This window comes from Streptomyces polyasparticus (genome assembly GCF_014493765.1).
Lineage (GTDB): Bacteria > Actinomycetota > Actinomycetes > Streptomycetales > Streptomycetaceae > Streptomyces > Streptomyces polyasparticus.
Genome location: NZ_JACTVJ010000021.1, coordinates 1 through 55,488 on the forward strand (window position 1 = coordinate 1; position 55,488 = coordinate 55,488).

Annotated in this window: 61 protein-coding genes and 1 pseudogene (1 of these 62 only partly in view); 18 read left to right on the forward strand and 44 right to left on the reverse strand. The window is 67.9% G+C overall.

The genetic code is table 11. The features are described 5' to 3' along the window. The 5 genes and pseudogenes from H9Y04_RS47075 to H9Y04_RS35100 form a co-directional block, all read right to left on the reverse strand. Positions 1-101 (reverse strand): annotated as a pseudogene (locus H9Y04_RS47075) (pyridoxamine 5'-phosphate oxidase family protein); the annotation flags it as partial. A 192-nt stretch (positions 102-293) separates the two neighbouring features. Continuing rightward, positions 294-1,031, reverse strand: coding sequence for an NIPSNAP family protein (locus tag H9Y04_RS35085; protein ID WP_187818217.1), 738 nt, complete (start codon positions 1,029-1,031; stop codon positions 294-296). Between the two features lie 81 nt (positions 1,032-1,112). After that, complete coding sequence (locus H9Y04_RS35090) at positions 1,113-1,541, reverse strand: Rrf2 family transcriptional regulator (RefSeq protein WP_187818218.1); 429 nt, start codon at positions 1,539-1,541, stop codon at positions 1,113-1,115. A 70-nt stretch (positions 1,542-1,611) separates the two neighbouring features. Continuing rightward, positions 1,612-2,250 (reverse strand): flavin reductase family protein, encoded by a 639-nt coding sequence (locus H9Y04_RS35095; RefSeq protein ID WP_187818219.1) that lies wholly within the window; start codon positions 2,248-2,250, stop codon positions 1,612-1,614. 157 nt (positions 2,251-2,407) lie between these two features. Beyond that, positions 2,408-2,836, reverse strand: a complete 429-nt coding sequence (locus H9Y04_RS35100) for a MarR family winged helix-turn-helix transcriptional regulator (RefSeq protein ID WP_187818220.1) — start codon at positions 2,834-2,836, stop codon at positions 2,408-2,410. 135 nt (positions 2,837-2,971) lie between these two features. Between H9Y04_RS35100 and H9Y04_RS35105 the strand changes: the two genes are divergently transcribed. Further along, the gene (locus H9Y04_RS35105; RefSeq protein ID WP_187818221.1) at positions 2,972-3,847 is read left to right on the forward strand and encodes an MBL fold metallo-hydrolase; all 876 of its coding nucleotides are present in this window, start codon (positions 2,972-2,974) and stop codon (positions 3,845-3,847) included. 165 nt (positions 3,848-4,012) lie between these two features. After that, positions 4,013-4,684 carry a GNAT family N-acetyltransferase gene (locus tag H9Y04_RS35110; protein WP_187818222.1) on the forward strand — a complete coding sequence of 224 codons (672 nt, stop codon included), beginning with the start codon at positions 4,013-4,015 and terminating at the stop codon, positions 4,682-4,684. A 467-nt stretch (positions 4,685-5,151) separates the two neighbouring features. Here H9Y04_RS35110 and H9Y04_RS35115 read toward each other — a convergent pair whose 3' ends face one another. Then, entirely contained in the window at positions 5,152-5,742 is a 591-nt protein-coding gene (locus H9Y04_RS35115) for a TetR/AcrR family transcriptional regulator (protein ID WP_187818223.1), read from the reverse strand. Positions 5,743-5,860: 118 nt separating this feature from the next. On the opposite strand from H9Y04_RS35115, the gene H9Y04_RS35120 reads away from it, so the two are divergent. Further along, positions 5,861-7,420 (forward strand): MFS transporter, encoded by a 1,560-nt coding sequence (locus tag H9Y04_RS35120; RefSeq protein ID WP_236071863.1) that lies wholly within the window; start codon positions 5,861-5,863, stop codon positions 7,418-7,420. A gap of 133 nt (positions 7,421-7,553) precedes the next feature. Then, positions 7,554-8,642: a Gfo/Idh/MocA family protein gene (locus H9Y04_RS47995; RefSeq protein ID WP_187818224.1), complete on the forward strand. Its 1,089-nt coding sequence runs from the start codon at positions 7,554-7,556 to the stop codon at positions 8,640-8,642. Positions 8,643-9,210: 568 nt separating this feature from the next. Here the strand turns inward: H9Y04_RS47995 and H9Y04_RS35130 are convergent. Then, positions 9,211-10,050, reverse strand: a complete 840-nt coding sequence (locus tag H9Y04_RS35130) for an alpha/beta fold hydrolase (protein ID WP_187818225.1) — start codon at positions 10,048-10,050, stop codon at positions 9,211-9,213. A 70-nt stretch (positions 10,051-10,120) separates the two neighbouring features. On the opposite strand from H9Y04_RS35130, the gene H9Y04_RS35135 reads away from it, so the two are divergent. Next, positions 10,121-11,074 carry a helix-turn-helix domain-containing protein gene (locus tag H9Y04_RS35135; RefSeq protein WP_187818226.1) on the forward strand — a complete coding sequence of 318 codons (954 nt, stop codon included), beginning with the start codon at positions 10,121-10,123 and terminating at the stop codon, positions 11,072-11,074. Positions 11,075-11,214: 140 nt separating this feature from the next. On the opposite strand, the gene H9Y04_RS48485 is transcribed toward H9Y04_RS35135, so the two are convergent. The 34 genes from H9Y04_RS48485 to H9Y04_RS35305 all read right to left on the reverse strand — a co-directional run bounded on the left by H9Y04_RS48485 (position 11,215) and on the right by H9Y04_RS35305 (position 37,975). Continuing rightward, entirely contained in the window at positions 11,215-11,337 is a 123-nt protein-coding gene (locus H9Y04_RS48485; protein ID WP_187818227.1) for a transposase, read from the reverse strand. Positions 11,338-11,742: 405 nt separating this feature from the next. After that, positions 11,743-12,543, reverse strand: a complete 801-nt coding sequence (locus tag H9Y04_RS35145) for a YgjP-like metallopeptidase domain-containing protein (RefSeq protein WP_187818228.1) — start codon at positions 12,541-12,543, stop codon at positions 11,743-11,745. Positions 12,544-12,632: 89 nt separating this feature from the next. Beyond that, a complete protein-coding gene (locus tag H9Y04_RS35150) occupies positions 12,633-13,277 on the reverse strand; it encodes a hypothetical protein (RefSeq protein ID WP_187818229.1) in 645 nt (214 codons plus the stop codon). Positions 13,278-13,327: 50 nt separating this feature from the next. Beyond that, positions 13,328-14,323 carry an N-6 DNA methylase gene (locus H9Y04_RS47590; protein ID WP_187818230.1) on the reverse strand — a complete coding sequence of 332 codons (996 nt, stop codon included), beginning with the start codon at positions 14,321-14,323 and terminating at the stop codon, positions 13,328-13,330. Between the two features lie 198 nt (positions 14,324-14,521). After that, on the reverse strand, positions 14,522-14,917 hold the full coding sequence (locus H9Y04_RS35160) for a hypothetical protein (RefSeq protein WP_187818231.1): 396 nt from the start codon (positions 14,915-14,917) through the stop codon (positions 14,522-14,524). Beyond that, positions 14,914-15,063, reverse strand: a complete 150-nt coding sequence (locus H9Y04_RS35165) for a hypothetical protein (protein WP_187818232.1) — start codon at positions 15,061-15,063, stop codon at positions 14,914-14,916. The genes H9Y04_RS35160 and H9Y04_RS35165 overlap by 4 nt, the downstream gene beginning before the upstream one ends. Before the next feature lie 259 nt (positions 15,064-15,322). Further along, positions 15,323-15,868: a hypothetical protein gene (locus H9Y04_RS35170; RefSeq protein ID WP_187818233.1), complete on the reverse strand. Its 546-nt coding sequence runs from the start codon at positions 15,866-15,868 to the stop codon at positions 15,323-15,325. Positions 15,869-15,882: 14 nt separating this feature from the next. Beyond that, positions 15,883-16,584, reverse strand: a complete 702-nt coding sequence (locus tag H9Y04_RS35175) for a PP2C family protein-serine/threonine phosphatase (protein WP_187818234.1) — start codon at positions 16,582-16,584, stop codon at positions 15,883-15,885. Positions 16,585-16,703: 119 nt separating this feature from the next. Further along, the gene (locus tag H9Y04_RS35180) at positions 16,704-17,411 is read right to left on the reverse strand and encodes a hypothetical protein (RefSeq protein WP_187818235.1); all 708 of its coding nucleotides are present in this window, start codon (positions 17,409-17,411) and stop codon (positions 16,704-16,706) included. Between the two features lie 54 nt (positions 17,412-17,465). After that, a complete protein-coding gene (locus tag H9Y04_RS35185; RefSeq protein WP_187818236.1) occupies positions 17,466-17,750 on the reverse strand; it encodes a hypothetical protein in 285 nt (94 codons plus the stop codon). 94 nt (positions 17,751-17,844) lie between these two features. After that, entirely contained in the window at positions 17,845-18,093 is a 249-nt protein-coding gene (locus H9Y04_RS35190; protein ID WP_187818237.1) for a hypothetical protein, read from the reverse strand. An 81-nt stretch (positions 18,094-18,174) separates the two neighbouring features. Further along, complete coding sequence (locus H9Y04_RS35195; protein WP_187818238.1) at positions 18,175-18,975, reverse strand: helix-turn-helix domain-containing protein; 801 nt, start codon at positions 18,973-18,975, stop codon at positions 18,175-18,177. Next, positions 18,972-19,205, reverse strand: a complete 234-nt coding sequence (locus tag H9Y04_RS35200; protein ID WP_187818239.1) for a helix-turn-helix domain-containing protein — start codon at positions 19,203-19,205, stop codon at positions 18,972-18,974. The genes H9Y04_RS35195 and H9Y04_RS35200 overlap by 4 nt, the downstream gene beginning before the upstream one ends. A gap of 83 nt (positions 19,206-19,288) precedes the next feature. Then, positions 19,289-19,663: a hypothetical protein gene (locus H9Y04_RS35205; RefSeq protein WP_187818240.1), complete on the reverse strand. Its 375-nt coding sequence runs from the start codon at positions 19,661-19,663 to the stop codon at positions 19,289-19,291. Positions 19,664-19,748: 85 nt separating this feature from the next. Next, complete coding sequence (locus H9Y04_RS35210) at positions 19,749-20,822, reverse strand: PD-(D/E)XK nuclease family protein (RefSeq protein ID WP_187818241.1); 1,074 nt, start codon at positions 20,820-20,822, stop codon at positions 19,749-19,751. 76 nt (positions 20,823-20,898) lie between these two features. Next, the gene (locus tag H9Y04_RS35215) at positions 20,899-22,140 is read right to left on the reverse strand and encodes a recombinase RecT (protein ID WP_187818242.1); all 1,242 of its coding nucleotides are present in this window, start codon (positions 22,138-22,140) and stop codon (positions 20,899-20,901) included. 10 nt (positions 22,141-22,150) lie between these two features. Next, positions 22,151-22,516: a hypothetical protein gene (locus H9Y04_RS35220; RefSeq protein WP_187818243.1), complete on the reverse strand. Its 366-nt coding sequence runs from the start codon at positions 22,514-22,516 to the stop codon at positions 22,151-22,153. A 251-nt stretch (positions 22,517-22,767) separates the two neighbouring features. Continuing rightward, positions 22,768-23,445: a hypothetical protein gene (locus H9Y04_RS35225; RefSeq protein WP_236071864.1), complete on the reverse strand. Its 678-nt coding sequence runs from the start codon at positions 23,443-23,445 to the stop codon at positions 22,768-22,770. A gap of 57 nt (positions 23,446-23,502) precedes the next feature. Further along, complete coding sequence (locus H9Y04_RS35230; protein ID WP_187818244.1) at positions 23,503-24,300, reverse strand: hypothetical protein; 798 nt, start codon at positions 24,298-24,300, stop codon at positions 23,503-23,505. 208 nt (positions 24,301-24,508) lie between these two features. Next, positions 24,509-24,754 (reverse strand): hypothetical protein, encoded by a 246-nt coding sequence (locus H9Y04_RS35235; RefSeq protein WP_187818245.1) that lies wholly within the window; start codon positions 24,752-24,754, stop codon positions 24,509-24,511. Positions 24,755-24,784: 30 nt separating this feature from the next. After that, entirely contained in the window at positions 24,785-26,026 is a 1,242-nt protein-coding gene (locus H9Y04_RS35240; protein ID WP_187818246.1) for a peptidoglycan-binding protein, read from the reverse strand. 134 nt (positions 26,027-26,160) lie between these two features. Further along, entirely contained in the window at positions 26,161-26,601 is a 441-nt protein-coding gene (locus H9Y04_RS35245; RefSeq protein WP_187818247.1) for a hypothetical protein, read from the reverse strand. A 6-nt stretch (positions 26,602-26,607) separates the two neighbouring features. After that, entirely contained in the window at positions 26,608-27,708 is a 1,101-nt protein-coding gene (locus H9Y04_RS35250) for a hypothetical protein (protein ID WP_187818248.1), read from the reverse strand. A gap of 7 nt (positions 27,709-27,715) precedes the next feature. Then, positions 27,716-28,645: a hypothetical protein gene (locus tag H9Y04_RS35255; protein WP_187818249.1), complete on the reverse strand. Its 930-nt coding sequence runs from the start codon at positions 28,643-28,645 to the stop codon at positions 27,716-27,718. A 31-nt stretch (positions 28,646-28,676) separates the two neighbouring features. After that, a complete protein-coding gene (locus tag H9Y04_RS35260) occupies positions 28,677-29,543 on the reverse strand; it encodes a phage tail family protein (RefSeq protein WP_187818250.1) in 867 nt (288 codons plus the stop codon). Continuing rightward, positions 29,540-33,787: a phage tail tape measure protein gene (locus H9Y04_RS35265; protein WP_187818251.1), complete on the reverse strand. Its 4,248-nt coding sequence runs from the start codon at positions 33,785-33,787 to the stop codon at positions 29,540-29,542. Before H9Y04_RS35265 ends, H9Y04_RS35260 begins: the two co-directional genes overlap by 4 nt. 394 nt (positions 33,788-34,181) lie before the next feature. Further along, positions 34,182-34,730 carry a hypothetical protein gene (locus tag H9Y04_RS35270; RefSeq protein ID WP_187818252.1) on the reverse strand — a complete coding sequence of 183 codons (549 nt, stop codon included), beginning with the start codon at positions 34,728-34,730 and terminating at the stop codon, positions 34,182-34,184. Position 34,731: 1 nt separating this feature from the next. Continuing rightward, positions 34,732-35,328 (reverse strand): phage tail tube protein, encoded by a 597-nt coding sequence (locus tag H9Y04_RS35275; RefSeq protein ID WP_187818253.1) that lies wholly within the window; start codon positions 35,326-35,328, stop codon positions 34,732-34,734. A 151-nt stretch (positions 35,329-35,479) separates the two neighbouring features. After that, complete coding sequence (locus tag H9Y04_RS35280) at positions 35,480-35,917, reverse strand: hypothetical protein (protein WP_187818254.1); 438 nt, start codon at positions 35,915-35,917, stop codon at positions 35,480-35,482. After that, positions 35,914-36,345, reverse strand: coding sequence for an HK97 gp10 family phage protein (locus tag H9Y04_RS35285; protein WP_308801533.1), 432 nt, complete (start codon positions 36,343-36,345; stop codon positions 35,914-35,916). The genes H9Y04_RS35280 and H9Y04_RS35285 overlap by 4 nt, the downstream gene beginning before the upstream one ends. Before the next feature lie 33 nt (positions 36,346-36,378). Beyond that, entirely contained in the window at positions 36,379-36,603 is a 225-nt protein-coding gene (locus tag H9Y04_RS35290) for a hypothetical protein (protein ID WP_187818256.1), read from the reverse strand. A gap of 7 nt (positions 36,604-36,610) precedes the next feature. Continuing rightward, positions 36,611-37,075 (reverse strand): hypothetical protein, encoded by a 465-nt coding sequence (locus H9Y04_RS35295; RefSeq protein WP_187818257.1) that lies wholly within the window; start codon positions 37,073-37,075, stop codon positions 36,611-36,613. Between the two features lie 131 nt (positions 37,076-37,206). Further along, on the reverse strand, positions 37,207-37,626 hold the full coding sequence (locus H9Y04_RS35300; protein ID WP_187818258.1) for a DUF6093 family protein: 420 nt from the start codon (positions 37,624-37,626) through the stop codon (positions 37,207-37,209). Further along, positions 37,616-37,975 (reverse strand): hypothetical protein, encoded by a 360-nt coding sequence (locus H9Y04_RS35305; protein WP_187818259.1) that lies wholly within the window; start codon positions 37,973-37,975, stop codon positions 37,616-37,618. Before H9Y04_RS35305 ends, H9Y04_RS35300 begins: the two co-directional genes overlap by 11 nt. 98 nt (positions 37,976-38,073) lie before the next feature. On the opposite strand from H9Y04_RS35305, the gene H9Y04_RS35310 reads away from it, so the two are divergent. Then, positions 38,074-38,682: a hypothetical protein gene (locus H9Y04_RS35310; protein WP_187818260.1), complete on the forward strand. Its 609-nt coding sequence runs from the start codon at positions 38,074-38,076 to the stop codon at positions 38,680-38,682. A 24-nt stretch (positions 38,683-38,706) separates the two neighbouring features. On the opposite strand, the gene H9Y04_RS35315 is transcribed toward H9Y04_RS35310, so the two are convergent. Next, the gene (locus tag H9Y04_RS35315) at positions 38,707-39,669 is read right to left on the reverse strand and encodes an FAD-dependent oxidoreductase (protein ID WP_187818261.1); all 963 of its coding nucleotides are present in this window, start codon (positions 39,667-39,669) and stop codon (positions 38,707-38,709) included. Positions 39,670-39,686: 17 nt separating this feature from the next. Next, on the reverse strand, positions 39,687-41,123 hold the full coding sequence (locus H9Y04_RS35320) for an NsdA family TPR-like regulatory protein (RefSeq protein ID WP_187818262.1): 1,437 nt from the start codon (positions 41,121-41,123) through the stop codon (positions 39,687-39,689). A gap of 201 nt (positions 41,124-41,324) precedes the next feature. On the opposite strand from H9Y04_RS35320, the gene H9Y04_RS35325 reads away from it, so the two are divergent. Genes H9Y04_RS35325 through H9Y04_RS35365 form a run of 9 tightly spaced genes read left to right on the forward strand, consistent with a single transcriptional unit; the run spans position 41,325 to position 50,434 of the window. Further along, entirely contained in the window at positions 41,325-41,783 is a 459-nt protein-coding gene (locus H9Y04_RS35325) for an ATP-binding protein (protein ID WP_187818263.1), read from the forward strand. Then, a complete protein-coding gene (locus tag H9Y04_RS35330) occupies positions 41,773-43,086 on the forward strand; it encodes a glycosyltransferase family 4 protein (protein WP_187818264.1) in 1,314 nt (437 codons plus the stop codon). Before H9Y04_RS35325 ends, H9Y04_RS35330 begins: the two co-directional genes overlap by 11 nt. Next, positions 43,086-44,075, forward strand: coding sequence for a D-2-hydroxyacid dehydrogenase (locus H9Y04_RS35335; protein ID WP_187818265.1), 990 nt, complete (start codon positions 43,086-43,088; stop codon positions 44,073-44,075). Before H9Y04_RS35330 ends, H9Y04_RS35335 begins: the two co-directional genes overlap by 1 nt. Beyond that, positions 44,065-45,189, forward strand: a complete 1,125-nt coding sequence (locus H9Y04_RS35340; protein WP_187818266.1) for a radical SAM protein — start codon at positions 44,065-44,067, stop codon at positions 45,187-45,189. Before H9Y04_RS35335 ends, H9Y04_RS35340 begins: the two co-directional genes overlap by 11 nt. Then, positions 45,186-46,286, forward strand: a complete 1,101-nt coding sequence (locus tag H9Y04_RS35345; RefSeq protein WP_187818267.1) for a hypothetical protein — start codon at positions 45,186-45,188, stop codon at positions 46,284-46,286. Before H9Y04_RS35340 ends, H9Y04_RS35345 begins: the two co-directional genes overlap by 4 nt. A 14-nt stretch (positions 46,287-46,300) precedes the next feature. Next, complete coding sequence (locus H9Y04_RS35350; RefSeq protein ID WP_308801534.1) at positions 46,301-47,116, forward strand: radical SAM protein; 816 nt, start codon at positions 46,301-46,303, stop codon at positions 47,114-47,116. 14 nt (positions 47,117-47,130) lie between these two features. After that, the gene (locus tag H9Y04_RS35355; RefSeq protein WP_187818269.1) at positions 47,131-48,858 is read left to right on the forward strand and encodes a carbamoyltransferase C-terminal domain-containing protein; all 1,728 of its coding nucleotides are present in this window, start codon (positions 47,131-47,133) and stop codon (positions 48,856-48,858) included. Further along, complete coding sequence (locus H9Y04_RS35360) at positions 48,855-49,445, forward strand: HD domain-containing protein (RefSeq protein ID WP_187818270.1); 591 nt, start codon at positions 48,855-48,857, stop codon at positions 49,443-49,445. The genes H9Y04_RS35355 and H9Y04_RS35360 overlap by 4 nt, the downstream gene beginning before the upstream one ends. Continuing rightward, complete coding sequence (locus tag H9Y04_RS35365) at positions 49,442-50,434, forward strand: glycosyltransferase (protein WP_187818271.1); 993 nt, start codon at positions 49,442-49,444, stop codon at positions 50,432-50,434. Before H9Y04_RS35360 ends, H9Y04_RS35365 begins: the two co-directional genes overlap by 4 nt. A gap of 17 nt (positions 50,435-50,451) precedes the next feature. Here the strand turns inward: H9Y04_RS35365 and gltX are convergent, their stop codons facing one another. Next, positions 50,452-51,816 carry a glutamate--tRNA ligase gene (gltX, locus tag H9Y04_RS35370; RefSeq protein WP_236071883.1) on the reverse strand — a complete coding sequence of 455 codons (1,365 nt, stop codon included), beginning with the start codon at positions 51,814-51,816 and terminating at the stop codon, positions 50,452-50,454. 335 nt (positions 51,817-52,151) lie between these two features. Here gltX and H9Y04_RS35375 point away from each other — a divergent pair, with 335 nt between their 5' ends. The 3 genes from H9Y04_RS35375 to H9Y04_RS35385 form a co-directional block, all read left to right on the forward strand. Next, a complete protein-coding gene (locus H9Y04_RS35375; protein ID WP_187818273.1) occupies positions 52,152-52,595 on the forward strand; it encodes an NUDIX hydrolase in 444 nt (147 codons plus the stop codon). Next, a complete protein-coding gene (locus tag H9Y04_RS35380; protein ID WP_187818274.1) occupies positions 52,592-53,476 on the forward strand; it encodes a phosphotransferase in 885 nt (294 codons plus the stop codon). Before H9Y04_RS35375 ends, H9Y04_RS35380 begins: the two co-directional genes overlap by 4 nt. Before the next feature lie 113 nt (positions 53,477-53,589). Next, positions 53,590-55,488, forward strand: the 5' portion of a protein-coding gene (locus H9Y04_RS35385) for an ABC transporter ATP-binding protein (protein ID WP_187818318.1). 24 nt of this gene lie beyond the right edge of the window; only the first 1,899 of its 1,923 coding nucleotides appear in the window; the start codon lies at positions 53,590-53,592; the stop codon falls past the right edge of the window.

Consider the following 55,488-nt stretch of genomic DNA (forward strand, 5'->3'; position numbering starts at 1 on the left):
GTGCGGCCCTCGACGATCGAGCGGAGGTGTGCGGTCGAGGCGGAGAGGGAGGAGTCGAGGAGGGACTGGAGCTTGTCTAGTTCTTCCGGGGTTTCGCGCATACGCCCATCGTCGGCCGTAAACCCGACACCCTCTGTCCTCATTGATGAAGCAGCGGCGAGGTTCCTCCGCGCGGCAGGATCAGGGACCTCTACGGGGACGGTCATTCCGCCGTGATCATGTGGAACATCCGATCAGCGATCCCACGGTCCCGCCCGGCGACCATGCGGTGATAGGTCAGCGCGGCCCTTCGGTCACCGCAGTGACGACCGCTCGGTGGGCGCGAGACGCAGTTGTTGCGGGGCCCTGGCACACCGTTCCGACAGGGTTGGCAGGACTTTCTCGCGCCAGCGTTCCGAATGCCGCAAGCCGTTCAGGTGGCGGTCGATATGGTCTTCGTCGGTGAAACGGGCGAACCAGACGAAGACCTCCTCGTCCGTCCGCACCGGCAGTGCCGGGAAGGTGTTCGGGGCGTGTTCCGACTGGAGGTACGCCAGTGGCTCGCCGCCGGTCTCGGCGAGTACGGGCCGTACCTGCTGCTGGAAGAATTCGGCGAACGCCGCGTCGAACGGGTCGCGCCCGTACCAGATCGTGGCGAGGACGAGCGACGGCGGCGATGAAGCCGGCTCGCCGGGCGCCGGCCGGGCGCCGGCCGGCATGGGGAATCCGCTGCGCGCCGAGGCCGGCCGCAGCAGCAGCACGTCATCGGAGTCGACCATCGTCGCGTTCGCGGCGTCGCGGTGTGCCTGCCAGACCGGCCCGCCGTAGAAACTCTCCAGGGCCTCGGTGCGGCGCGGCATGTCCTCGAACCCGCGGAGCCAGACGAACTTGTCCGGGTCGTCCAGGTCACGGAACTGCCCCAGGACGGTCGCGCCCACGGCTTCCTGGGTCTCGACGAACTCCCGGTCGAACAGGTCGATCAGGACGTCTCGTCGGCCCGGGTGCAGCGTGTACTGCCGCAGTTCGACGACCGGACACTGTAGGGCTTTCACCAGTGCTGCTCCTCGTTCGGTTGTTGAAACAATTCTTGTTACAGCAAACGGTGCGGCGGCACCCGGCTGCCGACTGATCGGCTAGTTCGCCAGCGTCTCGCGAAGCACATCGGCGATCGACGTGTCCGCCAGCTCGCGCCGCATGACCTGCTCGACCCGGCCGTAGACCCCGCTCAGGGCAGGCCGGATGCCGTGGCCGACCGGACACTCGGGATTGGGCTCGGTGTGGTGCAGACCGAACGGTGGCTGCGCACCGACGGCGTCGTACACCTCGAGCAGGGTGATCCCCTCGGGCTCCCGGGCCAGGCTCCAGCCCGCGCCGGCGCCGCGTCGGACCTCCACCAGGCCGGCTCGGCGCAGGTCGCCGAGGCTGCGCCGGATGATCACGGGGTTGGTGTGGACGCTGGCCGCGACCTGCTCCGAAGTGAGGACCTCCAGGCCGCGGCGCTGCGCCAAAGCCAGCCAGGCGAGCGCGTGCGTCGCGATGGTCAGTCGACTGTTCGCAGCCACTGTGCCTCCTTGTTGCAACAGTTTCTGTTACATCAAAGCGGGCGGTCAAGTCGCATCTGGCGCAGGCGACTCAGGCGGACACCGGCTGGATGTCATGCGGCATGTTCCAGCCTTCGGCGAGTCTGGACGGGTGGATGTTGTGGCCGCCGCCGAAGAACTCGCAGAACTTCATGATGAGAGGGTCCCATCCGAGCGGGTCGACATAACGGGTCCCCGGGATGACCAGGTCCTCCTCGATGTGGGCGCGAAGGACCTCGACCTGGAAGGCCGTGGCAGCGGGTGTGGGGCTGCCGAAGGGGTGCGCCGAGACGACCTTGCACTCCAGCTGGATCGGACATTCCGCGACCCGCGGCGCCCGGACCAACTCCGATGCCTGCTCGGACAGTTGAGCAACCGAGAACTTGTCCCGCTCGTAGCGGTAGCCCTGCTTCACCTTGTGGTCCGGCACGGCCGGCTTTCCGGTGGTGAGCGCGATCCGGTCGACGGCGTCGACCATCGCCGACGAGGGCAGATTGAGCACGCACTCCCGCTCGCGCAGCAGGTTCGCCGTCGTCTGGGCACTGTTGCCGAGGCCGAGCATGCAGGACTGGCCCAACCACCAGGCCGAGGACATCGGTGCGAGGTTCGCGGTGCCGTCCTCGTTGCGTGAGCTGATCAGCACCACTGGGGTCCCGAAGTACAGCACCTTGAGACCAGGAACCACGTGCATTCGTTCGCCTTTCGCAGGGTGAGATCCGAAGAGACTCGCCATGCGGTGCGCGAGCCGTCACCGACTGTCCATGAGCCGGGCGAAGGGCGCTGGCGGTAATGCGACGTTGCGTTCTTGGGAAGGTCGGGGTGCGGAGGCGGGACCGGTCGCCGAAGTGCTATGAACGCGCGATCGCTTGCTCCAGGAGACCCTGAAGGGCGTCCTGCTGTTCGGGGCTGAGGCCGGCCAGCGGTGCGTCCTGGGCGAGGAGGCCGAGGAGTCGTTCGCGGGTGGCGGCACCTTCCGCTGTGAGGACGAGGTGCTTCGCTCGGCGGTCGGTAGGGTGCGCGCGGCGTTCGACCAGGCCCTGCTTCTCGAGCTTGTCCACCACGAACGTGGCGTTGGAGGGCTCGCAGGTCATGAGCTCGGCGAGTTCGCGCATGGTCATCGGTCCGCTCATCTCCCGCAGTGCGGTCGCCTGAGCGGCGGTGAGTCCCAGAGTGAGGGCACGTTCGCGTACATGGTCGGTGATCTGCTGGGCCAGCCCGTTCACCAGGCTGCACAGAGTGCGCTCTGCGGTGGTGTGCGGCTCCGGGCGTGGCGTCATACGACCCATTCTAGCAAGTCCATCAAGTCAAAATATTTCAAGCTTGCATAGTTAGAACTTGATGCTTACGGTGATGTCCGTCGCCTCCGAGGGGGCCGGCGACAGCCCACGACCAGCAGCAGGGAGAGATGGACCATGACCTACTCCGCCCTTGACCGGAGTGAGCGCCTTCGGCGGCCGGCCGGCATTCGTTCGCTTCAGCTCGGCGATACGCGGGTGTCCTACGTGCCGGACGGAGCAGTGCAGCTCAGGCCGCGTGATCTGCTTCCCGCCACCACGAGCGACTTGTGGGCCGCCCACCCCGAGTACCTCGACGAGTCCGGTCACCTTGTAGCGAGCATCGGCGGCCTGCTGGTGGAGCGCGGCGACCGTGCACTGCTGATCGACGCAGGGTTCGGGCCGCAGTCCTGGCCGCCCGCGCCGGACGGCCCGCGCGGCGCAATCCATGGAGGCGCTCTCCTGGACAGCCTCGCCGAACTCGGCCGCAGGCCCGAGGAGATCGAGGCGGTCGCCATCACGCACCTGCACCCCGATCACACGGGCTGGGCCTGGCACCCGGCCCCGGGCGGCGACCGGCCCGCGTTCGCCCACGCCGACTACCTGGTGGCCGAACCGGAATGGTCCCGGCGGGACCTGGTCGACGCGCAGGAAGTCGCGGGCCTCGCACCGCGGATCCGCACCGTGACCGACGGACAGGAGATCTTTCCGGGTGTGCGGATGCGGATCACCTCCGGCCACTCGCCCGGACATGCCGAGTACGTGATCACCTCGGGTGGGCAGCGGCTGATCGCCTTCGGCGACGCCCTGCACTCATCGATCCAGGTCTCCAACCCCGACTGGTCCTCGGTCTGGGATCACGACCCTGTCGTGTCTGCCGCCCATCGCCACCGTCTCGTCGCGGAGCTGGCTGAACCGGACACCATCGGGTTCGGCATCCACTTCGCCGGCGTGGTCTTCGGGCGGGTCCAGCGGAACGGTGACGGCCCCACCTGGACACCACTGGACGGCTGAGGTCGTCGGCGTAGCTGTTGGCGAACTGGGCGCCGGTAGACGGCGACTGGGATCTGGTGGCGAACGGCGCGCGTCACCCGGCGCCACTGCGCTGCCGGAAGTCGATCAGGTCGCCCACTCAATAATGAGGTGCACCCCGGTCACGGTCTGTACAGACTGGCGCGCGTGCTTATCGATCACTGGCCGGTAAAGGGTCTCAGCGTACGGTCGCCGTGTCTGGAGTTGCGACTTCCCTCCGAGGAGGAACTGGCCGAGGTTGCCGACGTGGCAGCCAGGGGCGTTCATGATCCGAAGGACAGGCCCTTTCTGACGCCATGGACCGACCTGCCGCCGACTGAGCGTGCACGGTATGTCGTGCAGCAGCACTGGAGTCGGCTGGGGCGGTGGACGCCGCAGAATTGGGCACTGGAACTTGTCGCCTTCTTCGAGGGGCGCCCCATAGGTGTTCAGGACATGCGCGCGGTGGATTTCGGCATCCGGCGCGAGATCGTTTCAGGCTCGTGGATCGGGCTGAACCACCAGGGCCGAGGACTCGGGACCGAGATGCGTCTCGCGATGTTGCACCTCGCCTTCGAGGAACTGGGCGCCGTGTCGGCGACGTCGATGTCCTTCACCGACAACATCTCCTCGCTGTCCGTATCGCGGAAACTCGGCTACCGCCCCGATGGCATCACGCGTGACGTCCTGCACGGCAAGGTTGTCGAGTCCCAGCGCTTCCGTCTCTCCCGCAAGGATTGGTACGCGCAGGAGCGTCCACCCGTGACGGTGAGCGGGCTTACGGGCTGCGAGGAGCTCTTCGGGATCGGCGGAAGGGAGCAGGCGCGGGGCATGGCTTAGGTGGACGATCCTTCTCCCGCGCGCGTTTCATGGGTTGTTGCAGACCACTGGGTGTCTGACGCGCCGTCATGAGGTAGCCCGAGGCCGTGAGCGACGACTTCGAGCGCGCCTCCCGTGCCGGACTGGCAAGGGCAAGGTGGCGATCCATGGCCACACCGCCCGCCTCGTGCCCCAGGTCGCCACAGCACTCACTGTGCCTTGGCGGAGCCCCGCCGCACGCAAGCCGGATCCGCATGGACCGAACTGCCCCGGCCCGTCGGCGCCGGCATCGAACCGGTCAGGCATGTCCGCCTCGGCCACGCCCTCGCCTCAATCACCCAGCAGACTCCCTCGCCGGCGTGACTTCGCGATCCGGCACGACGCGGGTATGGCGCCCACCCCCCGGCATTGCGGCCCACCCAGCGGTCGACGTCGCCGCGACTCCTCCTTGCGCTGGAAGCCGGTCCCCGCAGAGGTCTCGCGCGCCCCTATGCCGCGCTTGGGGCGAATGCGCTGAGGACGCGTTCGATATGGGAGCGCAGGCGGTCGTGGGAGTAGGTGCCGAGGTGGAGGAGGAGCCGGTAGTACAGCGGGCCGTACAGGAGGTCCACGGCCATGTCCACGTCGGCGTCTGCGGCGAGCTGGCCGTGCGCACGGGCCACGAGCAGGCGATCGCGAGCGGCGGCGATGCGAGGGGCGAGGAGCTGGGTGCGCAGATCGCGGGCGAGTGCTGCGTCGTGCTGGGTCTCGGCGATGATGCCCGCGTACACGGCGGCGCGCGGGCCGGTCATCACATGGTCGAGGACGGCCGTCATCTGGGTGCACAGGTCGGCGGTGATGTCGCCGGTGTCGGGGAACTGGGTGGCGTCGCCGGCGATTCCGACCATCGCCTCGAGGACGACAGCGCCTTTGGTCGGCCACCACCGGTAGATCGTCTTCTTGCTCACGCCTGCGCGGGCGGCGATGGCCTCGACGGTGACGTTGCCGTAGCCGTGCTCGCTGCACAGGTCCATGGCCGCGGCCAGGGTCGCTCGGTGGCTCTTCTCGCTGCGGCGCTGCGGGTTGGGTGTCGAGGTCATGGCCACAGCATAACGAGAAACGGCACGTGTCGTGTTGACAGTGGCAGAGGCGTGACCGCACTATCGCCTTCACGACACGTGTCGTTTCCTTTTGTTGTTCTGTGAAAGCGAGTGCTCCATGACATCCACCGCATCGGGTGGCCGGTCCAGATGGGCGGCACTGCTCGTGCTGTGCACGATGCAGCTGATGATCATCCTTGACGGGACCGTCGTCACCGTCGCTCTGCCTGCCATCCAGCGTGACCTCCACTTCTCCCAGACGGGACTGTCCTGGGTGGTCAACAGCTACCTCATCGTGTTCGCCGGACTGCTCCTGCTGTCCGGCCGCCTCGGCGACCTCGTGGGCGGCAAGCGCGTGTTCCTCTGGGGACTGGCCGTCTTCACCGCGGCCTCGCTGCTGTGCGGCCTGGCCACGACGCCGGAGTGGCTGATCACGGGCCGTGCTCTGCAGGGACTGGGCGCCGCCCTCGCGTCGGCCGTGATCCTGGGGCTGATCACGCGCCTCTACCCGGAACCCGGCCGTCAGGCGCGGGCCCTGGGCATCTTCAGCTTCGTCTCGGCGGGTGGCGCCTCGGCCGGTCTCATAGCCGGCGGTGTCATCACCGACACCCTCGGCTGGCAGTGGGCGTTCCTCATCAACCTGCCCATCGGCGTCGTGGCCCTTGCCGCCGCAGCACGGCTGCTCGACGCAGGGGAATCCTCCGGACGATGGGAAGACACCGACGCGCTGGGCGCGCTACTGGTCACGGCGGGCTTGTCGCTCGGTGTTTTCGCGATCGCGCAGATCTCGGAGGAGAGTCGCTCGGGCGGTGAGCCGTTCGTCCTCGGTTCCCTCGCGGTTGCCCTGCTGGCCGCGTTCGTCGTACGTCAGGCCACCGCGTCACGTCCCCTGCTCGCCTTGCGGATCTTCCGTGACCGGGGAACTACCGGAGCCAACATCGTCGTGGTCCTGGTCTTCGCCGCGGGATTCGGATTCCAGTTCCTCAACGCGCTCTACCTGCAACGCGTGCTCGGCTTCGACTCCATGCAGACCGGACTGGCCTTCCTGCCCGCCCCGGTGGTGCTCGGCGCGGTGTCGTTGTTCCTCGCGGCCCGGCTCACCTCGCGGTGGGGCACCCGGCGGGTCCTGCTCGCCGGGCTGTTCGTCCTCGGGGCGGGCCTGCTGCTGCTCGGCCGGGCGCCGGTGGAGGGCGACTACTGGATTGACGTCGCGCCCGCCCTGGCGATCCAAGGACTCGGCATGGGGCTCGCTGTTCCCGCAGTGATCATGCGGGCCATGTCCGGCGTCGCGCCGAACGACGCCGGACTCGCCTCGGGGCTCAACAACACCGCCCAGCAGGCTGGTGCCGCGATCGGCCTCGCCGTCCTGGCAACGGTGGCAACCGAGCGCAGCGCCACGCTGACCGGCCGGGGGATCGAGGTGACGAGGGCACTGCGGGACGGATACAGCCTGGCCTTCCTCGTCGCGGCGGGCCTGGTCTTCCTCGCATGCCTCGTCACCTGGTTCGTCCTCACCGACAGCGACAGCGACAGCGACAGCGACTCCGGCTCCGACACCGATGCCGCCGCGGCACGCGTCGGAACTCAGGGCCACGACAACCCGGCCGCAACCATGGGAGCGGGTCGGCACGCGGAGAGTGCGGACCCGGCCGCGTCGCCCGTCGGCGCGAAGGCATGAGGGAGCGGGCACGTACCGCCGGGTGTCCGGGACCTGCTGGATCTTGTGACCCCACCGAACTCCCCGGCAGCGCCGGCCCCAGGAACCTCACTGGCCCTGGTAGCACCCGAATCCACCGAAGGACACACCCCCTGTGACAGAAACCATCAAGGTCGGCATCGTCGGCGCACACGCCGAGCGCGGCTGGGCACGTGCCGTACACCTGCCCGCGCTGACCGCCCTGCCCGACTACACCATCACTGCCGTCGCCGGGACCAGCGCGGAGTCCGCCCGAGCCGCGGCGGGCGTCTGGGGCGCAGCGCACGCGTTCGACGACCCGTACGAGCTGATGACCCACCCCGACGTCGACCTCGTCGTGATAGCCGTCCAACTGCCGCGCCGCGACGGCCTCGTGGACGCTGCCGTCGCCGCGGGCAAGCACGTCTACTGCGAATGGCCGCTCGCGCTCACGGCCGCCTCGGCCGACGGCTTCCGGGCGCGGGCCCAAGCGGCGGGCGTGCGGCACGCGGTCGGCCTCCAGAGCCGCAACCACCCTGCGGTCCGGCATCTGCGCGACCTGGTGGCGGACGGGCGGGTAGGGGAGGTGCTGTCCGCCACCCTCACCTATTCCCTGGCCGCTCCGGACGTCTGGTCACGCCGCTACGCGGCACTGTTCGACGCGACCAAAGGCGTGAACCATCTCGCCGTCGTCGGCGGTCACTCCCTCGACATGTTCCGCTCCGTAGTGGGTGACTTCTCTGAACTCTCGGCGACCCTGGCGACCCGCATCACCAGCGTCACCCTCGAGGAGACCGGCGAGCCGATCGCGGTGACCTCGCCCGACCAGATCGTGATCGGCGGGCTCCTTCAGTCCGGCGCGGCGGCCTCCGCGCACTTCATGACCGGCGGCCCGGCAGGGGACGGATTCCGTATCGAGGTACACGGCCGCGCCGGCCGCCTCGTGCTGCGCGCCGCGAACGACTCCCTGGTAGGACCCGAGTTCACCCTGTACGCGTCCGACGGCACCAACCCACCGGTCCGGCTGCCGGTCCCTGACCGGCGCCGCATCCCAGACGTGCCGGTAGCCCACGGAAATGTGGTCGAGGTCTACCGGGACCTCGCCCATGGCATCCGCACCGGTCAGCCGATCACACCCGACTTCGGGACCGCGGCCGCCACCCACCGCCTGCTCGACGCCATCCGTGAGGCCGCAGCCACCGGCACACGCCAGCAGCTGCGTTGACGCACATCGGCGCGCCTTGCGATGCGGACGGAGGAGTCCTGCGGGGATGTTCGAGCACATCAGCGCCGCCTCCCGGCCGTGACGCCCGCGACCGCATGACGCTGATCGCGAGTCAGCGTGTTGGCGCGATGGGCGACGGATGAACCAGCGAGGGGCGGCACGGCCGGCCGTGCCGCCCCGCTTCTTCACCCAGGAGCTGGGTTGAACCAGCCCCTCAGCGACTGCGCGGACGTCTGACGGCCGGCCGCGGGACCCATGACAGGACTACGAGGAGTTCGAGGAGCTGCTCGACGCGGCCGGGATCGACGAGCGCCGCCTGTATGACGGGACATGCCTACGAACATGGAGGAGACCTGAGCCGAGACCGCGGACGCGCGGGATCCGCCGCGTCCGCTGATGAGAAAGCCCCGGTCAGACGCTGTCTGACCGGGGTCCAGATGAGCCGACTCCGAGATGCGAACCCGACGGGCGATCCGCGGGGGTGCCACCGCTCCGCTCACGCGTGACGAGCACATGGCCCGGCAGGAGTCCAGCGCGGTCGTGCGGGTTGCGTCGGCAACCGCGTACCTCAGGTGGTGAAGAAGTCGGTGAGCGCGCGGGCGATCGGACCGGGGGCGTTCTCGGTGGGGATGTGTCCCGCGTCTGGGATGCGAATGAGCGTGGTGTGCGGGATCTCCGAGGCGAACCGCTCGGCGTACTCCACCTTCTGGGAGATGTCGTCCTCGCCCCAGATCAGCAACTTGGGCGTCGTGGACCGCTTCAGCGCGGGAACGAGATCGAGGGTGTAGCGGCTGTCCGCCGCACCCGCCAGGGCCATCCAGGAGCGGCGAACCCGCTCATCGGTCCACGGATCCACGTAGTCCGCGATCAGCTGCTCGGTGGCGGCGCCGGCCAATGCCCCGGTCACGGCCTGCCGTCGGGCGGCGAGAAGCTCATCGGCGGTGGTCGCCTCGATGACCTCCGGGGCCCGGAATCGGGCCACGCCAGGCACAGGCCAGGAGTCGTAGGTGACCGAGTTGACCAGGGCCAGCCGGGATACCTCAAGCCGTTCGTGGGCGAGGAGATGCTGGGCCACGGCGCCGCCGATGTCATGCCCTGCCACGGCGATCGGTCCGGAGAGCTTCAGCTCGGACGCGAAGCGGACCACCCAGTCCGCCAGGGCCGGAACCGTGGCAGTTTCCAGGGTCAGTTCACCTCCCGAGCGACCCAGTCCGCGGAGATCGACCGCGATGGGCCGCAGCCCCGCCTCGGCGAGGCGGCCAAGGACCGGGAGCCAGACCCGGCTCCAGTACGTTCCGTGCAGCAGCAACACGACCGGGCCGTCCTGCTCCACGGTCAGGTAGCTGGCCGTGTCGCCGTCGACCTGAACTGCGGTCCTCAGCACTGTCGTTTCGGTGGTTTCGCTCATGGGATCACTGTGACGGGGCCTGCCCGCCTGGCCGAGAGTCTGGAAAGACACCCATAGGTATATTCCTGCCATGGACCTGCATCGGGTGGTGGCCCTGCTGAATGAGCCCCAGTCGCCGTTCGAACTCGCCAGTGCCGCCGAGGTCTTCGGCACCGTCCTGCCGGATGTGCCGGCCCGGTACAGCTTCCGGATCTGCGCCGGGCTCCCCGGGCCCCTGCGGACCACCGCCGGTTACGCGATGCTCGTCGACGCAGGACTGGAAACGCTCCGGGAGGCGGACACCGTGGTCGTCCCCGGGTGGCAGCCACCCGGGGCACCCGTTCCGCCGGTGGTCACCGAAGCCCTGCGGGCCGCCCATCGGCGTGGAGCTCGGATCGTCGCCATCTGCACGGGGGCGATCGTCCTCGCTCAGGCCGGACTGCTCGACGGCCGCCGCGCCACCACCCACTGGCGCCATGCCGCCCGGCTCGCCGCCGGCTTCCCCGACGTGCAGGTGGACCAGGACGTGCTCTTCGTGGACCACGGCGACGTGGCGACCAGCGCCGGAACCGGCGCCGGCATCGACCTGTGCCTGCACCTCGTACGCTCCGACCACGGCGCGGCATACGCCGCCCAGGTCGCCCGGAACATGGTCCTGCCGCCACACCGGGAGGGCAGCCAACTCCAGTACGCCGCACAGCCCGCACCGGCCAGGGCGGACGAGTCCTTGGCGCCGCTCCTTGAGTGGGCCACCTCCCGCCTCGACACCCGACTGACCCTCGATCGCCTCGCCGAACAAGCCGGGCTGTCCAGCCGGACACTCGCCCGGCGGTTCGCCGAACAACTTGGCACCAGCCCCGGACAGTGGTTGCTCGCCCAGCGGCTCGACTCGGCGCGAGTACTGCTGGAACAGACCGACCTACCGGTCGAAGCCATTGCTACGCGGGTCGGACTCGCTTCGGCGGTCAACCTGCGACGCCACTTCCGGGCGCATCTCGGCACCACGCCCGGCGCCTACCGACGGACCTTCGGCGAAACCCGCTGAACAGGCAAGCTGCCATGTAGCCACCTTCGCAAGGCTGTGTGTGCCGAAGGCGGCGAAGTCGAAGGACACTTGAGGGTCATCGGCCAGATGGGCTTCGCCCTGATATGTGGACATTTGCGGACTGTGCAGCCAAGTTCGGGCTACTTCAGCTCCTCGCGCTCGGCCGGCGTCATCGCCTCACCACCCGCACCCACGGCAGGCCCCCTGGCGGCCCGGACCCACTGGCGCAGTGACGCGGTGTCGACCCCGAGCTCCCGGGCCACCGCTCTGCGTCATGGTTCCCCGCCGTCTCCCTGGACGGCGGAAGCCCCCTCCAAGTTGATCTTGAAGGGGGCTTCTCATTGCCATTTCCCCTGTTCAGGGGTAGAGCCGCCTTCGGGATTCGAACCCGAGACCTACGCATTACGAGCATGAAAACGATCTTAACGGACCTGCGGGGATGACCTGGAGTGATGGAGACTCGGGCCTCGCTTGAACCGTCTGACCTGCAGGTTCGTCGCCCGGTTGGTCTCTATCAGTCCCGCTCGGTCCCGGCCCCTCTCGTCCCGTACGTCCCCTGAGCGTCCCCGTCGGGACCGGCTGTCCCCGGAGTGTCCCCGCTTGGGCGGACGCCGACCGAGATACGCGACGCCGTAGAGGTTGAGCGGAGGAGTTATGCAGGTCGTGCCCTACGAGTCCGTTCGGGGGAGCTTCGCACTGCCACTCGGGAGGATCACGCTCCTGTGTCCCCTGTCGGAGGCTGCGCACCAGTCTGCCGTAACCAGGCTTTGCGGGTGGCGGATATCCCCAAGCCAGAGGCTTCGATACGCCTTGCGGAGCCGAGGGAGATCGCCGGCGTCGGCGAGTCCGAGGGCGTCGGCAACGAGCGTTCGGAGGTCGCGGTCGGGGAGCTGTGCACAGGACCACGACAGAACGAGTTCGTGGCGAGGGCGGTAAGCGACGAGGGAGCTGGAGAGCTTGGCCGTGACGCGGAGGCCGAGGGCCAAGTGGTGTCTGTTTCGGGCGAATTCCGCACGATGCAGATCAAGCCAACTTTGGGTGCGCCGGGCGTACCAGTGGATCAGCGCGTTCCGCGCTCGGTTGGGGTGGGCGGCCGCGTCGCTCCGCAGGTGTAGCCACGCCTCCGTCTCGCTCGAGCGGTACTGCTCGACCAGGTCGTCCTGGGCGTGGACGTCGGTTAGCCGGAGACGGTGCGGGACACCGTGGACCTGGAACTCCTCACCGTCGTCGAACTGTTTGGCGGGCCGGTCGAGGCGGCGGCCCTGGCGGCGGTGAAGCTGCCGATAGATCCATTCGCGACGCCGTCGAACGAGGGCAGCGGCCTCGGTGTTGCTGGTGCCGTGCGGGGCGCGGACGAGGACTCGGCCGTCGGCGGTGATGGATAGATCCTTCGTGCGGCGGGGGCTGGTGCGGAGGGTGACGGGGAGCTTGCCGACGAGGAAGGTGCGTTCGTTCTGGGCTGTGGTCATGGGGTTGTCATCTGCCACGGCAGTGTTCTGCTTTCCCTGTGTGTTGTGCGCGGGACGAGTACGGGCCCGCGCACAATCGGCCTGCGGGGCTAGCTTGCGTCGGTGGTCGGCGTGTCCTTGGGCTTCGTGGTGGTGGCGCCTCGTTCCGCTCTGGGCGTCTTGCTGCGACGGGACTCTGCAGAGGAGGTCGCTCGGCTTGTTGCGGGGTCTGTCTTCTTGCGCCCCGCGCGGGCGGTCGGCGTTGCCTTGGCGGTGGGCTTGGCGGCCTTCGGGTCGTTGCTCGATGCCGACTTCGCCGCGGGGCGCACGCGCTTCTTCGGGAAGGCGCGCAGAACCGGGCGCTTTCCGCCGTACGCCGGCAGAAGGCGCGTGCGGATGTTCCTCGCGGTGGTGGCGGCGGGCGAGTTGTGGGTGAAGGCCACGCCGACGCTGTAGCGGCTGCCGTCTGTGAGGTGCGCGCCGTTCTCCGCCATGACCTTGGCGTCCGCCTCGGTCTTGTACTCGCGGGGTGGGACGCCCGTGGCCCAGGTCTGGACCGCTTGGCCTCGCCACAGGTACCGGATCCCGACGCGATGGCCGCTCAGGTGCGTGAGGAAGGCGACCGGACCAGAGGTGTTCTCGGTGTCGACGATCCACCCTTCGCCAAGCTTCTCGACAGTCTCTGCGGCGAACACAGAGAAGGCAGAGAGCTCGACCGTCTTGCCGTCCTTCTTCGCTCGGTCTCGAGTGGGCATTGAGTTCCTGCCTCCTGTGTCGGGAGTCATGAGGGGCCGGCTTTTGCTGTTCACGCTGGTGCCCCTTCAAGGAGCCGGTCGAAGGCGTCGAGCATCCGGCGGGCCTTGTGCTCGAACTGGGCCTGTTCCACCACCGAGTTGCGGTGGTGGATGACGGCGGCGCGATGCGTGAGGGCCTTCGCGAGACCGCCGTCTGGCGAGGCGAGCGAGTTGCCGCACCAGATGGCGACCTTCGGGCCGAGGTCCCAGACGATCGCGTTGACCGCGGCGCATGCGGTGGACAGGCGATCAATGTCGTTGCCGAACCAGCGGACGTCATGCGGGTTGAGGCCGCGGTCGCGCAGGGTCTGGGCGGCGGAGCGGAACATGCCGCCGCTGCCGAGGGCCGGCTCTCGGATGGTCATCCCCGGTACGTGTGTGTCGCTGTCGATCAGGACCCGGGCCATCAAGTCCGAGGCGCTGGGCGGCGTGTGGTACTCGCCGCGGTGCTTCTTGTCGCTCTTGTGTCGGAGGCCGGTGAGTAGCGGGCTGAGGACATCGGCCTGGGACCGGTGGTACGGATCGTCGTGCGCCGTGAGGTCGAGCAGGCCGGTGTGGATCGAGGTGTGCACCACGGCCTGGACTGCGCGCAGCTGGTATTCGTCAGGCTCCTCCTCGATCCAGTCGTGGAGTGGGCGGGCGGCTTCGACGAGGTCCGGGCGTGAGAGCCATTGGACTGCCCAGACTTCCTTGAAGAACTGCGGGAGCTGGGCGGGCTCGAGAGTGAGTAGCCAGTCCGCGATGAGAGGTTCGCGTAAGAGGGTGAGTGTGGCGACGGTCCCGAGCGGAATGCCCATGCGGCCGCCGCCGTGGTGGCTGAACCATCCAGAGGTCACGTTCTCGGCGATGCTGTGGGCGAGCGCGTCGGGGCTTCCCAGGAAGGCGCGTTGCCGCCTGCGGGTGACGACGGGCTTGGGGCTGGCTGCCGCGGTTTCTCTCGCCTCTGCGCGCTTCTCCAGCTTCTGCTTGACCTCGCCGAAGAGGTCGTACTGGACCACGACGATCACCGGCCCTCAGTCGTGGGCGCAGGCGATGCGGCGAGCGCGGTGGGAGAGGAACCACTCTCGAGGGTGGTCGTCGCACAAGGCCGGCAGTCAGGATCTCGGTCGAAGGTGGGCATGAGTCTCTTTCCGCTTCGTGGCATGGGTGGGAGCCCGGGGCCGGCCGCTCGCGTCAGCGCGGCCCCGGGAGTTGCAGGAGGTTGGTCAGGAGTGCTCGGCGTGCCAGCCCTTGACGTACGAGCCGACTTCCTCGGCCAGCGGCTCAAGGTCCAGGTCGCCGGACGGCTCGCCCTCGGGCGTCGTGGAGTCGTAGATGACCTTCGCCGTGCCGTACGTGTTGTCGATGTGCACCGCGGACCAACCGCCGAGTTCAGACCGGTCGTCGTGCCAGGGCAGTGAGTACCGTCCGGCGATGGCGATGTACTGCTCGCCGTCCGAGGTGAGTTGGATGGTGACGGTCAGCTCGTTACCGCAGAAGTCCACGCCGACGTCAGAGCACTCGTCTTCGAGGGCCTCGATCACGTCCGCGTAGAGCGCACGTGCCTGGTCCTCGTCGGCCTTACGTAGAAGGCTGACGGCGCTGAGGTAGGTGAGCGTCATACGTCGCTCACCTCGCCGGAGGCGGGCTTGGACGGGATGTGGCGTTCGCAGACAAGGGAGATCGGCTCGCCGTCGCGAGGGAGATCGATGTCGAGGGTCTCTGTGGCGCTGCAGATCAGGCACTTCATGGTGACGGTGCGGACCATGCGGTGGATCCGAACGGTCGACTGCCGGGGAAGGTGAAGCCGAGGCCCGGCGCCGGGGAGCGCGACAGCCACGAGGTCAACGCCCGCGGCGACTTCGAGGTCCTCGATCCACCGGACGACGAGCGGAGTTTCCGGTGCCGAGTGGAGGCTGAAGACGTCACCGGGCCTTAAGGCGCCGGCTTGTACGGGCCGGTCGAAGGTAACGGTGACCAGACCGAATCCACGGGCCCAAGGGGAGGCGCCATCGTTTGGACGGGGCTCAGTCATCGAGCACCTCGATCGCGTTGCTGAGCGGACCGTGGTCGAGCTCCGCCGCGATGTGGGGCGGCACCCGGGGTACGCGAACGGCAAGGAGGGTGACCGGGCCCCGCCCGAAATCGGCGGTCACCGTGCTGCCCTCCTGCCCGACCTCGGTGACCCGGCCGTACGCCGGCTGATCGGGGTGACGCACCCAAGTGCCCGGAGCGAGTGGCGGGACATGCCGGTCGCACAGACCTGGGTCGCGTACGGACAGGTGAGAAGCAGACGGGTCCCAGCAGACCGTGCCGTCGCGCCAGCGGTGTTCGCAGGCGCGGGCCACGCGCCCGTACCCGTCGCAGCGGATGAGGTACTCGCCGGGATCTGGTGCCATGGTCCGTACGACGGCGTAGGTGACGGATCCCTGCGGACCGCGCTCGTGGTGCGTGACGTACTCGATCGAGAGGCCGATGGCCTTCGGCCAGGTCCTGAGCGTGGTCGTCGCGAGGGCCTGGGCGTGCTGGGCGGGTACGACGGGAGCGGCGGTGCGCTCGATGGTTGTGGTCATGGCTGTCCGTCCCTTCACTCGGCGCGCTGGATGACGACGGCGGTGGCGTTGTCCGTGCCGGTCAGTCCGCCGGCACGGGCGAGGATGTTGGCCGCCTCGGTGGCGTCCGTGGTGCTGTCGCGCAGTACGGTCGCGATGGCGATGTCCGCCAGGTGCTGATGAACCCCGTCGCTGCACAGGAGCAGGCGGCGGATGTGGCGTACGGGCAGGTGAGCGGTCACGAACTCGTTGCGGGCAACGGTCCGCGTCACCTGCGGCGCGTACGTGACCGACGTGCCGCGGCGGATCGTCACTCCGAGGCAGTGGTCGAACGTGGCGCGTTCCAGGGCCCCGGAGTCGTAGAGGACGTACGCGCGGCAGATTCCGGCCCACGCGATCCAGAGACGGCTGTGATCGGCGGAGACCAGTGCAGTGACGATCGAGGCGTCTGCTGGTTCCCCAGCGGCGTGGGGCTGAAGGGGGCTGTAGCGGGCGGCGCGGCGCGCTCGGGCCGCCTGGCAGCCCTGGCCGGGATCGTGCGCGAGCGTGGCATGCGCTGCGGCGGTGGACGTGAGTCGGGCGATCGCGGCGGCCTCCTCGTTGTCGCCGATCCCGTCCGTGACCGTGACGGCGACGCGTCCCGAGGGGTCGTCGCGCGCAATCGCGTACGCGTCTGCCTGGACCTCTCTACGCCCCTTGCTCTGGGCGTACCCGGTGTGCCACTCGCGTCTGGGCATGCGTGAGCACCTGCTCTCTCTGTGGAAGGCGCGGCGCTGGTCCGCGCGTCGTGGGGTGAGGTGTGCATCCGGGGCCGCGCCGCTCGCACCGGCGCGGCCCCGGACCTGATCAGCTGCGGCTACAGCGACAGGGGTGATCTGGCTTCGGCGACCGTGTCTTGGAAGTGGCCGCAGGCGTCGCTGTCCGGCATTCCGTGCTCACTGCTCCACTGGCCGCAGCCCGAGCAGCGGGGAAGTCCGGGGTCCGGAACCGGGGTCGCGATGAAGACTCCGGGCAGTCCGCCGTACGTGAAGCTCACGACCCCCGTGACGTCCTCCAGGCAGGCCGCGCCCTGGTCGGTCCTGGTGGCGCGGACGATGGCCATGCGCACGCGGCCGCCGGAGCGGACCACCGAACTCGGACGGTGCTCTGGCGGCGAGCCGGGCTCCACGTAGCCGACGGCGTACGCGGGGAAGGTGACCTCGTCCGGGTGCGTGAGGGGGCGTGCCTCGGACTGCCACGGACGTTCGTCCTGCCAGGGACGCTCGTTCGTCGCCTCCTCTGCGTCCATCGCCGCCAAGACGATGGTGAAGACGAGGTCTTCCCTGCCGTCCTTGAGCCCCACGGCCTCGGCCGCCCGCCGGCACATCAGCTTGAACACCTCGGGCGGGTGCTGGTCCGTCCACTCGTCGGCGGACATGTACCGCCCCATGGTCCGTTCGTGCGCCTTGATGTCGTGCTGGAGCGCACCGGCCACCAGGTCGACCGCCTGGCGGATCTGACCGGGGTCGATGCCGTGCTTGGCGGCTTCTGCGTACAGGAGTTGCTCGCGTGTGTGATGGTCCACGATCTCTTTCCTTCGTGTGGCGAGCCGGTCCCACCGTCGGCGGGACCGGCGGGACTACAAGGAGGTGGGGCGGTCGGTGGCCTGGGTGTGGAGCTCGGTGAGCCGGGCCGAGAGGCGCCGGCCGAGCGTGCGCGGCTGAAGGTTGGTTCCGTGGTCGTCGGTGACCGCCTCGACGCGCCAGAGGCGGTGGCCGTCGCGGAGGCTGAAATCGACGGTCTGGCCCCGGCGTTGACCGCGCAGCCGCAGTTGGTGAACGGTCGTGCCGCTCACGCGGCGCTCGGTGGGGGCGCCGACGACGCGGGCCGCGAGGACTATCGCGGCGATGTCGGTGATGTCCATCTGGATTCCTCGCACTCTGCTGCGACCCGATCGGGTCACGATTGGCCTTGCACTGTCTCCACGGATGAAAAGGACAAGCGAAGTCGCCTTTGGGTCAGTCCAGTTCCCGGTAGAGGTCGGCGCGCCCGGTCACCTCGCGCAAGGTGGCGAGGAGGAGTCGGCCGGTGCCCTCGGTGCCGAAGATGATGCGCGCGAATTCGGCCGGCTCGATCGTGCGGCCGACGGTCTCGCCGTAGGTCGCGGCCATGCGCTCGCCGGCCTCCTTTGCCAACTGCAGGGCTGCCGCGAACTGTTCGGTGGTGACTCCTCGGCGGGTGAGGCTCACTTCGAGCGCTTGGCGCATGGCTGGGGTGACGGGTTGAAACACAGTGGAGATCGCTTCCTGGTCGTAGGGGTGTTGATTGATCGAACTGATATCATTTTATCAATCGTGATCAATCTCCGTCAAGGTTCCTATATCTCCTGTGGGGTGCGATGCGTCTTCGTCGGGCCGTCGTTGAACGGCGGCGCGCACAGCTTGGCGAGCCCTGGCGAGCGAGCCGTCGCGCTCCTGCTGCTCGACCTCGCCGCGACGCGTGCGCATCGCCTGCAGCCACAGATTTGTACTGAGCTGCTCACGCTCGACCGCCTGCAGATTCGCTTCGTCCTCGGCGGCTTTGCGGAGGGCGCGCAGATTGGTGCCGCAGCCACGACAGTTGGGGGCCTGTCTTGCCGGGTGGGCGTCGCAACCGGACTGTGGGGCGGGCTCTTCCGGGTTGCTGGGGGCTGGGGGCTGGGGGTGCTTTTGCTGGTGGTTCTCTGACGGTTCCCCGGCCAGTCTGGCCGGTTGCTCTGCGCGAGATGACCGCTGGTCGATCTGGCCGCCGGTCATTTCGGCCGCCTGCTCTGCTGGTGAGTTGACGGGTTTGGCCGACGGGCCCTTCCTTGGAGAACTGGGCGTGAGTGGCGGCGTGTTGGGGCTCGGACTGTGGATCGTGTAGCGATTGCTCGTACGGCGTCCATGCGCGAACCGCGCCCGGGAGACGATGAAACCCTCCCGCTCCAGCCACTCCAGATGTCGGCGGACCGTCCGCTCGCCCTGACTGGTCTTGGTCGCGAGGGTCTCCTGCCCCGGAAAGCACGACCAGGACTCGTCGGCATAGTCGCAGAGCGCCAGAAGGACGAGCTTCGCGCCCGGGTTGGGGATCTCCTGGCGGAACGCCCAGGCCACAGCTTCGATACTCAAGGCTGTTCCACCTGTTCCTTCTTCCAGGCTGCGCGCCAGCGTGCGACGGTGCGCTCGTCGGTGCCGAGGCGGGCGGCGATGACCGTGAGCGTGCATTCCTGGCCCGTCATGAGGCGGGCGGCGAGTTGCTGCTCGGCATGGTTCAGCTGAGGCAGTGGCCGGTCGCCATTGACCGCGCGCTCGACGGCCAGGAAGTCCACGCCGGGGGTGCCCGTGCGCGTCGTGCTCACGTGGGTGTGGTGCGTCTGTCGGGTCGGGTCCGTGGCCCCAACGGAGCACGTGATTCGGGAGACGTGGATGGTGGCCATGGTCGTCACACCCGGCCGATTTCGCGGTCGTCATGCTGTGCGTCACCATCGAGGACGGCAAGGGCCTCGTCCGGATGCCCGGCTCGGAGCAGTCGTACGGCCTCGGCGGTCATCTGCTCCAGCGTGACGGCGAGGCCGCGGGCCTGGTCGCGTTCGGAAGCCGCGGTGGCGGCGATCTGACGCAGTCGGTCCAACGCGGGGGTGACCACGTCCATAGCGTCCGCGGCCAGGTCGGCAGAGAAGCCGGCGTGGCTCAGGCGCGGCCAGCGGTCCCCGAGGTGATTCGCGATGCGGTCTTCGAGGACAACGGAGGGCGGACTGCTGGGCGACATGTCGGAAGGTACTGCAGTGATGGGGGGATCGAGACTGACGGTGCTCATGGTGCCTCCGTGCTCGGGGTCGGTTTCGGGCGCACTCGGCGCAGGGCCTGCTCTGCAGGCCCCGGTGGCTGGCTGAGAGATCAGATCAAGGGCTGTCGGGCATACGGGAGACGTTGATCGTTCGGGAGGAACGGCCTCCCGATTTCAGAGGGATGTCGAGGGCGAGGCCCTCGAGGATGCGAACCATCGCCTCCGGGTCCGGCTTGGGTGGCAGCACCTTGCCGCCCGACCAGGAGAGCTTGAAGTCGCCGTACGTACCGGGATTTGCCGCATCCAGCACCTTGCGCGCCTTCGCCTTGCGCTTCTTCGCGGCGCCCTCGATCTCGGCTGCCTCCGCGTATGCGCCCAACGCTGCGGTGACGTCCTGGTCGTTCTCGACCAGGATCGTCTGCGGTGCGCGATTGTCGCTCAGCGCATCAAGATTCCAACACGCGCTCTTGAACGGGCAGTTGTCGCAGATGATCGAGAGGCCAGGCCCGTCGAGATCGCGCGGCATGGCTTCGGGGCTTGAGCTCCCGAGTACTTCCTCGGCCCAGGCAAGCGCCTGATCGGCGATGGCCTGCTCGTACGGACGTTGGTGGACCACGACTTGGCCGTACTCGCGGCCGACGTATCGCAGGCGTACGACGTCCACCGGTAGAGGTTCGTCCGACGGAAGGGTCGGGTGTGACTGCAGACCACCAGAGCGGAGAAGGTGCGCGTACAAGTGGACCTGGAACCACTCGTGTCGGCCGGGTCCTTGGCGCACGACCATGTCCAGGGCGCGGGTGGACTTGGTCTTGACGTCCTCTACGACGCCGGCATGGCCGTCATATCCGCTTTCCTGGCCGGTGAGTTGGACGGGCGCCCAGTAAGCGTCGGCGTGCCCGAGCAGCGTCCCGTCGGTCAGCGCAAGTTCGGTGAACGCGCCGTACTGCTCCTCGAGGACTCGCAGGATGCCCTCGTGGAGCCAGGTGCCGAGGATCGCCGCGTGCATGTTGTCGGCGAGATCGGAAGGCCAGGTGCCGTGCACCTCGTACGCGGCGCGGCGTCGGCACAGGCCGATAGAGGACGGGCCGAGCAGGTGCTGGCGGGAACGGGGCCGGGTTCGGTCGTCCCGGTGGGCGGCTTTCCAGAGATCCGGGATGGGAACGGTGCTGGTGAGGGTGTCGCTGGGCATGCAGGGTCCTCGCACTCTCCTGGTCGGTGGGGTCGTCCCGCCCCCGAGGGGCGGGCGTTGAGGCGGTAGAGAAGAGTCACTTCTCCTGCGCGGCTGTGGCCTTGGTCGGTGTCCGTCTGCGAGTGGAGCTCTTTGGGGTGTCCGTCGTCGCAGGGGATGAGGTCCGTCGGCTGGCTCGCTTCGAAGCGCCCGACTTCTTCACCGTGCTCTTCCGCGTCGGTCGCTCTCCCGCCTCGTCCTGCTGGTCAGCGCGCTCCGCGCGGAAGGCAGCGATTCGGGAGGCCATCTGCGGAGTGCCGATGAGGTCGGCGGAACTCGACAACAGCTGTGCGAGATCGTTCAACTGGCTGGCAGTAGCGTCCTGGTAGGCGACGCCGGTGAGGTCGAAACAGGCGTCGTTGACCTCGCTGAAGGGGAGCGTGAGGGCTCGGGCGGCCCGCTGCAGCTCGTCGCGAGCCAGTGTCAGCGGGTCTGCTTCCGTCTCCCGTTCCTCGATCACTTCAGCGTCGTGAATCTCTTCCGCGTCCTGCGCCTTCTGCGCCTGCATGGGACCTGCGGCGACATCGCGGGGTCGGTCGTCGGCAGGTGTCGCGGGCTTCCGGAGCTGCTGGGCTTCCGCTTCGACGCGTTCGCGTGACTCTGCGGCATCGGCCGCGTGCATCTCCTCGTCGACCTGTAGCCCGGAGAGGTCCGCCGGGCAGGCTCGCCGCAACGCCAGTGCCTCGGCGACCTTGCTGAGTTGGCTCGCCGGCATCTGGGGCCACAGTCCGCCGAGCTTGTACTCCTGGGCCTCGTAGTCCCACACCTTCGGCGCGTACTCACGCCAGTGTGCGACCGCAGGAAAGCGGGAGTCCCCACGCCACAGGACAGCTCGGCATGCGGCAGGCGGCTCGTCCCGGAGCCACACGTTGTGTTCACCGCCCTCGCTGTCGAACCAGACGAAGTCCTCGTACGCGAGGGGCTGTCCGGAGCGATCGGCGGCCCGGCGGGCGATGAGCCGGTAGCCGTCGATGCCGGTCTGGATCGTCCAGCGGATCCTGCCGCGCGATGTGCGCTTGATCATGTAGATCTGGCGCCCGAACGGATCGAGCCCGGACGCCTTGCAGTAGTGGAAGAAGATCCCCAGCTGCGCTGGAGCGGCTTCCTCGAGGTCCGGGAACGCCGAGCGCAGCGCGCGCAACTGCTGTTCCTCGAACGCCTTCTGGTCATCGCGAATCGCGAGCCAGGTGACCGGAGTTTCGGCCACGTCCCCTCCTGTCAACGTTTCTCCCCTGCAGGTCTGCAATCTGTCTCCACGGATGCATGGAGCAAATTGCATTGATGTAATTTTATTCCGCATTGACTTTTGATGTCAATGAATCTCTATCGCTGCGGGCGTGATTGCGTAGGCGGCGCGTCTCGAAGGCATTTGCCCACTCGGGATGCTCGTGGCGGAGGAGTCGCGCGTAGCGGGAAGTGAAGATGTTGTTGAGTCGGATAGGTGGGACGCGCTGGCGGCTCGCTGGCCAACGAAGCTGCTCGAACAGCGCCTTGATGCTGATGCGGCCGCCGCCGGACTCGATCCACTCCTCGATGAGCTCCTCCAGAGCCTCGAAGACCCAAGGGTGCGACGTGTGGAAGTCGTCGAAGCGTTCGTCGATCGATGGGCGCCGACGTGGCGGCGATATCTCGTTGTCGCCGACGGGTATGTCCAACGGAAGTTCGTCCTGACGGTGCATACTCCACCCCCGAGTGTGGCAGTGACTGTCTCCACGGATGATTGCCACACTGTAAGTGCTCGTGATCCATACGGCCATGGTGGGGTTCGCAGCGCGTTGAGCACAGCTGCCTGCCCAGAGTGGGCGCCACCGACGACGACGGGGGCGAGCTCCGCCTTCAGATCCCCCGTCTACGGTGACAAGCCGGAGATCACCGCCAACACCGGGTGTGTGCTGCCGGATCTGGCCTACCGCTTCGCGCGTACCGAAACGGTCAGGCCGGCTGCCCAGATCTCCTTGATGAAGGCGGTGACCTCGGCGAGGTCGGCATCCCCAGGCTTATAGGCGCGAGTGGGCGGCAGCTCCGGTGGCTGCGGCTTCGGAGTGGCGCTCTTTTTGCGACCCCGCGGCTTCAGCCCTTCACGCTCGCCGGTCCGGATGCGTTCGACTGCCTCCTGCAGGACCGGCCGGCTGCGCTCCTCGGCGTCCGCGAGGATCGTGTCCAGGAGCCACAGCGGGGAGCCCGAGATGACGGCGTCTTCTGCGGCCAGACTGTTCCGGGTGCGCCACTGATAGATGTCCCCGTACTTCTTCCCGAAGATCCAAGGGATCTCTTTGAGGCCGATAACCGGGGGCAGGTCGGCGGTGTCCTCGACAACGAACCAGTCGCGGTGGTTGGCCTTGAACTCCTTCAGGCGCTGAGGGTCCACCTCGCGTCCGTTGGCTTCGGCCATGCCGAGGATGGTGGGCAGCAGCCAGTACGGGTTGCCGGAGACGACGAAGTCGGGCTCGGGGAGGATCTCGCGGGTGCGCCAGAGCTGCGAGGTCTGTCGCTCCACTCCGTACAGGAACGAGATCTCCCCGTGGCCGAGGAGGTAGGGGAACTTGCCGCCAGCGGCCATGGCGCTCTCTCCGACTTCGCGCATACAGGTGACTTGATGGTTCAAGTCTAGTTGGGGCCGTGACGGCGGTGACGCCGCCTCTCAGCTCACTCGGTGCAGGGAGTGCCCGCCCCAGAACACGGCGCCGGGGAAGCGGCTGTCACTCTCCGGCACCGTTGCCTGGAACCAGCCGGCCGGGAGGCGGTGCCGCTTCTCGTCCACGCCGTGCGATCGAGCCACTGTGGTGATGGTGCAGTCGATGAACTGCATGAAGAAGGCCGCGATTCCGCGTGCGTGCCCGTTCTGAATGGTCTTCGACTTCGCGTCGTTGTACCAGCCGTACCCTGCCTTCTCGGCTCGGGCACCGTTCCCCGGTAGAGCGAGGTGGGCCACGCCGTTCCGGACCTTCTGGTTGGTCTTCAGGTGCGAATAGACCAGGCCCCGATCGTCTATGTACTTGGTGAAGATCCAGTCCTTCGGCGTGACTCCTATCCAACTGCGGGCTATGGAGATCTCCCAGCCGTCCGAGACCTTGCCGTTCAGCACGCCGTACTGGCGCAGCTTGGCATCGAGATGGACCGGCTCGAAGGGCAGGGAGATGCGCTGCGTCGCATCCGGCTTGTTCGGCTGCGGGTTGGGCACTTCGATCGTGTCCAGGTGGTAGTGCCCGGGGCCCGTCCTGTCCCACTTCTCCTCGCTGAACTTCGCTGCCCCGACCAGGTCACTCAGCAGTCGCTCCCATGCCGCGACGGCTGTGAGGGCGATCAGTGGATTGAGGGTGGCTCTGGGCTGAAGTCCCCGTACCTCCTGCTCCGCGTGGATGTAGATCAGGTCGAGGGTGGCCTTGACGTTCTGGCGTGCGGCCGTAAATACGGCGGGCAAGCGCTCCTCAAGTTTCATGAGCGATCAAGGTAGTGCTGAAAATGCTCACCCGTCGGGCAGTTGATGAATCTTGACGGGGACATGCGGGTGATCGCGCAGAGGATCGGCAAGTCGCTTACGCGCTACGGGTTGATCGAGCCGAACCCGGCGCCGTAACCTCGGAGCCTCTTTCCTTTGTGGAAGCGGCGCCCCGGGAATCTGACTCGCACTCTGGCCCGGGGCGTCTTCATCCCCCGATGGTCTGGATCAGAACGATCACAGAGGATGCCACGGCGGCAAGGGCCACGAGGGTGGGCAACGGCCAGCGGGTCTTCTCCAGTGACGTCACCCTCGCCTCGAGGTCTGCGAGTTCCTTGTCCGTCTGATCGGAGCGCTGCACGAGCAGGGCAAGTTGTCCGTCGATTCGGGTGAGCCCGAGCTCAAGCGCCCGGCGCAAGTCTGCGAGTGCCAAGGCGATTTCACTCTCCGGCACGGTGTCCTCCTCTTGGGGCCTGTCGAGGTGCTACTTGGTGCCAGTGGCCGGGTCGGCCTTCTTCGGCAGCCACGAGCCCGTCCCCCAGCGGCCCACGACCGTGCCGAGTGACGACTTGAAAGCGGCGAGCGCGGCGGGCAGAGCTGCGACCGCGGCTGACTGCCACGCGGACAGGTCCACGAGGTCCGTCGTATGCGATGCGGCGATGAGGCCGATGAACGCCTCGGCGTACGTGGCGAGGGTGCGTTCGGCGACGTCGGCGAGAGTCTGGGGCATCGTGTCGGGGCCGTCCTTCCGCGTACTTGAGGCGGGGTTCGAGGTGGAGGTGCTCTTCGGGTTGGGGACGCGGAGCTTGGACCAGCTGGACTGTCCTGGGAGGCCGTCGGCGTCGGGACCGCGGTAGCCGCACTTGAGTTGCCAGGCGGCGTACGACCGGCGGTGATCTTCGTTCCACGTCGAGCCAGGGCCGCTTGGGTAGGTGTCGCAGCCCTCGGCGACCAGGCGCTCGCCCATCGCGGCGATGACCGCTGAGGTGCGGCGGGCGCGGAATTGGTCGGCGCCCGGGAAGGGTGCGTACGCGGGGACTCTGGAGCTGTCGCCCGACTGCTTCGGCTTCTCGGGTTCCGGCCTCGGCTTGCTCGGCTTCGGCTTGTCCGGATCGCGCGGCTTCCCCGCCCCCGGCCTGAGCAGCTTGCCGACGCGAGCCCGGAAGTCGTCCATGTCGATGCCGTACGGATCGGTCTTGCCCGGTTGCCACTCCTTGTGACCGATCACGCTGTGCTCGTTCCAGCCTTGTGCCTCGCACACTGCGGCCGCCGCGCGGGCCATCGCGTCGAGCTGGGCGGACGGCCAGGTCTGGCCCCGGCCGGTGTTGATGCACTCGAAGCCGTAGAAGTGGCGGTTGCCGTCGGTGTCGGCTTCGTTGTCGTGCGGCAGATTCTCTGACTCTCCGATGACGTTGAGGAGAACGTCGGTGTCGCCCATGCCGGCATGGTTCGTGCGCCCGTAGCCAACGATGTGGACGGTGCCAGAGCGGTCGATGACTCCGTGGCAGAGAGGGCCGGGGAGATCGTTGTAGCCCGTGCGGCAGAGCTCGACCATGTCCTCCTCGGAGGAGTAGCCGCCCGTGTGGTGGATCATGACGCCGTTGACGGGACCCCAGTTGCCGTGGCTGTTGCGGTTGTGGGAGCGCCACTTGCCGTGCTCGACGACGCCGAGCTGGGCGTTCTTCAGTACGGACAGGAACTTGTCCGCGGACAGGGGAGGGGCCATCCTCGCTTCACCTTCACCGGAGTGCTGCTGACCGCCCCGTGGAGGTGCCGGGCCGGTCCCTCGGTGAAGAAGCGCATTCGCGGCACGCGGAGGGTCGCATGCTGTGGCGAAAAGTCTATGGGAGGTAAGGGAGTTCAGGGCTGCTCGGAGTCGTCAAGGCGACAGGTGCAGCCGTCGAGGCTCAGCATGCTGACCTTGATCGTGCTGGTGGTGGGGGCCCGCAGGAGGACCTGACCGTCAACGCGGAGCTCCAAGTGAAGTGGTCGGCGGTCCGTATCGGAAGCGATGGCGATACGGCGCGGGGCTGTCGGCCGGTAGTCCTCCGGCAGCAGGGCCAGCACGGACTCGTCCCGGGACCTGCCGCCAGGGATGCTGATCTGGCCGCTCAGTTCCAACGTGTCCTGCTCTGTGATCCGCATCTGTGGTGTCGGGATGTCTTCGATGACGGTGGTGTTCCCGGTCAGAGGTAGGTCCCGCCAGGTGGGCGGCGGGGGCTTCCGGACTCGTTCCAAGGTCCGTACTCGGCGCTCCAGTTGAGCCAGCCGCTTCGCGAGCGTGGTGATCGTGTCGGGCATGGTCGGTTACGGCTCCTCGGTTTCCTCAGCGTCCTCGGGCTTCGCCGTCCGCTCCAGGTTGAGCGTGATGCGCTCGGCTTCCGAGCCGTTCGGTGGGCGCAGCGTCCAGCCCGTGATCCGATGCCACCCCTCGTATGAGATGTGCTGCTCACGCAGTCGTACGAGGACGTCGTCCCCGATGTTCCACGCCCCGAAGGGCGCGGCCGGGTGGTCCCTGACGTCGAGCTCCGTGAGGTCGGTCAGTACCTGGCGCCTAAGCCGCTGCTGCCGTGCGCGAGAGCGGAGCTTCGCGACGCTCTTCTCGTTTGTCTCCAGCCGGTGTTCCAAGCGGAGGCGACCGTCGCGGACCGAGTCGACGGCGTGCGGGCGCTTGCGGCCCTCGCCAGCGCCGAGGGCGACGACGGCCTGGGCGAACTCGTCGGCATCCTCGATCGCCTGCGGGGCGGAGGCGATGTTGATGCCCGACGTGAAGGTGATGTCCTCGCGGCGCCGTCCGAGTCGGGGCGCTCCGAGATGGATGCGATGTGAGGCCCGGCGGTCGGACCAGGTGACGGACTCGGTCCACTCCAGACCGTCCTCGATGTCGGCCATCTCGTCGATAACCTCGCCGAGGTTGCGAGCTTCGGTCTTGGGGAGGGAGTACGGCGTCTTGGAGGTCCCGGCTGTGGCCTTCGACTTCGTGTCGTCCACGGTGACGTTCAGATCGCCGTCGGGCTGTTCCTGCAGGTATTCCCAGGCGTCGCGGATGACCTGGCAGGGGTCCGCCTCGATGTACGGTCCGCGGCCGTCCAGGTTGCCGTGGAGATCGTGACGTCGATGGGGATACGAGCCGAAACCAGCTGCCTCGATGGGGAAAACGGGGCCCTGCGGTTCGGCCCGCCAGACGATTCCGCCCCACACGAGTCGGCCGTCCCGCTCGACATAGAGCAGGGTGTTGCCGGGGTCCAGGTACTCGTAGATGGGGCGGGCGAGACCCGGATCAAGGGTGGCGGACAGGCTGCCGGGTCCGTTCAGTTCCGGTCCGCACTCGACGCCGGTGAGCGGCAGGTATCCGTGCAGGACGTCGCCGGTCAGCGCGTGCGCGGCTATGTATCGGTAGTCGGGCATGGGCGGGCTACTCGGGGCTTTCCGTGAAGTCGACGGTGGCGACGATCGCCGTTGAGCGGTCGACGAAGAGTCCGCCCCTGCCACCCTCGGCGTCCTGGTTCGCTTGGACGGCCAGGCGCTGGGTGACACCGCGTTGCGCGGGCGTGAGCGTGTACGTGTGGGCGAGCGTGGTGAACAGATGGGGTGTCGCACCTTGCTCGGCTACGACCTGCGAGGACTTGCCCCTCGCTGTGCCCAGGGTCGTACGCAGCCGGGCGAGCACGCCGCCATCCTCCACCTGCAGGCTGGAGATCGTCACCGTGACGGTCGCCTTGCTCGCCCAGGCAGGGATATCCACGTCCCAGGCTGCCTCGGTCGGCCAGGCCGTCCACCTGCCGGGTTCGCCGGGCAGGCGTTGCCGCCCGTCGGGCCAGGCAGTGTGGACGCGGTGCTGGTGACGAGAATTGGCGAGCTGCCTCAAGTCCTTGATCATGTCCGCGGTCACGGTGCCGGTGTCGCGCGGCAGTGAAATGCGGGCCAGCGGGATCGCCGACATCTCCACCGGGACCTCGACCGTCTCGGGCCCCACACCCTGGATGACGTGGAAATAGCCGATGTCGCCGTAAGCGGGATCGCGATCGCCCTCGTACTCGGGATCCTCGACGCGCAGCACCAGTAGGTCGGTCCGGGCGAATGGACCCGTCGGATCAATGTCCACCAGCGCGTCGCCCACGTTGACCTGTCCGTACGCGCCCTGCCAGGGGTGGGTGCCATGCACGATGGCCGAGCCGTCAGCCACACGCACGCCACAAGCCGGCCGCTGCAAAGGCGAAACCTTGAGGTCGCTAGCCCCGGCGATCCCCTGTCCGCCACGCACGAGATCGTGCAGCAGCAGACGAGTCGCCTGCGCCTGTTGGCGGCCGCCATGCGTCATGAACGGTGGTTGTACGAGGGTCAAGTCCCGCTCCTTTCAGTCGAGTCCGCGCGCTTCACAAGGCGGTGTGGCCGGAGCGCCACGACAGGGTGAGGCTGCTGGTTGCGGTGAGGTCGCCGCCGTTCCAGACGATCTCTGAGGGGCCGGGCGGGATGGTGAAGTGGTCGAGGCGGGAGCTGGGGGACAGCGAAGCAGCGGCGTTGACGATGCCGTTGCGTAGCACCCAGCGCGTCCCCGGCCGGGTCTCAATGTCGACGAACTCGCCTGCCCGGAGGGCCACGTCTAGCTCCAGGGCCCGCCCGGTCACCGTGTTCCAGACCTTCGGGCCCGCGACGGGGCCGCTGATCCGAAGCGTCGGCCAGGCAGCAGCGTCCCCGGCGTTGATGATCCGGCCAGGGCGGGCAACCTGGTCCAGGGGCAAGGTGAGGCGAGTGGGCGTATCGGCGTGGAAGTGCGGGTCCATCGCCACGAACTCGATATCCAGGGGAATCCAGCCGTGTACCGCGCTCGCCGTGCTGGTGGCCTCCATGCGGCGAACTCGCCCGTACAGGCGGCGTGTCTCGTGGCCTGGCCAGCGCGCACGGAGCACGCTCATACGGCCTGTGCTCCTGCGCACGCCTTCCGCATGAGCCGCCTGTTGCATTCGCTCAAGGATTTTGACGGCCGCACTCGGGGCGCCAGGTGCCTTGATGCCCGCCTCGATGCGTACGGTGCGCGGGCCGTAGTAGTCGATTCCGGGCATTGCGCCGTCGCCGACGGGATTATCCACATCCTGTGGACGAACTTCGGGAACACCGAGCCCTTCGATCTCTCCGATGGGGATCGAGGTTCCAGGGCCGAGGAGGACCACGCCGCCGATCTCCACTTGCCACTCGGCAAGCTCAGCTGAATGCGCCTGGCGGCAAACGGTATTGGGGTTCATCGGACTCTCCCGCCACGTTGAGCGTTGCGCAGGCGGCGCATCATCTCCGTGCCGATCTGCTGTGGGCTGGCACTGCTGTCGTGGACCGTGACCGGCATGGTGCCGATCAACGGCTGCTGTTCGCGTACGACCACGACCTGGACGGATTGGCCGCCGCGAGCGTCGACCCGCGTGGCGGCGCCGCGCACATCCACGGGCGGGCGGACCTCGAAGCGGCGGACTACGTCGGCGAGTGTGCGGGTCGCTGCGGCACTCCGCGCCGCTGTGGTGAGCTGGGCGTCAGGGGTGCGTGAAGCACGTCGGGTCATGCCGCCGTCGGCGAACCACTCGACGTGCCCGCCGAAGCGCCCCACAACGTCCTCGACAACAGCCTTGCTGCGCACGCGTTTTGAGAGCGCAAGAGGGACATACGCCTCGCCCTGTGTCTCCGGCTCACCCCAGATGCGCCAGGACCCGGCCGGAGCGATCTGCGCGACGTGCCGCTCACGTACGCCGCCATCCGCGTAGTAGTCGACTACGCCGCCGTTGCCCTGCTTGAGGCCGGGGCTCTGGACCATGTCGGGGATGCCGTTCATGTCCTTGTCGTGCGCGGACGGCTTGCGGAACATCTGGGTGTAGATCGGGATCGTCCTGCCACGCAGGGCGTTGATCCGGGACTGGATGGTCTCGGTCGCTTTGCGGGCACCACCGGTCGGGACGGTGACCTTGACGTTCTTGGACCCAGGCACCTTCTCGATACGGAAGCCGAGTGACTCGAGTTCCTTGCGTGCGGCTGTCGTTGGTGCTCGTACGACGACGCTCTTCGCACCGGGTGTTGAGCGGATCTTGTCGCGCAGGGCTTCGAGGCTGCGGATCGCAGCCGCAGTGGGTGCGGACACCTGGACTCGTTTGGAACCCGGGGTATCACCGAGCTTCTTGATCAGGATGTCGAGGTTCTTGCGCGCGCCGGCCGTCGGAGCGGTGACCTTGATCTGCCGGGTGCCTGGGACGGTCTTCACCGTGAAGCCGAGCTGTCGGAGCTCCTTCTGTGCGCCCTCGCTCAGCGAGTCGACCCGGATCGTCTTGTGCGTGGGAAAGCGGTCGAACTCGGCCTGTACGGAGAGGAGGTTGGCGAGCGTGGAGTCCATGCCCTTGGTCTGCAGTAGCAACGAGACCTTCGAGGGAAGCAGGCCGAGGCTGTCCGCGACCCGCTCGGCCTGCTCCCTGGTCAGGCCGTAGCCGCGGGCCGCCTTGATGGCGGCCTCGCGGGCGCTCTGCATCTCGGCCCGGGACTTCGCGAGGGCTTTCGGCAGCGCTTCGCCGTTCTGCTGCGCGAGGGCGTACGCGGACACGGCGGCGTCGGCTGCGGCATCGGACAACGAGGTGAGCTGGGTGTAGAGCGTCTGCCCGTTCCTTGTCGTGGTGTTGAGGGTGTCGTCCTTGTTGACCAGCTGCTTGCCGCCATACCCCTGAGCGCGGTCGACGGAGCCCGCGGACTCGTCCAGGTCGAGAACCGCGGAGTTCACACGGGCCTTCGCCGCCTGCAGCGAGATCTGTCCGCCGGAGAGCAGGTCGAGAGCGTCCTTGAGAGCGCGGGTGCGCTGGTCGGCATCGGCGGTCTCGTCGGAGAGCTCGCCGACCGCGGTCTTGAGCCGGTCATACGCACTCGCACCACTGCCTGCTCCCTGCTGGGCGTTCGCGAGATCCTTGGCAGCCTTCCTTGCCTTGGCTGAGTCACCCGATAACGTCTTCAGGGTGTTGGCCACGGCCTGGTACTGGCCAGCGCGCTCGGCGATGTTCTCGCGGTCCGAGTCGCCGCGGCTGGTCTTGTTGAAGGCGGCGACCTCCTTGTCGGCGAGCGCCTGCATCTTCGCCGCGAGGGTGTCCATGCCGACGCCCTGGCCGAGGTACGAGTCGGTCACGTCCCGCAGGGAGTAACCGAGCTTGCCCATGACGTCCATCAGGCTGCTGCTGGAGCCCTCCAGCTTCTGGTTCTGGATTGTTTGAGCGGCCTGCTGCCGTACGGACTCGTTGATCACGCCGTTCGACTCGCGCAGCGCGCCAGCCAGGCCGTCGATGTTCGCCTTGTGTTCGGCGGCCTTGGCGGCGGCGCGTTGTTGAGCTGATGCCAGCAGGCCGAGGACGACAGTGGCGCCGGCGAGCGCGGCGCCCCAGGGCCCGCCGAGTGCGCCCACAAGGCCGGATCCGGCGGCGCGCAGCCCAGTCGTCGCGGCGCGGCCCACGCCGTTCAGGGTGCCGATGAAGGTGGTGCCCGCGCCGGACGCGCTGCGGAAGGCGGAGGTCATCTGCCCCAGGAAACCGACCCGGGCCTGCACCGCCGCCCACGCGGCGCCGTAGCGAGTGAGTGATTGACCGGCAGTCGCGGCCAACTGGCGCTGGACCTGCATCTGTTGTGCGAAGCCCTGGAATGCGCCGCGCACGGGACCGGAGACCGTGCCCGCCAGACCCATGAGCATCGGCCGCGCCCGAGCGAACAACAGCAGCGCCAGCGCGGCCGACTGGATGGGGCCGGGCAGGGAGCCAAAGGCATCCACCAGACCGCCGACCAGTTGTCCGATGGGAACGAGGACGATCGACAGCCCCGATACAGCGTCGATGACGAGGTTCGCGGCGGTGGCGACGATGTCGAGCGTGCCAGCCGCCGCGCCTCCGCCTTCACCGAGCCCGCTCAGAGCCGACAGCAGTGGCTCGACGCCGTCGGCGGCGTTCCCCAACACCTCGCCGAGTGCCTCTGCGGCGTTGACCAGCAGGTTCAGCCCTGTGGCCAGAGTGTGCTCGCCGATGTCCTTGAGTGGACCGATGAGTTGCCGGGCTTCGTCGACCAGGCCGCCGAGCCCCTGCGCGGCGCTCTTCTTCAGGTCCGGCCCGAAGAGGGTGGCGAGATCGTTCCCGTACTCGAGGGCCGCGGTGAGGTGCGGGGTGGCGCCGGCGAGGCCGTGGGTGAGGAGACGTACGACGTACTCCAGACCCGGCGCCATCCCTTCATACAGAGCGATGCCGGTCTGCCGGGCCTGAGTGTTCAGCTGGACCATCGCACCCGACAGACCCTCACCACGCGCCGAGGTGATGTCGGCAGCGGCACCGGCCTGCCGTACGGCGAGCGACAGCGCGTCGAAGGAGTCGGTGCCCTGGTGGGCCATGGCGATGGCTCCGGACATCGCGGGCTTGCCGAACGCCTCCTTCACGGCACCCGTGAAGTCCTGCTGCGACATGTCGTGTTGGGCCCTGGCGAGGCCGTCGATCACTACCCGCAACCCGCGGAAACGCCCCTGCGCATCCCATGCCTCGATGCCGAGACGGTGCAGTGCGGCGACCATCTGGGGCGTCGGCGCCGCCAGGTTCGCCATCATGCCGCGCAGCGACGTCCCTGCCGTCTGACCGAGGATGCCCGCCTTGCCGAGCATGCCGACCGCGCTCGCCGCGTCCTCCATCGAGACACCGAGACCGGCGGCGACCGGTCCGGCGTAGCGCATCGCGTAGTAGATATCGATGATGCCGCCGGAGGCGTTGTTCGCGGTGGCCGCGAGGATGTCCGAGGCGCGAGCGGCCTGGTCGGCGCCGAGACCGAACTGGTCCATGATGTCGCCGAGGTACTTCGCCGAGTCGGCCGCGTTCACTCCGGCCGCCGACGAGAGCTGCAGCGAAGCCCGTACGGCGTCGATCGCCTGGTCCGTACGGAAGCCCGCCTTGGCCAGCTCGACCATGCCCTCGGCGGCGTCCGCGGCCGTCGAGCCCGGCAGGCTCAGGTCGTTGCCGAGCTCCTGGGCTGTGAAGGAGGCGCGCTGCATCTGTGCGGCCGTCGCGCTGGTGACAGCTCGGAAGACGTTCATCTGCCGCTGGTAGCGGTTGCCGTCCTCGGCGGCCTGCCCAACGCCGAGTGCCAGGCCGGCCACGGCGGCGGTGCCGGTCATTCCCGAGGAGCCCCGGCCCAGGGTTGCCATGGCGCGGTTGAGTTGGTGGATGGAGGTGACGCCGTCGCGGCTCGTGGCGCGCAGATGGCTTCGTGCAGCGGCAGCCCTGGTGGAGATGCTGGAGAGACCGGCGGCGGCTCGTCGGGCGCCGGTTCCTACGGTGGTGAGTTGGCGCGAGGTGCGGGTGCCGGTGGTGGCGAGTTGGGCCAAGGCACGGTGTGCGGCAGCAGTCCGGTCTGCGAGCGTGCCGGCCTCGCGGGCGGCGGCGCGCAGCCCGCGGATGAGGCTGTTCGCCTCGGCCTGCATCTGGACCGTCATGGTGTAGCCGGACACCGGTGTGGTTCACCTCCTCACGCTCAAGTTGTCTTGCTGACTGGCGTCTCAGCGCTGTGCTGGCGTCCGTACTCCGCCCGCGGAAGTAGCTGGATCTTCACGCCGTAACCCGGGCGCCCGTCAGGGACCTGATCGCGTTCCTGCTCAATGACCTCGCAGCCGGGGCAGCGGACCGTGTCGGGGACGTAGGCATGCGGGTCACCGCCCTGCCCGGTGTCCCATTCGGCCAGCCGCGTCCGGCAGTCCGGGCAGATGCTGCGCTGCCACACCTGCCAGGCCAGGGCCTTCGCCCGGTCCAGATCCGTCCAACGCCCGGTCCCGCCGAGGAACTCGCTGTGCGGGATGCCCCACCGCTCGCACAGTTCGAGCTCGACACGCAGCCGGGAATCGGCGCTCAGCCTTTTCCCACGCTCACCGCGTCCACGTCGGTGCGGCTGACCTGCTGCACCTGCCAGGCCGCCTCCCACAGGCTGTTCGCGTCGGCCGCCGACCATGAGCCGAGCAGCTCAGCCGCTTCGGACTCGGTCATACCGTCGACGGACGAGGACGAGATCAGCGCGGCCGGGAAGGTGTCCGGGTTGAACGCGGCCCCCTCGGAGGCTTGCGCCTCGGTCGGAGGGTGCTGCGTGATCAGCTCCTCCAGGACCGGGCGGGGCAGCGCACGGAAGGGCAGGTCGAGCGAGGCGGCACGTAGCCTCAGCTGGGCCGACTCGTGGACCTCTGCGAGTGCGGCAGCTTGACGGCCGAGTTCGCTGTCATCTGGTGCTGAGTCGGCGAGGCGTTGTGCACGGCGGTAGGCATCCTCGGCGAGGGTCGCTTCCTGGCGGACCTTCTCGTCATCGCAGATACGCAGGACATATTCGGGGAGCGGCCGACCGCGCAGGCGCCGCATCTTCGCTGACCAGCGTTCGTCTCGCTGGTTCCGGCCGTCAGGCGAGGACATCTCAGTCCTCGTCGTGCGTGGTCACCGTGGCCGCTGCCGCGACGAGGGTGACGTCCACAGAGCCGTCGTCCTCATCGCTGTCATGCGACGGGACTGGCAGAGGCTTCGGCTTCGTCGCGGCCGGGGGCACTGCTACGTCGAGCGCCGGCGGTTCGGTGATCGTGTACGAGACCTGGAACTTCGCGGCCTCGTTTCCGGTGCTGTACTGCGCGGAGCGCGAGGCCACCTGTACCGGAAAGACATCGACAGACTTGGAACCCGGGATGTCGCCCTTGCGCAGGAACACGACCCAGCCCTTGGCCCCCTTTGGGAGCAGCTGCTCGACGTCGTCGCTGACCTTGTCCTCGTAGAACGTGAACGAGGAGTCCTCGGCCTTGTCCTCACCCGGGATGGAGCTGGTGAACGTCGACGCCATGTCCGGCGTCTCGATGGCCTCGTTGGTCAGGGCCCAGCCCTCGACGTCGGAGATGGCCTCGGTGAGTTCGGTGGCGTTGGGGGCGCACAGCTCCTTGCGCGTCGGAGCCTTCGATTCAGCGCAGACTTCCTTGAGCCAGAAGATCTTTGTGATGCCGCGCCGCATGAAACGCTGCTGGGACATGGAGGTTCAACTCCCGCTTCCGGGACGGCACCTCTGGCAGCCAGCGGTCACCGCCCCTTGAGATTCGCGTCAAGGGACCACCAGGCTGTTCATCAGCCAGGTGTCCGCGCGGACCTCCGCGGTGAGGAAACGGAGCGAGCGGCTCCGGAGTTCAGCCAGGGCTCACAGTGATCGTGAACCGCTGTATGTAGGTAACGGTATCGCCCGCAGTTCCGTCAACCGGATCACCTGCGCCGTCCACGCTCAACTCCCGGTCAATGACCCGCATTTCAGGAGGTGCGAGCGCGTACCGCCACCGCCCGTCGACGCGATCGACGAGCGCCGACCGGACCCTGTCGGCAAGCCACTCCACCTGGTCGGCACGCTCACCGACGCTCGTCACCTGGTAACTCCAGGAGACGTCGGCATGCCAGTCGGCAAAGCCGGGGCCGGAGAACTCGCCGGGCAGGCTGTCGAGAATGGCGTACGGGAAGTCGGCGGCGCGGCCGTCAGGCCCTCGCGGTAGTACGCCGAGTCCGCAGGGCCGTCCGGTCGCATCCGCCACGAGCGTGCGCAGCGCCCGGGTGAGCGGCAGCCGGGGCAGGCTCACCCCAACACCCCGCTCTCCAGGGCGTCGACGTATGCGGGCTCTGTCTGCCGGAAGGCCGGCTCGATGTGCGGGTACGGCGGCTGACGGTAGTGCCGCCCGATGCGGTCGACACCCACGAACCCGTACTCCAGGCGCCGCGACTGCGGCGCCTGGGTGGAGACCTCCGCGGTCACCCGCCCTCCGCTGACGGTGACCTTCACCTCCCAGGAGGCTCGGTACTGCCCGGTGATGACGTTCGGGCCGGGGCGCCCGGAGGCGTTTCGCTGGATGCGTGCGCGGAGGAGCATTGCGTGGTGGCGGGTGATGGCCCGGGTGCGGGAGCGGACCGCTGGGGCCATACGGACGAGGGAAGTTGCCAACGTGATGGGGTCGCGGAATGCGGCGGCGCCTGGGTGAGCGTTGGGATGAGGGTTCGCAGGGGGCGGCACCGGCGGAGCCTAACGACTCCACCGGAGGGACGCTCAGGAGTGGCTGGCGCCCCGCTTCCGCATCCACGACTGACAGGCCCACCGGGCCAGTGCACCGACGATCAGAGCCGTGACGATCGCGCCCCAGTCGATCACGTGCGGCAGCCCGGGGAAGAAGGCGAAGAAGGCGAGAGTCCCGACCAGCCCTGCGGCGAACGCCGCGATCCCGGCCCGGCGAAGCCGGATTTCGACTGCCTGCTCCTGCTCTTGGTCGATCATGGATAACTCATTCCGTGATGTGGTGGCATTGACTTACGCGCCGCACTCCACTGACGTAGAGATGCGTGCACGCCCTTCCATAACGAGGCAGGGTCTGCGGAGAGTTGTTCCGCATGGGGCCGATCTCGCATTCGTTGTGGGTGCGGCCTCGCGACGTCTTGTAGACCCGGTTGTTCGTGTCTCCGTACGTGAAGTCGATCCGCCAGTTGCAGAACCCGCTGCTGAGCGCACCGACGAAGGCGCAGTCGACGCCGGCGTTCTGGTACGTGATCTTCTTTCCGCCGCCGCGGATGATGTGCGTGAACATGCACCCCGTCGGCACCTTGATCGTCACACCGCCCACGCTGTATTCGAAGCTCCGCACGGGAGTTGAACCGACGGCGCTGGCCTGGGCCGTCGCGGGGCTCATCATCACGAGTGCGCCCGCCGTGGCGAGGGCAGCGATCAGGCGGGGTGTGTTCTTCTTGATCATCGGGCAGTCCCTCCGTCGTACCTCATGTAGTGATCGGAGAGACCCTGTTGGCGGACACCGTGGTTCTGGCTGGGCCTGTGGTTCATCACTGTGAGTGAACGCGCGGCGCTGGTTCACTCAGTGGGTGCGCGTCATTCGAGGATCTGAAGCCGCACCTGACGCACTACCGCGTAGCTCGCCGTCGCAGCCTCCAAGACGCGGAATCGTCGGCCGGTGAGCTGCGGATCTCGGTTCGAGGAGGCCACCACCAGGAAGTCGTCGGGACGAGTCTGCGGGGCAGTGAGCGGGAGCAAGGCCAGGTACGCGGTCTTGGACGGAGCCGCAGACCACATTCCGTCCAATGACTGCGTGTTACTAGGCAGTTGGCCGGTGAGTGTGACCGCTGCGAGCCCATCCCAGTAGCGCCGGGGTGTGCCGGCCTGGGGAACCAGCTCGCCAGTGGACTCGTTCAGCTCGTCGTCGGCTTCGCCCTGCAGATCACGCCACAACTCCACGCGGTCGTCGAGAACCCCCTCGACGACCCGACGTACCCCGGAAAGATCAAGCCCCACGAGCCCACTCCGCAAGCTGTCGAAGGACAGCGGCGGTCCCGCCGCCGGGGACGTTCTCCAGGTCGGTCCGGGCCAGGGCCGCCCGCTCGACCTCGACGGGGTCCAGGGCGTCGAGGAACTCGGCGGCTGCCAGCCCCGGTTCAGGCAGCACGCCGATCCGTACATGCGCCAAGGTGTCGAGCTCGGGGTGAACTGTCCCCGGAGCGAGCTGCAGCACGACGAGAGGTGGTTCGAGTGGTTCGCTTCGGATCTCGAAGGACGAGACGAAGTCGCTTACGTCTTGGCCGCCGACGGACACCACGGGTCGCCCGTCGTTCCATGTCACCTGGAACCGGTTCAGCTTCGTCATCGGCGGAGCCTAAGCCCAGTGCGCCCACAGTCCGGTCCTGACGTGGGGATCCGGCCCCGGCCAGTCCGGCGCGATCAACGAAACGTAGCCTCAGCTCGGTGGAAACTCTGCAGCGTCTCGCCAGGCGAGCGACCGGGCTCTCTGGATACGTCCTTGGGGCCATCGTCTTGATGGTGCTCGCCGCGGCGGTGAGCTGGAGCGGCATGCTGCTCGTCTTCGCAGAGCAGGCGATCCCCGGTTGGCAGGCGGGCGCCGGGCTCTTCAGCGCAGGTCTCGGGCTCCTGTGGATGCGGTCGAAGCGCATACGCCGAGCACCAGATACAGCTGCGACGAGCCTGAGCGCGCGCACGCGCCGCTTGTTGATTCTGTTCGTTGCGGCTACGGGGCTGGTCGGTGGGCTCGGAGCGGCGGGCGACCTCGTTGAGGGCGCGGAGTACTTCGTGCTCGAGCCGAGCGGGCCGGATGGCTGCCGAGCGGTCGTGCGGGAGTCGACGTTCCTGGTCATCGGCAACGGCGAGGTCTACACAACAGGGGCCATGGGCATCGTCTGGCACCCGGTGAGTTCCTGGAGGACGGATGACGGGATTCGCCCCATCGCGTCGGGCTCGTACGAGATGAAATGGAGTCGGGAGGGTGGTGTCCTGGTCGTCAAGGACGACGGCATCAACCCCGTCATGCCCGCTTTGCACACCGTCGACTGCGGGTAGCAGCGCTCGGTACTGCGCTGGGCCTCAGGAGTCGTGAGTGCCGGTGATCAGGCGTGCGACCTCCTGCGCGCACCCCCACGACAGAGTCACTCCCGACCCACCATGCCCGTAGTTGTGGACTACAGGCACCCCATCGCTCCGGCGATTAACCTCAACCCGAACCTCGCCCCGAGTCGGCCGGGCCCCCACTCGATGCTCCAATACCCGAGCGTCACCGATCCGCGGATCGATCTCCGCACACCGCTGCACGATGGCCTTGGCCACAGCCAAGTCGTCGGTCAGTTCGGGCTCGCCATCGATGGCGGTACCGCCGAGCGTGATGGTGTCCCCGTGCGGATAGAAGCAGACGAGGTTGGGCGACAGTCCGGTGTCCTCGGAGAAGAACTCCGTGATGCCGGGATTCTCGACGACCACGTGCTGTCCGCGGATCGGCCGCACGTCGGGATCACCGGCCAGCTGTCCCGCGCCGAGGCCGGCGCAGTTCACGATCACGTCCGCGTCCGCGAGCTCGTCCAGCGACTCCACGGTCCCCGCCTCGATCTCCCCGCCGAGGCCGAGGAAGCGGCGCGAGAGGTAGTCGAGGTAGATCGGCATGTCGATCAGCGGGACCGTGAAGCGGTGGCCGCCAACGAAACCCCGGGGGAGGTCTTTCGGCTCGCAGTCGTGGAAGTCGGGGAGCAGCGCGGCCCACGGGGGCGTCTCCACCGGATGTCGGGCCGCCTCGACGCCGCTCGTCATGCGAACTCCGGCGCCGACCACGGCGGACAGCTCCCGGAAGACGTCGAGTGAGGTGAGGCTCCACTCCCGGACCCGATCCCACGGCTCCACGAGGTACGGGCCCCACATGGCGCCCGCCGCGAGCGACGTACGTCCGGGGATCTCCGAAGCGACGATGCGGACCCGTAGACCTGCGTCGAGGAGTTCCACCCCCGTCGTGAGCCCCGAGACGCCCGCACCGACTATGACGACCTGCCCATCCGCTGTCACGATCCGAAGGTAGCCCGTCAGACGCTCTGGAGTCTCTGCTGCGCGGTGAGACGCTGCTCGAGCTCTGGAAGGAAGTCCCGCACGTACGGGTTGCGTTGCCGACGGCGCAGATCCGTCGCCAGCTGGCTGAGCAGCGCGGTGCTGCGCGGGGAGCGGACGGTTTCGAGGCGCGCAGCAGCCGTCTCTCCAACCTCACAGGCGTGCTCGAGTTCACCTGATGCACTGTGGCCCAGAGACAGCCAAGCACCTTCGAATAGGGCGCGGCGCTGACTGGGATCGCCCTTCTCGACGCCGTACGCGCCGGTCTCCAGCAGCGCTCTGCCCTGTCGCAAGTAGTGGCGGCCCGTGGCGCGGTTGTCCGCCCGCAGCTCCCTGCGGCCGAGGCTGATCAGGGCATAACCCGCCTGGCACTCCAAGTGGTTGGGTGTCAGGAAGTACATCCAGCGAGGCTCGGCCCCGATGTCCGGACCGTGCTCAACGAGTTCGCGAGCGAGCGCACTCGTACGCTCGAAGTCCCTGCCGCGACCGGCGGCGGCGTATCCGTAGGCAAGGCGGGAGAGAACCGAGGCGCGGACCGCCGCCGTGCCGCCCTCGCTTGCGCGGTGTGCCGCCTCGCCGAGTGCGACAGCGTCCGCCGGGTGCTGCCGGGAGGCAGCCTGGAAGGACATGTCGGCGAGGATGTGGGCACACAAGGCACGGTCGTTGACCTGGTGAGCTGCGCGCAGTGCGGTGACGAAGTAGCGCTGGGCGAGGCCGTGATCGGCGGAGTCGAAGGCCATCCAGCCGGCGAGCTGCCCGATCTCGGCCAGTGCCCGGATCAAGCGTACGGTCGCGGTGTCGGACAGGCCGCCCTCGTGGAGAAGTAGCCCGACTGACCTGAACTGCGCTCCCACGTAGGGAAGATGGCGAGCTCCACCGTGCTCGTCGTCGAGCTGCTGCAGCAGCGGCAGGTTCTGCTCCACCTGCGCTACCAGCGGATCGACACCAGTCTCGGTGAGCCCCGGGCTGAACGGGCCTCGCCCCGCCGTGCCGTCCAAGTACTGCGAGACCACGGCGAGCAGTCCCGAACCCGAGATCGCCAGGAAGCGGCGGCGATCGACCAGTCCGCCGAGCACCCAGTCCTCCACGATGTGCGCGAGACCCTGGTACGTCCAAGGCTGGTCCATGCTCGCACCCGAGGGCACGAAGGCCACAGAGTCCGAGGCCCTGCCCTCCCACAGCTCGTCGACGGACAGCACGCGGCCGAGCTCTTGCGAGAGCACGTACGCCGTCATGGTGGGCAGCGGCGAGCGGGGTACGCGGCCGCCGTCGCGCCAGTGGTACGGGGCCGACTCAGCGACCGTGCCTGTGCCGAATACGCGGTTGAGCTTGCGGGCCAGGACCTTGGGGCTCCAGTCGAGTTCGTCGAGGCAGGCGGCGAGAACGGGGTTGGGTCCTCGGGCCGTCCTCGCCATGCGGCACCCCTCCGTCGCTTCCGGTCGCCGTCGACAGCGGTGTTCACGATTCACCTCCGTTCTTCCCTCCGTCCAGCCGACCTGACCAACTCGGCTTGAAGTTGACCGAGTTGACCGCTTACTCGCCTCCCTCCTCGCCTTCAACTCCGGTGTTCTGAGTGGGCAGCCGGCCGCGCCGGACACGGACGGAGGGAGAGAGTCGTGGGAGGGCAACGTGTTCGGCGTTCGGCGCACCTCAGCGTCGGGCTTCCCTTCGACAGCAGCGTCGCCGCGGTGGCCCGCAAGGAGATCGCGTCGCTGCTCGGAGAAGGCGTCCAGAGCGATGACTCGGTCGTACTTGTCTGCTCGGAGCTGGCGACCAATGCGTACTGCCATGGCAGCGAGCCCATTCGCCTCAAGGCCCACGTCGAGGTCACGGACGTGGCGGCCGCGGTCGAGATCACGGTGACCGATGGGGGAGCGGCGCCCCGAGCGCGGGGCAATGCGAACCCTGAGGAGTTCGGGCGGGGTTGGCTCATCGTCTCCGCGCTGGCGGCCCACTCGGCACTCGACGTCGGCGAACGCCGGAGCCGTGCGTGGTGCCGCCTGTTGCTTCCGACGCATCGAGGGGCCTCGACCCCCGGCTGCCGTGGTCCGAAGGGGTCCGCTGATGACTGCTGAACCGCGCACCACCACATTGATCGGGAGCACGGAGGACTTGGCGCCTCACGACTCGCTGCCAGCCAAGGTCGTCGTCGCTCTGCACGATGGGTTCTACGGAGCCTCGTCCGGTACGGGCTTCAGCAACCGAGCGATGCTCGAAGTGCTCGCCCGGACGCTCCCACCTGGGCGACTGCTGGTCCTGCCCGCCGAAGCCCCCGGCTGCAGCGGCTCCCGCGACCGGACGTGGACCCTGCAGACCGAGCGGATGCTCGACAGTGCAGGTGCGGAGATCAGGAGGGTGCCCTTGGCCTGCCCTGATGGCGCCAGCGTCCATGACAGCGAGACGCTGTGCCAGGTCGTCGGAGACGTGGTCCGGGAACAGCTCGCCCCCGCGACCCGCTCTCACGTCATAGCGCTGGACACTCCGTTCCTAGGTATCGCGCCTCACCTCGACGGCTCCGACGCCGGACTGCTTCTCGTGCCGCGCTCGACGACGCTGCTTGCCGATCCGGACAACCACCGCCGTGTTCACTGGGAACGTGCGGGGCTCACAGCGGCCGTGGACCGGGGTGCTCGCGTCGCGGCCATCTCGCACCACATGCGGTCCCACCTCACGTACTGCTACGGAGTGCCGCGTACGGCGCTGGTCGACCTGCCCAACGGACTGCTGATACGCGCCACCGCCGCGGAGTCGACCGCGGCCCCCGTCCCACCGCGTGCCCGGGCAGGCTTCCTGTTCGCCCTGGGGCGAGCAGTGGAGTCCAAGGGTTTCGAGGACCTCCTGCAGGCGCTGGTCCATCTGCGAGAACAAGGCATCCGCGTCCCCCACCTGGTGCTCGCGGCAACGGCCGATTCACAGGTCCCCACTCCGTACCAGCGCCGTCTGCGCGAGCAGGCGCGGGACAGCGCCCTCGACGTGACGCTGCTCGGCAGGTTCTCACCGGCGTACCGAGGCTGGATGCACAACCCGGCGCTGCGCGCGGTGGTGGTGCCCTCCCGGGCAGAGCCCTTCGGGCGGATCCCGCTCGAAGCCTTCGCCGCACGGGCGAGCCCAGTCGTCGCGACACGTGTCGGCGGACTGACGGAGACCGTCGTGGATGGCGAGACGGGATTCACGGCCGAACCGCGCAACCCGGTCGACCTGGCGAACGCCATCCACCGAGCTCTGCTGATCTCTGCCTGCGAGCGAGAACGGTTTCGGCGGCAGGGCCACGCCCTTCTGGCAAGCCGGCACGACTACGGCGTGACCATCCGCGCGTACCTGCGCGAGCACATCCCATGGGCGCTGGAGACCGATGTCGCGACGAGGAGGCCATTCTGATGACGACGGTGATGATCAGTCTCAACTCTCCCTACGACTTCTGGCAGTTCGGGGAGTGGCACCTGAAGTTGCTGGTCGCTGATTTTCCTGAGGTCACCTTCGAGCTGGTAGCTGACGTCGATGCCCCAGGTCGTGTCCCCGAGGCTGACGTCTACTTCGGATGGTCCTTCTCCGCGGAGTGGCTGGCGCAGGCGTCCCGCCTCCGCTGGGTGGCCTCACCGGCAGCGGGCGTCGACCATCTGCCTGTCGACCGTCTCATGGAAGCACGCGTTGGCTTGACGCGCGGCTACGGCTATCACGGGCGGCCGATGGCCGAGCACGCACTCGGTCTGCTGCTCGGCTTCTCCCGCGGGCTGTTCCTGAGTCAGCGTCTCCAAGCACGGGCTCCGTGGTGGAAGGACCAGCTCGCCGATGCGTTCTTCGACCTCCACGGCCAGACCCTCACGATCGTCGGCTGCGGGTCCGTCGGTACCCAACTGGCGATTGCCGCACAGGCACTGGGAATGCACGTCATCGGTGTACGCCGTCAGGCACACCGCACTGACGGCATCGGCATCGAGTGGAAACCGGCATCCCGCGTGGACGAGGCCCTCGCGCGCTCGAAGGTCGTCGTCAACCTGCTCCCCGCGACCACGGAGACGACCGGCTTCTTCAGCGCGACGACCTTCGACGCGTGCCAGCGCGGCGCCGTCTTCCTCAACCTCGGCCGGGCCAGCACTGTCGACCACACCGCACTCATCGCGGCCCTCGACTCGGGACGGCTGAGCGGCGCCGGACTCGACGTACATCCGACGAAGCCGCCAGCTCCGGACGATCCGTTGCGCCGCCACCCCCGAGTCGTACTGACCCCGAAGACCGCCACGTTCAGCCGGACCTACATGGACCGGGCCGTCGCGTTCTTCCACGACAACCTCCACCTCTACCTGGCCGACCGACCGCTGAACGGCACGGTCGTCCCTCTCCCTGACGGAGGCACTCATGCCCGCTGATCCGCAGGCCCACGAGCCCCGAGACGACCTGCTGCGCGCCTTCGCGGAGACCGGCCGCAACCACCCCTACCTCGCAAGCACGCTGAACTCCCTCTGCAACCTCGACTGCACCTTCTGCAAGCCGCGCTGCATGCCCGACTACGGCCACAAGGACCGCCCCCTGCAGGCCGACGACTACGCGGCGATAGCGGGGGAGGCCGGTCGCTGGAACATCCACAAAGCGCACTGCTCGGGCGGAGAACCGACGCTGCGCGGCGACATCCTCGACGTTGTGGCCGCCTTCGCTGATGGCCTCGGGGCTGGCGCCGCGATCGGCATGACGACCCATGGCAACCTGCGTCGCGGACTGTCTGTCGAGAAGCTGTACGGGGCTGGTCTGACATACCTGAACGTCAGCCTGCACAGCCTCGACCCCACCCGCTCCCGGCAGATCATGGGCGGTGGAGATCCCCGAGTCGCTCTCGCCACGATTGACGCCGCGCTCGCCCTCGGCATGCAGGTCAAGGTCAACTGTGTTCTCCAGCGTTCGTATCTGCAGGACGCCTTCGCCGTCGCCGAGCTCGCCAAGCAACGCCCCATCGCCGTACGCCTCATTGAGTTGCAGCGGATCGGACCCGCAGAAGCCCTGTTCCCGCGGGAGTTCATCCCGGAGGCGGAGGTACGAGACCACCTCGCCGACTGGTTCGACGCGGCCGGTGAGATCCCGCGTACGGAGCTCGGCGTACGCAGTCCGGGGCGCTACCTCCAGCCGCCAGGCTGGGCCGGCTCGATCGGCTTCATCAGCAACTCCAGCTGCGCCACCTGCTCCGACGCCAACCGCATCAAGATCACACCAACTGGCGTCGCTCGGCCGTGCATCCTGCACAACCGCGACATCGAGCTGAAGCCGCACATCACCGAAGGCACGCTGGCCGACGCCTTCGCTCACCTCTTCCGGTCCATGCTCGCCCGCGACCGCAACGAGGCGTGGAACGGCTACCACTACGTCGACTACGACCTGCGCTGGGACCGTATGGACCGCCCCAAGGGAGTGCCGGTTCTTCCGCTGCTCCCCGTGGCCAGCGGCACCGGAGGCGGCTGCGCGCTGCGGGCGGCGCGAGGGGAGGGGCAGTGACCACAGCTCAGGCGCTTCCGTCGTACACGCGACTCACGGCGGACTACGAACGCCACTTGACTCTGCACGGTGTGACCGCCTCGATGCTCACCCACAAGTGGCAACCGGGGGACCTGATCGCTCCGCGCTCCGACGTCGACGTACGCGTCATCGTCAATCAGGCGCCGGACTCCTGGTGGGACTGGAATCATGCCGTCGGTCTCGCCCACACCCAGGCCGTCGCGCAGCACGTCCTCAATCGAAGGTTCCTGGAACACCCGCCCGGCTTCGCCTTCACCACAACGGAGTTGGAACGCCACCGGGTCTCCCCGCCCGAGATCGCGACCTGGAGCCTGATCGCCGGCAACGCGGCACTGCTCCGTCGCTGGAAATCGCATGCGCAGACGATGCCGTGGAGCCAGGAGGACGAGCGGTTCTACCGCGGGATCCTCGGCTCCCGCGCGGGTGGCATGTACCAGCTGGCCAAGGACAGCATCGACAACGTCCACCACGACGTCGAGGGATACCGCGGCCACTGCGTCACCTGGCACTACGTCGCGCCGTGCTGGTTCGCGGCTGCTTCGCTCGCGACGCGTACCCGATGTCCGGGCAAGTCCGCGGCCCTCGCGCAGTGGCACCCCGGCGAACTCGAAGCGCATGCCGAGAAGTTCCTGCGGTACGGAATGTCGGGCAGCGCTCCAGGAATCGCGCCCGAGGAGCTTCTGAACGAAGCGCACGACGCCGTAGAAGCGCTGATCCGTCGCGTACCGAAGCCCCGAGCGGTGCAAGAACCGGACGAGGCGGATGCAATCGCCTGGACGATGACCGCCGGAATGCTGCGCGTACGCGTCGCACGCTGGCTCTACTACCTCGACCCGCCTCCCGGAACCGCCACCAGCTACCTCGTCGCTCGCGAGGAGAAGGAACTCATGGCGGCGAAGGCGATGCTTGTCCGTCTCGCCGACCGGCTGACTGGGCCCGAAGGGCGGCTTGCGGCCGCCATGGCCGCACTGATCCAAGCCGGACCGACGACCCCAGCAGCTCTGCGACGCCATCTCCACGACTGGCACCGTCACCGCGCTCTGGTCGAGGACTTCTTCTCCGCCCACTCCGTATGACCAGGGAGCTTCTCGTGCAGCTCAACACCCCACAGGTTCAGACCCTGCAGGCCAGGACGCTCAAGACCGCGAAAATCAAGATCACCACGAAGTGCAACCGCTCCTGCGACTTCTGCATCTTTGCCGAAGGCGGCCAGGGCGTGAACATGCCGCTGGAGACCTTCCGCACCGTCCTGGACAAGCTGGCGCAACTCCCGTTCCAGCAGCTCCATATCAATGGCGGCGAGCCAACCGTCCACCGCGATTTCGCCGAGCTGAGCCGACTCGCCCACGAGCGGTTCCCGGATCGCGTCCGCGTCCTCGGCACCAACGCGATCACCCTCGCCCGCAACACCCGTCTCCTCGAAGCGAGCCTCGCTCACTACGACCAGGTGCTCATCGGCAGCGACGACGAACACGAGAACTACGACGAGGTCGCCGCCGTCGTCCCCACCCTCCGCGCCGCCGGCCGCACGGTCGTCGTCAACAGCGTCCTCGAGGCGACCGACCCCAAACACCTGGCCAGGCTCGCGGATCTCTGCGAAGAGAACGGCGCGATCCACGTCACCAACAATGTCCACCACATCGACGTAGGACAGCCGAAAAACGTCCTCGGCGGCCTGTGCGACCGCTACCTCGACCAGCACCTCATGATCGAGGTAGACGGCGACTGCTACCGCTGCTTCAACGCGATGGCCAAGTACGACAGCGAGTTCAGCCTCTGGGACGCCGACTTCGCGGAGAAGGTCTTCGCTCCGCGCGCGCAGCACTACAAGTTCTGCCTCAAGTGCCACGAGTACCGCGACTCCGGCGAGCCGGTCCTTCCCGCTCGCCTATCTCCCGCCCTCTGACCTTGGAGCGCTCCATGCCCGCAGTGCTCGGCCTGAACTTCCACCACGACACATCCGCCTGCCTCATCGTCGACGGCCGCATCTACGCCGCAGAGGAGGAACGCTGGACCGGCATCAAGCACAACCGCGCCAAGCGCGCTGGTCTCCTCACCCCGCCTACCGGGTCCCTCGCCTGGTGTCTGCAAGCCGCTGGCCTCACCCCGTACGACATCGACGAGGTCTGGACGCCGGCCATGCGCCCCAACCCGGCTGCGGGTGCCTGGATGTCGACCGAGCGGGCGGAGCTCGCCGCGATGCTCCCGTCTCCGCTCGCCGACCGCCTCAGACTCATCTCGCACCACACCGCTCACGTCCTCGCCGGGTACCTCTTGTCCGGAGAGGACCACGCGGCCGGACTTGTCATAGACGCCGGGGGCTCCGCCCTGGGCGCTGACATCGGCGTAGGCCGCGAACGCATCAGCGGATACGACCTGCACCCCGACCGCATCGACCGCGTCCACCAGGCCCAGCCGACCCTCGGCCCAAGCCCCATGGGCCCGCGCCGTTCCCACCCGTCCCTGGGGCACCTCTACCGCAACATGGCCATGCGCGTGATCCCGCCGGGCGACGAGCCGGAGGGCAGCATGATGGCCCTCGCGGCACTCGGCGATCCTGACCGCCACTACAAGGAGCTGCGTGACCTCCTCGTCCTCGGCGACAACGGGTTTGTGCACGTCGAGTCACCATGGGGCACGTACGACACCGACACCCCTCTCTCGCTGGACGGGGTGTTCTGGACGGCGGCCACCGCCGCGGACAAGTCGCTTGAGATGCGGGCCGATCTGGCCGCCTCGGCCCAGCGAGTCTTCGGTGAGGCGGTCGTCCACGTCGCCACACACCTACGCCGCCTGACCGGAGCGGGCACGCTGGTCTTCTCGGGCGGCTGCGCCCTGAACTCCCATCTCAACGGCACCCTCGCCGAGCGTTCCGGGTTCGACCGTCTCTTCGTCGCGCCTGCACCGCACGATGCCGGTACTGCGGTGGGCGCGGCGCTCTTCGCCTGGCACTACGTACTCGGGCAGCCACGACTGCCCGTACCCGACGGCGCGAGCTGGGGACCCGCCCCGGGGCCGATTCCCGTCGGCGACGTAGGACGTGGGTACCGGATGATCGGTGGCCTCGGCGACCGCTTGCCGTCTATGGCCGCCCGGCTTCTCGCCGACCATCGCATCGTCGGCTGGGTCCAGGGCGGCCTGGAGTTCGGCCCGCGGGCACTCGGCCACCGTTCGGTCCTGGCGCACCCGGGCCGACTTGAGACGCGTGATCGCCTCAACGCACTGAAACGACGGGCTTCGTACCGCCCCTTTGCCCCAGTAGCTCTGGCGGAGGAGGCATCGAAGTGGTTCGTCGGCGAAGGCGATCCCTTCATGAACCGCGTGGTGAAAGTCCGCGCCTGCAAGGCGGACCGCGTACCCGGGATCGTCCATCACGACGGCACGGCCAGGCTCCAGACCGTCGGTCCTCAACCCGGCAGCCTGCGCGCGCTTCTGGAGGAGTTCCAGCAGCGCACCGAACTCCCAGTACTGATCAACACCTCGCTGAACTTCAAGGGCACCCCCATCCTGCGTACGGCCGACCAAGCGGTTCGCGCAGCCGTCGAACTGGGCCTGGACGCCGCGGCCATCGGAGACGCACTCCTCATCGCGCCGCACGTGGAGCCCAGCATGCGTGACTCACTCACCGCACAGGAGGTGCCCCAGTGAAGCCGCTCCTCGACTGGGAGTCCTGGCCGGAGCCGTACCGCACCCAGGGCCGACGGACCGCCGACCTGGCCACGGCTGTCTACGCCGGACACGTGCGCGACCAGGGATCTCCCTACCTCGAACACCCTGCACGCGTAGTCGCCATCCTCCACGAGGAGTTCGGAGTGACCGACCCCCACATCCTCATCCTCGGACTCCTCCACGACGCCTTGGAGGTCTCACCCGAGTCCGAGCCCGCGATCTCGGCCGGCCTCGGAGCGAACTTCGTCCGGCAACTACGCGCCATGACCCCCGATCACCGTCTCGAGCTACGCCCGAAGCGTCCCGAGGACGCTTGTGTCTGGCACGAAAAGCTGAACAAGCTCGATGCTTCGGAGATCCTGGTCCGGCTCGCCGACCGCGTCGACAACCTCCGCGATCTGTCGAACTCCCCGTCACTGCAGCGCCGTTCACGTTTCCTCGACGCGCTGACCGAGACGTACATTCCGCTCTCCGCCCAAGCCCGCGATCTCAGCCCCAGCCACCGCCGTGCCCACCAGTTCCTCACCGAAGAGCACCAGCGGGTGACGGGAGCCGGGATCATATGAAGCCCCTCATACACTCCATGGCCCCGTACGGCCGCACCGGTGGCCGTGTCTACCTGCGCATGATCCACGACGTCACCGCCGACCAGGTCGAGTGGCGAACAGTCCCCGACTACAAGCGCACCTACGGCATCCGCCGAGGTCGCAAGCTCCGCCATCTCGCCCGTCTTGCCCCACTCATACGGTCGTTGGCTGACGCGCCGGGCCATTTCCTCTGGGACGACCTGAGCCTCCTGCACTTCACCCCGGAGATGCGCGCCCGCACGATCTTCGTCCTGCATCACTACGAGCCACTGCAGGCAGACTCCTGGCCCGTCGAACCACTCCTGTGGCGCCGCCTGTTCTCCGTACTGCCGCAGTGCCGTGCCGTCGTATGCGTAGCCCCGTACTGGGCGGACTTCCTACGCGAACGCGGCGTCGACAACGTTCACGTCATCTACAACGCCTTCGACCTCACCGAGATCGACCACGTACGAGGCATGGACGCGGCCGAGTGCAAGCAGCAGTTCGGCCTGCCCGAGGACGAGATCACCGTCTACGCGGGCAAGGCCGTCCACTGGAAAGGCACCGAGACCGTCGCCGACGCACTCCGCGAGGCGCCTGGCATCCGGGTGGTCACCACGGGCAGCAACACCATCGGGTTCTCCGGCCACCATTACGACCTGCCGCGCGCCCAGTACCTCCGCCTGCTCCGCGCCTGCGACGTCGGCGTCTTCACGCCCCGTATGCGCGAGGGCTGGAGCCGCTGTGCTGCCGAAGCTCTCCTCGTCGGAGTGCCTTCCTTGATCCGGCCGGTGGCCGGCCTGACCGACCTTGCGCACCTGACTGCTCAGCCGGCACCGGACCTGGCACAGCTCGCCGCACAGGTCCGTACTCGAGCTGCTTGCCCGCCCGAGGAGATCAAGACGGCGTACGACGCGCTCGCGCGCTACGACCTGGAGTACTTCGAAGGCGCCTGGACGAGTCTCCTCGCCCAGGTCACCACCTCATGATCTGTTCCGCGCGTGGGTCAGCCGACGAGCTTGGTGAGCGCGGCATCGAGCCGGGCCAGCGTCCGCTCCCGCCCGAGCAGCTCCATCGACTCGAACAGCGGCAGCCCGACCGTCCGACCGGTCACGGCCACACGCACCGGCGCCTGCGCCTTGCCGAGCTTCAGGCCATTCGCTGCGGCGATCTCCTCAAGCGTCGCCTTCAACGTGTCCGTGTCCCAGGCCGCCGTGGCGTACCGCTCACGTGCACCCTTGAGGATCTCCTCAGCTCCAGGCTTCATGGCCTTGGCCCACGACGCTTCGTCCTCGGGAGCCTCGTCGAGGAACATCCAATCCACGTACTTCGTGATCTCACTCAGCACGGTCAGTCGGGTCTGCGCGAGCACGGCGAGCTTCGCGAAGATCTCACCGTCGTACGCCTCCGGCCGCCAGGTCGCGTACGGCTCGCGCAGCCACGGCTGGCACGCCTCGGCGAACTTCTCCACGGGCAGCGCCCGCAGGTACTCACCGTTGAAGGCGGACAGCTTCTTCACGTCGAAGAACGCCGACGACGTGTTCACGTCCTCGATCCGGAACAGCTGCTCAAGTTCGGCGTACGGACGGATCTCGACGTCGTCGCCCGGCCCCCAGCCGAGCAGCATCAGGTAGTTGACCATGGCCTCCGGCAGATAGCCCTCGGCCAGGTAGTCCTCGAGCGCGACCTTGTCCCGCCGCTTGGACAGTTTCTGCCGCTTCTCGTTCACGATGACCGGCAGGTGCGCCCACACCGGCGGGGTCGCACCGAGCGCCTCCCACAGCAGCTGCTGCTTCGGAGTGTTCGACAGGTGCTCCTCACCGCGAATCACCTCGGTGATGCCCTCGTCGAGGTCATCCACGACATTGGCGATGAGGAACACCGGCGAGCCGTCGCCCCGGGCGATCACGAAGTCCTCGATGGCGGAGTTCGGGAAGGCAGGCTCCCCGCGCACCATGTCCACGACCACGGTCTGGCCCTCGTCCGGCGTACGGAACCTGAGCGCCCTCCCCTCCACGTACTCAAGCCCGCGGTCACGGCAGAACCCGTCGTACCCGAGCTGCTGCGAACCGGTCCGCTCCTGCACCTGCTCACGGGCACAGTCGCAGTAGTACGCCTTGCCCTGCGCGTACAGCTGCAGGCCGGCCTCACGGTGACGGTCGGCATTCTGCGACTGGAAAAACGGCCCCTCGAAGGCGGGGTCGGCCTCGGAGATCCCGATGGACGCGAGCGCGCTGATGATCCCGTCGATCCACTCGGGCTTGTTCCGCGCTTGGTCGGTGTCCTCGATCCGCAGCACGAACTTCCCGCCACGCTGTCGCGCGACGGCCCAGTTGTAGAGAGCGGACCGGGCCCCACCGACGTGGAACATTCCAGTCGGAGACGGGGCGAAACGAACACGAACGGGAGCGGTAGACATGCCTGCAAGGGTACCGATCTCTCGCCGCAGTCCGGGCCCGTCCGCACCTCGCGCTCCTGCCGCGACACCATCCCGGTGGTGAGCCTGGGTGACCCGAGGCAATCCCCGAATCGGGTACGGAATTCCGCTCGGGTGATTCGAACGAGACTCCTGGCCGCTGTCGGCCGCCGAGCAGGGCCATCCCGCCAGGTCATCGAATCTTTGCTCGACGACTGGCCCGTTACGCGCCGCTGATCAGCAGCGTTGTTGTGGTGCCCGTCCCATCACCGCGAGCTGAGGAGCCATCCATGCATCCCCATAGCAACGTCGTCGGCGTGCATCTCGTGTTCGAGCAGACGGGCAAGGTCCTCCTCGGCCTGCGCTCCTCGACCTCGGCGTACGCGCCCGACACGTGGCACCTGCCCGCCGGTCACCTCGAAGACGAGTCGGCGACCACCTGCGCCGTACGAGAAGCCCACGAGGAACTCGGCGTGAGCATCGACGAGCAAGATCTCCGCCTTATTCATGTCGTGCACCAAAGGGACTCCGAAAACCAGGTGCCGCGCGTACAGCTGCTGTTCCAGGTGCTCGACTACGCGGGAACCCCGACGGTCCGCGAACCGGAGCGCTGCACGTCCTGGCGCTGGTGGCCGTACGGGGCGCTTCCGACCCCCTTGGTCGACTACGCGGCCGTGGCGCTCACCGGGATCGCGGCCGGGCGTACGTACACGCAGATGGGGTGGGCCGCATGAGCGTGGGCAAACCTCTGCCGGATCCGATGCACGCCTGGGTGACCAGCCAGATCGGTGAGATCAAGGAGGTACGAGACGCGGCATGGCCACGACTCGCCTCCCAGGTCTGGGAGATCACAGGCATTGACCGCGAGCGCTACTTCGCCAAGGTCTCTCCGTCGCCGAAGTTCTTCTCCCACGAGACCAGGGCCTACCGCTTCGTCGGGCCCTCGCTCGGGGCGGAGCACGCACCACGTCTGCTGGGCACCGCTCCGGAACACCTGGCACTGCTCGTGACAGCGATGCCGGGTTCCTCTGTGCCCGCCCTCGACTTGAACGTCACGGATCGGCAGAGGGTGCATCACCAGGCTGGCGCGCTGCTCCGGATCTTCCACGGTGGTGAGGTCCTCGATCGGGAGGGCAGAGACGAGGCGGTCGCCCAGGGGGAGAGGCTGGGGGACCAAGCGGCCAAGCACGTGGAACGTGCCGGTGACCTCCTGAGCGATGTGGACCGAGATCTCGTACGACGGGCCATCGCAGAACTCCCTGACATGGCACAGCTCCCCACGGCATACGCGCACGGCGACTATCAGGAACGCAACTGGCTCTGGTCCGGACAACGGCTCGCGCTGATCGACTTCGAACGTGCACGTCACACCTGGGCGGTGTGGGACCTGGTCCGACTCGCCTGCGGCCCGTGGTTGGGGCACCAAGAACTCCGTACCGCCTTCTTCGACGGCTACGGCCGCGACCTGACCGCAGCCGAGCGCCACGCAATCGGCTGCCTGGCGGCCTTCGACGCCGCCAGCGCGATCTCCTGGGGCACCGTCAACGACCCGGAAGTAGCACAGCGAGGCCGAGCCACCTTGGACCGACTGGCGATGGGGGAACCGCTCGTATGACTCAGCAGCCACAGGCAACCGGTAAGCACACCAAGAACGCCAAGGACTCCGCGGGAGCACAGGAAGTCTCTGAGTCGGAGCAGCTGCTCTTCGGCGGCCCACTCCGATACGACATGGGCTGGAACCAACACCACGGCTCCTTCCTGGAGATGAACCTGCGGTCGATGGTCACGCGGATGCCGGGCCTGATCGCCTCCACCATCCGCCTCGCCCACCGCGCCGACCCCCGAGCACTGCGCTGGGTGGCCGGCGCGGAACTCGGTACAGGCATCGCGAAAGCCATCGGACTCATCGCCGTCAACCAAGTCCTCGTCCATGTCCTGACACCGGGCGATACCGCGGGTCGCCTCACCGCGGCGACGCCAGCGCTTCTCGTGGTGGCCCTGGCAGCCTTGATCAGCGCCCTACTGCGCTCGCTTTCCACAGCGGGGACGGGGCGCCTGGAGCCCAAGGTCTTCCGGGTGGCCACCGAGCAGTACCTGGAGCGTGTAGCTCACGTCGAGCTGGAAGCGGTGGAGGACGAGGAGTTTCACAAGCTTCTCGACTCGGCGCAGTGGGGCGCGGAGTCGGCCCGTCGAATGATCAAGTTCTGCACGTCCGTTGTCACCGCGACGATCTCCCTGATCGCTGCGGCCGGCGTCCTCGCCGTACTGCACTGGACTCTCCTACCGCTCTTGGCCGTAATGACGCTCCCCAGCGCCTGGAGCTCGCTCACGATCGCCCGCCGTCGCTACATCTCCTTCCACACGTGGGTTCAGCACGCGAGGGCCGGTCAGCTCCTTGGCCGCCTGCTGATCGACACAGACGCTGCTCCCGAGGTCCGCGTCCACAACGTCAGCCCATTCCTCTTGCGGCATTACCGGACGATGGCCGAGACCGGAGAGAAGGAGCAGACCCGGTTGGCGGGCCTCGCCGCGCGTACTGGCCTTATCGCCTCCGGCTGGTCCGGTCTCACGACCGCCGCGACCTACACCACCCTTGGGCTGCTCCTGTGGAGTGGAGCGATGGACCTGGCGGTAGCCGGCACGGCGGTCATCGCAATCCGTACAGGCTCCGCGAACCTGGAAGGGCTGGTCGTCCAGCTCAACTACCTCTACGAGGAAAGCCTGTTCGTCGCTGACCTCAACCGCCTTTGTGACGAAGCGGACCGCCGTCTCATCCCGACAGGTGGTTCCCCGCTCCCGGAGAAGGTCCATTCGATCCGTTTCGACAACGTCACCTTCACGTACCCCGGAACGACCGATGGCGTACCGGCCCTCAAGGATGTCGACGTCACCATCCCCACCGGAAAGATCATCGCCCTCGTCGGCAACAACGGAAGCGGCAAGTCCACACTGGCCAAGCTCCTCTGTGGCCTCTACGCCCCGGACCAGGGCAAGATCCTCTGGAACGACCTCGACGCCGCCGAAGCCGACCGCGCCGAACTCTTCGACCGCGTCGCAGTAGTCGCCCAGGACTTCTTCCGCTGGCCCTTCACAGCCCGCATCAACGTAGCCATCGGCCGCCCGGAAGCTCCCTCGGCCGAGAGCCTCCTCAACACGGCTGCCCAGTACTCCGGCGCGGACGAAACGGTCGCCTCACTCCCACGCGGCTGGGACACCCTGCTGGCCCGCGGCTACAAGGGAGGCCACCAGATCTCTGGTGGCCAGTGGCAGCGCATCGGCATCGCTCGAGCACGCCACAGGGACGCCCAGATCTTGGTGGTCGACGAGCCGACCAGCGCGCTCGATGCCGAGGCCGAGCAGCGCGTATTCGACCAGATTCGAAGCCTTGCGGCCGAGGGGCAGACGGTCATCCTGATCACGCACCGTCTGCACAGCGTCCGGCACGCAGACGAGATCTACGTCCTCGACCACGGCCGTGTCACCGAGCACGGGACGTTCGACGCGCTCATGCGCGCTGACGGTGACGGACCCGGGCAATTCCGCCGGATGTACAAGGTGCAGTCCGAGCAGTACCACCTTGCGGAAAGCGTCGAGCTGCCCACGCAGGCAGTTGGTCCGCGGGCACCT

What these genes read in the sequence shown, in the direction of transcription:
- H9Y04_RS35175 (WP_187818234.1), bottom strand. Translation starts at nt 16,584, where the DNA reads ATGCCCAGACGCGAGTGGCACACCGGGTACGCCCAGAGCAAGGGGCGT.
- H9Y04_RS35105 (WP_187818221.1), top strand. Translation starts at nt 2,972, where the DNA reads ATGACCTACTCCGCCCTTGACCGGAGTGAGCGCCTTCGGCGGCCGGCC.
- H9Y04_RS35330 (WP_187818264.1), top strand. Translation starts at nt 41,773, where the DNA reads ATGACTGCTGAACCGCGCACCACCACATTGATCGGGAGCACGGAGGAC.
- H9Y04_RS35380 (WP_187818274.1), top strand. Translation starts at nt 52,592, where the DNA reads ATGAGCGTGGGCAAACCTCTGCCGGATCCGATGCACGCCTGGGTGACC.
- H9Y04_RS35335 (WP_187818265.1), top strand. Translation starts at nt 43,086, where the DNA reads ATGACGACGGTGATGATCAGTCTCAACTCTCCCTACGACTTCTGGCAG.
- H9Y04_RS35135 (WP_187818226.1), top strand. Translation starts at nt 10,121, where the DNA reads ATGGACCTGCATCGGGTGGTGGCCCTGCTGAATGAGCCCCAGTCGCCG.
- H9Y04_RS35215 (WP_187818242.1), bottom strand. Translation starts at nt 22,140, where the DNA reads ATGCAATTTGCTCCATGCATCCGTGGAGACAGATTGCAGACCTGCAGG.
- H9Y04_RS35095 (WP_187818219.1), bottom strand. Translation starts at nt 2,250, where the DNA reads ATGCACGTGGTTCCTGGTCTCAAGGTGCTGTACTTCGGGACCCCAGTG.
- H9Y04_RS35260 (WP_187818250.1), bottom strand. Translation starts at nt 29,543, where the DNA reads ATGAACCCCAATACCGTTTGCCGCCAGGCGCATTCAGCTGAGCTTGCC.
- H9Y04_RS35245 (WP_187818247.1), bottom strand. Translation starts at nt 26,601, where the DNA reads ATGCCCGACACGATCACCACGCTCGCGAAGCGGCTGGCTCAACTGGAG.
- H9Y04_RS35185 (WP_187818236.1), bottom strand. Translation starts at nt 17,750, where the DNA reads ATGGACATCACCGACATCGCCGCGATAGTCCTCGCGGCCCGCGTCGTC.
- H9Y04_RS35100 (WP_187818220.1), bottom strand. Translation starts at nt 2,836, where the DNA reads ATGACGCCACGCCCGGAGCCGCACACCACCGCAGAGCGCACTCTGTGC.
- H9Y04_RS35190 (WP_187818237.1), bottom strand. Translation starts at nt 18,093, where the DNA reads ATGCGCCAAGCGCTCGAAGTGAGCCTCACCCGCCGAGGAGTCACCACC.
- H9Y04_RS35160 (WP_187818231.1), bottom strand. Translation starts at nt 14,917, where the DNA reads ATGACGCTCACCTACCTCAGCGCCGTCAGCCTTCTACGTAAGGCCGAC.
- H9Y04_RS35210 (WP_187818241.1), bottom strand. Translation starts at nt 20,822, where the DNA reads ATGCCCAGCGACACCCTCACCAGCACCGTTCCCATCCCGGATCTCTGG.
- H9Y04_RS35165 (WP_187818232.1), bottom strand. Translation starts at nt 15,063, where the DNA reads ATGGTCCGCACCGTCACCATGAAGTGCCTGATCTGCAGCGCCACAGAG.
- H9Y04_RS35130 (WP_187818225.1), bottom strand. Translation starts at nt 10,050, where the DNA reads ATGAGCGAAACCACCGAAACGACAGTGCTGAGGACCGCAGTTCAGGTC.
- H9Y04_RS35205 (WP_187818240.1), bottom strand. Translation starts at nt 19,663, where the DNA reads ATGAGCACCGTCAGTCTCGATCCCCCCATCACTGCAGTACCTTCCGAC.
- H9Y04_RS35270 (WP_187818252.1), bottom strand. Translation starts at nt 34,730, where the DNA reads ATGTCCTCGCCTGACGGCCGGAACCAGCGAGACGAACGCTGGTCAGCG.
- H9Y04_RS35115 (WP_187818223.1), bottom strand. Translation starts at nt 5,742, where the DNA reads ATGACCTCGACACCCAACCCGCAGCGCCGCAGCGAGAAGAGCCACCGA.
- H9Y04_RS35225 (WP_236071864.1), bottom strand. Translation starts at nt 23,445, where the DNA reads ATGCGCGAAGTCGGAGAGAGCGCCATGGCCGCTGGCGGCAAGTTCCCC.
- H9Y04_RS35305 (WP_187818259.1), bottom strand. Translation starts at nt 37,975, where the DNA reads ATGACGAAGCTGAACCGGTTCCAGGTGACATGGAACGACGGGCGACCC.
- H9Y04_RS35320 (WP_187818262.1), bottom strand. Translation starts at nt 41,123, where the DNA reads ATGGCGAGGACGGCCCGAGGACCCAACCCCGTTCTCGCCGCCTGCCTC.
- H9Y04_RS35275 (WP_187818253.1), bottom strand. Translation starts at nt 35,328, where the DNA reads ATGTCCCAGCAGCGTTTCATGCGGCGCGGCATCACAAAGATCTTCTGG.
- H9Y04_RS35240 (WP_187818246.1), bottom strand. Translation starts at nt 26,026, where the DNA reads ATGGCCCCTCCCCTGTCCGCGGACAAGTTCCTGTCCGTACTGAAGAAC.
- H9Y04_RS35145 (WP_187818228.1), bottom strand. Translation starts at nt 12,543, where the DNA reads ATGACCACAGCCCAGAACGAACGCACCTTCCTCGTCGGCAAGCTCCCC.
- H9Y04_RS35375 (WP_187818273.1), top strand. Translation starts at nt 52,152, where the DNA reads ATGCATCCCCATAGCAACGTCGTCGGCGTGCATCTCGTGTTCGAGCAG.
- H9Y04_RS35250 (WP_187818248.1), bottom strand. Translation starts at nt 27,708, where the DNA reads ATGCCCGACTACCGATACATAGCCGCGCACGCGCTGACCGGCGACGTC.
- gltX (WP_236071883.1), bottom strand. Translation starts at nt 51,816, where the DNA reads ATGTTCCACGTCGGTGGGGCCCGGTCCGCTCTCTACAACTGGGCCGTC.
- H9Y04_RS35150 (WP_187818229.1), bottom strand. Translation starts at nt 13,277, where the DNA reads ATGCCCACTCGAGACCGAGCGAAGAAGGACGGCAAGACGGTCGAGCTC.
- H9Y04_RS35230 (WP_187818244.1), bottom strand. Translation starts at nt 24,300, where the DNA reads ATGAAACTTGAGGAGCGCTTGCCCGCCGTATTTACGGCCGCACGCCAG.
- H9Y04_RS35340 (WP_187818266.1), top strand. Translation starts at nt 44,065, where the DNA reads ATGCCCGCTGATCCGCAGGCCCACGAGCCCCGAGACGACCTGCTGCGC.
- H9Y04_RS35365 (WP_187818271.1), top strand. Translation starts at nt 49,442, where the DNA reads ATGAAGCCCCTCATACACTCCATGGCCCCGTACGGCCGCACCGGTGGC.
- H9Y04_RS35120 (WP_236071863.1), top strand. Translation starts at nt 5,861, where the DNA reads ATGACATCCACCGCATCGGGTGGCCGGTCCAGATGGGCGGCACTGCTC.
- H9Y04_RS35295 (WP_187818257.1), bottom strand. Translation starts at nt 37,075, where the DNA reads ATGATCAAGAAGAACACACCCCGCCTGATCGCTGCCCTCGCCACGGCG.
- H9Y04_RS35170 (WP_187818233.1), bottom strand. Translation starts at nt 15,868, where the DNA reads ATGACCACAACCATCGAGCGCACCGCCGCTCCCGTCGTACCCGCCCAG.
- H9Y04_RS35355 (WP_187818269.1), top strand. Translation starts at nt 47,131, where the DNA reads ATGCCCGCAGTGCTCGGCCTGAACTTCCACCACGACACATCCGCCTGC.
- H9Y04_RS35290 (WP_187818256.1), bottom strand. Translation starts at nt 36,603, where the DNA reads ATGATCGACCAAGAGCAGGAGCAGGCAGTCGAAATCCGGCTTCGCCGG.